Source organism: Haloferax sp. KTX1 (genome assembly GCF_902410085.1).
Classification (GTDB): domain Archaea; phylum Halobacteriota; class Halobacteria; order Halobacteriales; family Haloferacaceae; genus Haloferax; species Haloferax massiliensis.
This window is the reverse complement of record NZ_CABPRH010000001.1, coordinates 658,749-712,813: the sequence shown is the minus strand read 5'-3', so window position 1 is coordinate 712,813 and position 54,065 is coordinate 658,749. Positions and strand designations below refer to the sequence as shown.

The window sequence follows — 54,065 nt, the reverse complement described above, 5'->3', positions numbered from 1 at the left end:
CCCGGGCGAGTTCGAGACCGAATCCGATTCCGAACCGACTGCGACGCCCGACGCGGATCCGGAACCCGCCGACAGTGCCGAGTCCGAGGCCGTCGAGCCGGAGTCTGAATCCGCGCCCGTCACAGAACCTGAATCTGAACCCGTCGCGGAAACCGACCCCGAGCCGGTCGCCGCCGAGACGACGGCCACGACTGAGAGCGAGCCGTCCGCGACGGTCGACGCCGAACCCGAGTCGGAACCGGCCGCAGAACCCGACCTCACGTCCGAACCCGAACCGGCGTCCGACTCGCTCGACGCCGATTCGGAGGCCGACTTCGACGCCGGTGCCGACGACGGCACGCTCGGCGACTTCGACGACGACGCGCCCGACGCGGACACGAGCGACGCCGACACCTTCGGCGGCTCGGACGACGGAACCCTCGGCGACTTCGACGACGGCTTCGACAACCCAGAACCAGAGGCGGAGGCGACCGACTCGACCGACTCGGTCGAGCCAGACGGGATGTACGAACTCGACGAGGACGAGCGAGCCGAAATCGAGTCAGAGTTCGGCACGGAATTCACCTCCGGCGCGGACGTCGACCCCGCCGGCGAGGCGGACATCGACGTGCCCGACGCGGACGACCTCACCGAACAGCTCGAAGACGAGCCCGCCGACGCCGAACCGGAACCCGCGGCCGACGCCGTCGCGGAACCCGAACCGGCGGTCGAGTCCGAGCCTGAACCCGAACCCGAGCCGACGCCCGAGGCGGCGTCGGCCGGGGACGAAGACGAGACCGAGGCCGACGCCGACGACGCCGCCGAGGACATCGACCTCGAATCGGTCGTCGTGGAGGCCATGGACGACCTCGACGGGGGCGACGGCGCGGACCACGACGAGGTCGTCGCCGCCGTCGTCGACGAGTACGGCGCGGACCCCGGCGCGGTCGAAGACGCCATCCAAGAGGCGCTCCTCGGCGGCCGGTGCTACGAGCCGCAGGACGGCGTGCTGAAGGCCATCTGAGGCCGTGCCCGGACCGCTCGTCGAACCGATTCCCGGGCATCCCGCCGCGGTGGCGGAGACGAGCAGACGCGGGTTCCCCGAGCGCTCGCTCGTCGTCGCCGACTACCACGCCGGCATCGAGGCCGGCCTGCGGTACGAACGCGGGGTGGAACTCCCGTCGAAAGCGGCCGTTCGCCGCGAGCGCCTGCTGTCGCTTCTCGACCGGACCGACGCCGACCGACTGGTCGTCCTCGGCGACCTCGGCCACCGCATCGGCGACCCGAAGGGAGACGAAGCCGAGGAACTGCGCGACCTCGCGGCCGCCGTGGCCGACCGCGCCGAACTGACGGTCGTCCCCGGCAACCACGACGGCGGCCTCGCGGACTTCTTCGGCGACGCCGCGGAGGTGACCGACCCCGCGGGCGTCCGCCTCGGCGACGTGGGCTTCTGCCACGGCCACACGTGGCCCTCGCGTGAGGTACTCGCCGCCGACGTGGTCTGTTCGGCCCACGAACACCCGGCGGTCAGGCTGGAAGACGAGGTCGGCGGCGCGCGGAAAGAGCGCGTCTGGCTCCGCGGCGCTCTCGCTCCCGCGGTGTTCGCGGAGCACTACGAAATCGACCCCGCCGAGGTGACGCGGGCCGACGCCGAACTCGTGGTGTTTCCGGCGTTCAACGACACCTCGGGCGGGACGTGGGTCAACGTCCCCGGACAGGGCTTCCTCTCGCCGTTTCTGCCCGACGGCCTCGCTGACGGCGAGGCTTACCTGCTCGACGGCACGCGGTTGGGCGACTACCGGAACGTCTGAGATGCCCGGGTCGTCGCGGTGGTCGCGGTCGGCAGAACCCGCGGCCACGCCTACGCGAAGACGAACGTGAGAGTTCCGAGGACGAACACGGCGACGCTCGCCACGCGGGCGAGTCGCTGCCAGCCGGTCCACTCGCGGAAGAACTCCGGCACGCCCTCCTCCCGTTCTCGAACGGCGTAGCCGACGAACCAGAGGGTCGAAAGCACCAGCACTGCGGCGAAGACCAGTTGCCACGCCGCGAGGTCGCCCCGCTGATTGCCGAGGGCGATAAGGAGATTGCCGCCGGTGAAGCCGGCCTGCGACAGCCAAAAGGACCGCTCGGGAGTCACGTCACCACCGAGTACAGTTGGAGTGCGACGCCGAACGCGTAGAGCGCCGCGCCGACGATGACGAGGTAGACGAGCGGGCCCCAGTCCGACGGGACTCGGGCGCGTTCGGGGTCGCGGAGGGCGACGACCGACGCGTAGCCGACTGCGACCACGCCCGCGGCCGCCGCCGCGGTGTTGATACCCACGTCTCCCGCCGAAACGTCGAGCGCGATGTCGACGGCGGCACAGAGACCGAAGACGAGGAACGCGGACCAGTAGACTCGTTTCGGGGACACGCCCGAAATTGATTCACGGGCGACATGAATCTCCCGGTGGGGACCGCCCCGAGCGGTGCGCTTAATCGCCTCGAACCGCTAGCTGGGGCGATGCCAGACGGCGAGGCCGCCGCCGGAATGGACGCCTTCGCGACGCTCTCGTCGCCCGTTCGGAACGCGCTCTCGGAGCGCGGCTTCACGACGCCGACGGAGCCGCAGCGCCGGGCGATTCCCCCGCTGTCCGACGGAAAACACGGCCTCATCATCGCGCCCACGGGCACCGGAAAGACGGAGACGGCGATGCTCCCGGTCTTTTCGGCCATCGCCGACGCCGAGGTCCGATTCGGTATCTCGGCGCTCTACATCACCCCCCTTCGGGCGCTGAACCGCGACATGCGCGAGCGACTCGACTGGTGGGGCGAACAGCTCGATATCGACATCGACGTTCGCCACGGCGACACCACGCAGTACCAGCGCCAAAAACAGGCGAACGACCCGCCGGACGTGCTGGTGACGACGCCCGAGACGCTGCAGGCGATGCTCACGGGGAAGAAGCTCAGGACGGCGCTTTCGGACGTCCATCACGTCGTCGTCGACGAGGTCCACGAACTCGCGTCGGCCAAGCGCGGCGCGCAGTTGACAATCGGACTGGAGCGACTCCGCGAGTTGGCCGGGGCGTTCCAGCGAATCGGCCTCTCGGCGACGGTCGGGTCGCCCGAGGAGGTCGGGAAGTTCCTGACCGGCGACCGCCCGTTCGAGGTCATCGAGGTCGACGTGGACAACCGCGTCGAGTTCGAGGTGGTCCGCCCCGAGGTGACCAACGAGGACGAGGCGCTGGCGGGGAGACTCGCCACCGACCCCGAGATAGCGAGCCACGTCCGGACGATTCGGGACATCGTCCGCGACCACGAGTCGGTGCTCGTCTTCGTCAACACCAGACAGACCGCGGAGGCGCTCGGCTCGCGGTTCAAGGCGCTCGGCGACCCCATCGAGGTCCACCACGGCTCGCTGTCGAAGGACGTGCGCATCGACGTTGAAGACCGCTTCAAGGCCGGCGAGCTGGACGCCCTCATCTGCACGTCGTCGATGGAACTCGGCATCGACGTGGGCCGGGTCGACCACGTCGTCCAGTACAACAGTCCCCGCGAGGTGTCGCGGCTCCTCCAGCGGGTCGGCCGCGCGGGCCACCGCTTGGGCGTCGTCTCCCGCGGGACCGTCGTCACCGACCACCCCGACGACACGCTCGAAGCGCTCGCCATCGCCCGGCGGGCCGTCTCCGGCGAGGTCGAACCCGCCCGCGTCCACCACGGGAGCCTCGACACCGTCGCCAACCAAATCGTCGGCGTCGTCATGGACTACGGCGACGTGTCGGCCCGCCGCGCCTACGAGATTATCACGCGGGCGTACCCCTTCCGCGACCTCGCAGAGGACGACTTCCGCGCGGTCGTCCGCGAACTCTCGGGGAACCATCTCCTCTGGCTGGACGAGGACAAAGACCTCCTCGAAAAGTCCGGCGGCACGTGGCAGTACTTCTACGCCAACCTCTCGATGATTCCCGACGAGGAGACCTACGACGTCCACGACATCTCCTCGCGCCGGCAGATCGGGACGCTCGACGAGAAGTTCGTCCTCAACTTCGCCGCGCCGGGCGCGACGTTCATCCAGCGCGGCGAGATGTGGCGCGTCAACGACGTGGACGACGAGGAGGCGCGGGTGAACGTCTCGCCCATCGAGGACCCCGGCGGCGAGGTGCCGTCGTGGGTCGGCTCGGAGATTCCGGTGCCCGCGCCGGTCGCCGGCGAGGTGGGCGAACTCCGCGACGTGGCCGCGCCGCAGTTCGAATCCGGGGCCGACCGCGAGGCCGTCGCCCGCGACGTCGCCATGCGCTACCCGACAGACGAGGCCACGGTCAGGTCCGCGCTCGGTCCCATCGAGAGACAGGTCGACGCCGACGCGCCGATTCCGACCGCGAACAGGCTCGTCATCGAGGGCTCGCCCCGGAAGGTGACGCTGAACGCGCCGTACGGCCACCGGGTGAACGAGACGCTCGGCCGGCTCCTGTCGGCGCTCATCGGCCAGCGGACCGGCTCCTCGGTCGGCATGGAGGTCGACCCCTACCGCGTCGAGTTCGACGTGCCCGGGAAGGTCCGCCCGACGACGTTCGCGGAGGTGCTCCGCGAGACCGACCCCGACCACGTCGAGGCCCTGCTCGAACTCGCGCTCAAGCGGTCGGACTCGCTGAAGTTCACGCTGGCGCAGGTGGCCGCGAAGTTCGGCGCGCTCAAGCGCTATCAGGGGAAGGGCCGCTTCGGCGGCGACCGACTCCTCGCCGCGCTGGAAGACACGCCCGTCTACGACGAGGCCGTCCGCGAGGTGTTCCACACCGACCTCGCCGTCGAGGAGACGGCCGAACTGCTCCGCCGCCTCCGCGACGGCGACGTGGAACTCGCCGTCGCCCGCGAACCGACCGCCATCGGCACCGGCGGCCGCGGGTCGGGCACCGACCTGCTCGTCCCCGAGAACGCCGACGCGAGCGTCATCGAGACGGTTCGGGACCGGATTCAGAACGACCGCGTGCTGTTGGCGTGTCTCCACTGCAAGGACTGGACTCGCAAGACGAAGGTCAAGCGCGTCCGCGAGCCGGTGGAGTGTCCCGAGTGCGGCGCGACCCGCGTCGCCGCGCTCAACCCGTGGGACGACGAGACGGTGAAAGCGGTTCGCGCGCCGGAGAAAGACGACGAACAGGAGCGACTGACGAAGCGGGCGTACCGCTCGGCGAGTCTGGTGCAGGCCCACGGCACGCGGGCGGTCGTCGCGCTCGCGGCCCGCGGGGTCGGTCCGCACAACGCCGCGCGCATCATCAACAAACTCCGCGATGACGAGGACGACTTCTACCGCGACATCCTCGAACGGGAGCGCGAGTACGCCCGGACCCAGTCGTTCTGGGACTGACGGGGTCGGTTCCGGGCCCGACGCTTACTCCTCGATGGCCCACTCGTCGAGAATCTCGGTCGTCGCGGCCGCCAGCGCCTCGAAGTCCTGCATCGAGATGCCGTCGGTCGTGACGAAGACGCCGAAGTCCTCGACGGTGATGCGGACGAGATAGCCGTTTTCGAACACGCGAATCGTGTACTCGTAGTCGCCGAGTTCGGACCCGCGGTAGGCGTCCTGTGTCATCTTGAAGTCGTGCCACTCGTTGCCGATAAAGGAGTTCAGGTCGGCCTCCTGTTCGAGGTCCTCGCGGAGGTACACCTGCACGTAGTCGAAGCGACTGAAGTACGTGAGCGAGCGGAGGCTGTCGCCGACGGCCGTGCGGCAGACGGTGACGAGCTTTTCCTGTGCTTCCTCGGGGAGGAGATTGGACATCGCTTCAGCCTGTGCGAGCGAGCGCCAAATAGGCGGCGGCTTCGGCAGTCACGGGGCGAGAACTAAGACGCGGCGACCGCCCGAGACGCCGCTACTCCGACGCGTAGGCGTCCCGGTAGTCGCGCTCGCGCCGGATGAGCTCCTCGACGCCGTGTTCGAGGATGTCGGAGCCGAGCGACGTGGCGCGGTAGTACGAAAACAGCCCGTCGTCGTCGGCTTGCGACCGTTTGCGCTTCTCGACCAAGCCGGCGTCGACGAGTTTGTTGAGGTGGTAGTGGAGCGTGTTCGCCTGCACGCCGAGCGCCTCGGTCAGCGCCTTCGGACTCCGCTCGCCGAAGTGGACCAGTCGGTACAGCAGGGTGAACCGCGTCCGGTCGCCGAGTGCGGCCTGCATGTCGAGGTACTCGTCCAGCGTGAGGACGCTCGTCGGCGGCAGCAACTCGGCGGGGTCCTCGGGCAGCCCGTCCGAATCGACCGGGTCGTTCGTCGCCATCTCGGTTCGAGAGACGCGGCGCGGCGGTTTAACAGTTCTTGAGTCGAACTCCGCTGAAAAATCCCGATTTTATATACCCTCGCGCGGTACGTGTGCCCATGACGGACGCCATCTCGCGCGACGAGATACGAGCGGCGCTCGGGCGGACGACCTACGACCGGTTTCTCGTCTACGTGATGGGTCCGTACAAATCGTTCAACCTCAACTACGTCCTCTCGGAGGAGGAGCTCGCCGCCATCGACATCGAGGACCTCCCCGGTCCGATTCGGAAGCTGTTCGCCGCGCGGGACGAGGTCGACGACGCGCTCGCGCTCCTCCGGCGCGTGCAGGGAACGCTCCGCGCCGACCCGGGCGTGAACGCCTTTCTCGCCGTCGACGCGGACCTCGGCACCGACGAGGTGGACGCCGCGACGCAGTCGCTCGCGTTCGCCGAGGCGAGCAACGCGACCGTGTTCGTTCTGCCGTTTCTCGGCCACAACTTCGGCGTCGGCGAGGAGGCGGGGTCGATACTCGAACGGCTCTCGGAGACCCACGGGGACAGAATCGTCTTCGTCCACGAAGACAGCGTCACGAGCGAGATGATCCGCGCGGCGCGCGCCCGCTGGGACCTCCGCGTCGAGACCTACGACACCGAGGCGGAGCTTCACAAGCGCGTCCGACTGTTCGTCGCGGACGTGATGAACCGCGAGCTACACGGCGACTTGGACCGGCTGGACTGACGCCCGCTGTTCCTGTTAATTGCTATCGTTGAGCACATTAAATATAGTTTGCACGAGGACGTCGAACGAGCCGTCATGCCCGACGACGCCCTCGGACTGGCGATGTTGGACCGGGTTCGCGGCTGTCTGCGCGCCCCCTGTGTCTACCGCGCCGGCGACGACGCGGGAGCCGCCGCCGGCGACGCGCACGTCTACGAGAACTATCTCGTCCCGTCCGAGCGGTGGCCGGCCGCGAAGCACGAGTTCGTCGATTCGCTTCGGACCCCGGTCCTCGACGTGGGGTGCGGCGCGGGCCAGCACGCCCTCGCCGCACAGGAGCGCGGCGAGGTCGTCGCCTTCGACGTGAGCCCGAACGCGGTCGCGGTTCGCGCGGCCCGCGAGCGCGGCGTCGAGGCGGCTGTCGTCGGCGACATGTTCGACTCACCGGTCGAACCGAGCGAGTCGGAGTCGTCGGCCGGCGGCTTCGAGACGGTGCTCGCCAACGGGACGCAGGTCGGACTCGCGGGGTCGCTGGACCGACTCGCCGACCTGCTCGCGTCGTTTGCCGCCCTCGCCTCGTCGTCCGGCGAAGTCGTCGTCGACTCGTACGACCCGGCGCGCATCGACCCCGAGCGCTTTTTCGGCTACCGGTCGGACCCGCGAGAGGGCGTCGCCCGGCGGTCGTTCCGCGTCGAGTACGGCGACCTCCGCGGGCCGATGCTCGACTTCGTTCTCGTCTCGCCCGCTCGGCTCCGAGCGGTCGCCGCCGAGGCGGGCCTCGACGTGCGCGAGGTGACCGTGCCGAACCCCGAGTCGAGTTACTACCGAGCGCGACTGGCGTGAGCCGGGGCGGTCGCGGCGGCGCGTCGGAAGCGGAGCCGTCGGCGTCGCCTCCCGATTCTCACTCCCAGCGGTTGGTCGCCTCGTTGCGCCGCGGGAGGAACGGAAGCAAGAGCGCGACGGCGAAGACGATGCCCGCGATGGCGAGGTACTCGGACGTCCCGACGACGAGCGCGACGAGCGAGAACACTGAGGCCTCGCCGTCGGCGACGGCCGATATCGCGGCCGCGTCGTTGTTCAACAACACGAGGAACATGAACATCGCCTCGGCGAACGCGACCCGAAGCCCGGCTTTCGTCGCCCACCACGTCGCGGAGAGCGGACCGCCGGTGAGCGCGTCCCACTCCCGCCGGACCTTCCGCCGCCACGCCGCGTTCACGACACATTCCAGTTACGTGTGAACATGGCACATAAACGCGGCGAGAGGAGATAGCCTCGCAGGTGAGCGGCGCGTGATCGCCCCCGGGCCGCCCCCGGCGGTCGCCGCCCGTCAGACCTGCGTCGGCGAGACCGATTCCAGCGCCGCCTCGAAGTGCGCGCGAGTGATGCGCACCTCGTCGGCGTGGCTGTTCGCCTCGGTGCCCTCGTAGGCGTCGGCCACGTCCTGAATCGCCCGGAGCGCGGCCTCGCGGCAGACCGCGGCCACGTCGGCCCCCGTGTAGCCGTCCATGTGGGCGGCCACGTCGCCGAGGTCCACGTCGGTTCCGAGCGGCTTGTCGCGGACGTGCACGTCGAGGATGGCGCGGCGCGCCTCGATGTCGGGGGCGGGGACTTCGACGTGGGTCTCCAGCCGACCGGGGCGGAGGAGCGCGGGGTCGAGCGCGTCCCGGCGGTTCGTCGCCGCGAGGACGACGAGGTTCGGGTTGTCGGCGGCGTTGTCCATCTCCGTCAGGAGTTGGGAGACGACGCGCTCGGTGACGCCCGAGTCCGACCCGGCGCTGTCGCGGTCGGTGGCGATGGCGTCTATCTCGTCGAAGAAGACGATGCTCGGCGCGGCCTGTCGGGCGCGGTCGAACACCTCGCGGACGGACTTCTCGGACTCGCCGACGTAGCGGTCGAGCAGTTCGGGACCGGCGACGTGGATGAAGTTGACGCCGCTTTCGGCCGCGATGGCGCGGGCGAGCATCGTCTTGCCGGTCCCCGGCGGGCCGTGGAGGAGCACGCCGGTCGGCGGGTCGGTCGACGCCGCCTCGAACAGCGGCGCGTAGGTCAGCGGCCACGTCACCGCGCGTTCGAGCGTCCGCTTCACGTCGTCGAGGCCGCCGACGCCCTCGAACCCCTCGGTCGGTTGCTCGGCGACGTACTCGCGCATCGCCGAGGGTTCCACCGTCGTCATCGCCGACTCGAAGTCGGCGCGCGTGACGGTCATGTCCGCGACGGCGACGCTCCCGTCTCCGTCCCCGCCTCCGCCTCCGCTTTTGCTTCCGCCTCCGCCGCCCCCTCCCTCGCGTCGGACGCGCCGGAGCGCGGTCATCGCGGCCTCCTTCGCCAGCGATTCGAGGTCGGCACCGACGAAGCCGTGGGTCCGGGAGGCCAGTCGGTCGATGTCCACGTCCTCGGCGAGCGGCATCCGCCGGGTGTGCACGTCGAGAATCTCGCGGCGGCCCGCCTCGTTCGGGACGCCGATTTCGATTTCGCGGTCGAACCGGCCGCCGCGGCGGAGCGCCGGGTCGAGGCTGTCGACGCGGTTCGTCGCGCCGATGACGACCACGTCGCCGCGGGCGTCGAGTCCGTCCATGAGCGACAGCAGTTGGCCGACGACGCGGTTTTCGAGGTCGCCGCCGTCGTCGCGCTTCGACGCGATGGAGTCGATTTCGTCGAAGAAGATGATGGCCGGCGCGTTCTCGCGGGCCGACTGGAACACCTCGCGCAGTTTCTCCTCGGACTCGCCTTTGTACTTCGACAGCACCTCCGGGCCCGAAATCGTGGTGAAACTCGCGTCGACCTCGTTGGCGACGGCCTTCGCTATCAGTGTCTTCCCCGTGCCCGGCGGGCCGTGGAGGAGCACGCCCTTCGGCGGCTCGATGCCGAGGTGGGCGAACACCTCGGGTTCGGACAGCGGGAGCTCTATCATCTCGCGGACGAGGTCGAGTTCGTCGTCGAGGCCGCCGATGTCCTCGTAGGTGACGCCCGTCGCCCGGCCGCGGCTCGCGCCGTCGCCGTCGTCGCCGCCGGTCACGCTCTTGACGGCGTCGCGGACCGTCTCGCTCGCGCCCTTCGAACTGTTCGCCGTCACGGAGACGCTCGTCGCGTCGGTGACGCGGACCACGCCCTCCGGGCTGGTTTCGCTGACGACGAGGGCCGCGCCGCCGAGTCGCTCGACGCGGACGCGGTCGCCGGCGCGCAGCGGGCGGTTCCGAAGCTCCGCCTTCACGACCTCCTCGATGGTCTCGCGGTCGACGCTGGTCCGCTCGAAGGCGCTGGGGCCGGCGAGCGTCACCGACCGCGCGTCCTCGACGTCGATTTTCCTGACGCGGACGCTGTCGCCGATTTTCACGCCCGCGTTGGCTCGCGTGTCGGCGTCGACGAGCATCTCGCCCGCGTTCGCACCGGGGCGGGCGGGCCACATCTTGGCGACCGTCTCTCGGGACCCCTCGATGACGACCGTCTCGCCGCTGAGCACGCCGAGTTCTCGGCGGGCGGCCTCGGGGAGGCGGGCGATGCCGCGGCCCGCGTCGCGTTTCTCCGCGGCGCGGACGACGAGCGTCACCCCATCTTCAGACATGCCACCCAGTTCGCCCGCTCGACCCTTGAGGGTTCGCCCGGAGTAACCGTTTTCCCGGACGGCGCGGTAACAGTACGCATGGTCGCCACGACGGAGAAAGACGGCGCGACGTGGTACCGGTGCGAAGAGTGCGGGATGCTGTTCGACGTGGAGTCCGACGCCGAGGCTCACGAGGAGAACTGCGACACGGACAGCCCGTCGTACTTGCAGTAGCGGGGGAGCGAAAGCGGGAGCGTCGACGACGACTCGGCGGGGGCGGCGGCTACGCGGGGTCGTGTTCGTCCGCGAGTCGCTCGGCGTGGTCCAGCGAGGTCGCGCGCTCCCAGCGGACGCGCGCTACGTCGCCGTAGGCGAGCGCCTCCTTCAGTTCGTCGCGGAGGACGCCGACGCCGCGGCCGACGAGGTCGCCGTCGGCGTCGCCGAGTTCGTAGTAGCCGTAGGCTTCCGGGGCTTTGCCGACGGTCCGCTTTTCCAGCGGCTCCCAGCGTTTTCGGAGCATCACTCGGCGACGAACTCGTAGGAGTCTTCGCCCCAGTCGTCCTCGACGAAGACGAACACGCGGCCGCGGGCGACCTCCGGGTCGGCCTCGATTTCGAAGCGGTGGCCGGGCACCCGGCGGACGAGGACGCCGGGGAACAACTCCTCTTCTTCGTCCTCGCCGAGGATGACGCGGCCGACGCCGCTCGATTCGAGCACGTCGTCGTGGCTCGTGAGGTCGTTGACGTACATCATGACGCCCTCCGTCTCGGTGGGGTCGGTGACGAGGACGTGGACCTCCTTGCCGGGGGCGGTGGCGAGCGTGCCCGTGACCGCTTCGGGGACGCCCCGGTAGACCGTGGTTCGGTTGTCGAGGTACTCCACTTCGACGCCGTAGTCGTGGAGTTCGACGCCGAGCGTGCTCGGGGCGATGTCGTTGCGGGCGCTCATGGCTCACCGTTGCTTCGGGGACGGCAAAAACGTCGCGTCTCGGGACGGCTCGCGCCCCGCGTCGCTCCCGTCGCCGTACTCTCGCCTCGCCGCCGCCCCTCCGGGCGAAAACGGCACGGACCGCCACACATAACACGGTGTGCCGACCTCCCCGAAGTATGCACGGCCGAGCCACCGCCCTCGGGGCGGGAACCGTCTTGAACGCCCTGGCGACGGCGACCGGCTCCGCGTTCGCCATCGACGCGGAAACCACCGCGTCGGTCGAACTGGACGACTCCGGCGACGTCCGCGGGAGCATCGCGGAGGCCCCCGACGCCGACACGCGACTCATCGAGCGCTGTGTCGAACTCGCCGTCGAGGCGTTCGGCGACGGCGAGGGCGGCACCGTCGAGACCGAAAGCGACCTGCCGATGGCCGCCGGTCTCAAGAGTTCGAGCGCCGCGGCCAACGCGACGGTGCTGGCGACGCTCTCGGCGCTCGGCCGGTCGGTCGGCCCCGGCCCGGACGCCGACATCACCCGGCTCGACGCCTGTCGGATGGGCGTCCGCGCCGCCCGCGAGGTCGGCGTCACCGCCACCGGTGCGTTCGACGACGCCTCGGCCTCGATGGTCGGCGGCGTCGTCGTCACCGACAACACCGAGGACGACCTCCTCGCCCGCGACGAGGTCGACTGGGACGTGCTCGTGTGGACGCCCCCGGAGCGCGCCTACAGCGCCGACGCCGACGTGAGCCGCTGCGAGAACGTCGCCCCGATGGCCGACCTCGTCGCCGACCTCGCGCTCGAAGGCCGCTACGCCGAGGCGATGACCGTCAACGGCCTCGCCTTCTCGGCCGCCCTCGACTTCCCGACCGACCCCGCCGTCGAGGCGATGCCCATCGCCGACGGCGTCTCGCTGTCCGGGACCGGCCCGAGCGTCGTCGCCGTCGGCGACCGCGCCGACCTCGAACGCGTCGAGGAACTGTGGGACGACCGCGACGGCGAGACCCGACTGACGACCACCCGAACCGACGGAGCACGAATCCAATGACAGACGACACCCCAGACGCCGCCGAACCGTTTCAGGACATGTCCCTCGACGAACTCCGCGAGGAGATAGAGGATATCGACCGCGGCATCGTCGAGCTCATCGCCCGCCGGACCTACGTCGCCGACACGGTGGCGAAGGTCAAAGCCGAGAAAGACCTGCCGACGACCGACGAATCCCAAGAAGAACGCGTGATGGAGCGAGCCGGGAAGAACGCGGCCCACTTCGAGGTGGATTCGAACCTCGTGAAGGCCATCTTCCGACTGCTCATCGAGATGAACAAGGCTGAACAGCGGCAGAATCGGTAACTCCGCCGAAACTGGTACTGCACTGTCAAGAAATCGTTCGGTAGAGATAGCCAACTCGAAGACGAAAGACCAATCCGGCTTCCTTCGTACACTGCAACAGTTGGGCATCATCGTCGGTATCCCGGTTTGGGCCGTCCTCTGGTTCTGGCCGATGATTGGTCAAGGGTTCACTTCGTACGCTGGCATCGATTACATACTCAAATCAGAGACGTGGTGGCGAACTTCGTCTTTACGGGCCTCTTCGTCGGACTCGTTGTTGCGGTCTCACTGTACAACGTGACTCGGCGATGAGGTGAGTCTGATTCACTCCTCGTCGGTCGGTTCCAACGGGATTCTCGACACGTCAATGTCCTCGTAGTCTTTCTCTGACGAAAGTACGTCCATGCCCCGCGTCTCCGCAGTCGCCGCGTGGAACGCGTCGAATGGTGTCATTCCTTCGTCGTAGTAGTTGACTCCCTTCAGAACGATTTGTTTCTCTTCGTCGTCTCGCACGGGAACGAGTTCGAGCAAGTTCGCCACGAGCGGCACGAAGTCGAACTCGTAGCGCTCTCGGGCGAGGACGAGTTCGAGATACGAGAACGCGGACGTCTCAACGTCGTACTTGTCGAGTGCTTCTTCTGCCGACCCCTGCAACCAATCCGAATCTTTGGCGAGTGCGAGTAAAAAGTCCGTCTCGACGTACACCGTCATCTATCAGCGTCCTTCTCTCGGGCGTCGGCCTTCGCCTCTGATTCTATGTCCTCTCGAATCTCCTCGATAGACGCTTCACGGAGGCCACCTGCTGCCTCGCGGACGGCAGCGAGGGGGTCGTCTGCGACCGGGATGAGCTCGATTCTGTCTTCGTACGTCACGATGTGATACTTCTCACCGTACTTTTCCCGTACCTCCTTGGGGATGTACAGTCGTCCCTGCCGGTCGGTCTCTGCTGACATGCAATGAACTACGATGGCACGAGAGATGAATTTTACCATCAAGTGTAATTCTATGGTATGGAGGGCCGATTCACGACAGTCCATGCTGAGTTTCAGCTTCCTGAACAAGGCCGAACAGCGGCAGAATCGGTAGCCAGACGCACCCTATTCTCTGGCCGCGCCCGCACTCCGAGTCGGTGCCGCGACGCGTCACTCGCGGATGACCATCACCTTCACCCGCCGGACCGCGTCGAAGTCGCGGAGTTCGTACGTCAGTTCGCGGACGCGCTCGGCGGGGCCGCGGCAGAACAGCGATTCGAGACACCACTCGCCCTGGTGGGTGTGGCTCGTGTTGAGGATGACGTCCTGAAACTCGTGTTGCGCCCCGTGAAGCTCCCGAATCACGTCGTGGTGGCGGTAGTCGAAGCCGACGAGCGCGACGACCTCGCCGGAGACGTCTTCGAGTCGGGCGTGGGACTCGACGAACTCCCGCATGGCCTCTCGGACCGCCCGCGACCGGTTTTCGATGCCCTCGTCGCGCCACGCCCGGTCGAACTCCGCGACCAGTTCGTCGGGGATGTTGAAACTCGTCCGCATCACCACCAACTGGCGCGTACAGCTACAAGAGTCCCCGTTATGACGATACCCGCGATTCGGTATTAACAACCCCTATCTCCCTCGTTTGCCACGGGTACGGTAGCACATGACCTCGAACGAACTGCTCGGTCTCGTCGCCGGCGCGGTGGCTCTCGGAGCCGTCCACGGCGTCGAACCGGGTCACGGCTGGCCCGTCGCGGCCTCGTACGCGCTCGACCAAGCGAACAAGTGGGTGTACGGGTTCGCGGCGAGCTTCATCCTCGGGGTCGGCCACCTCGTCAGCAGTATCGCGATGGTGGGCGTGTTCTTCTACGCGAAGTCGTACTTCGACCTCACGCAGGTCAACGAGCCGATTACGATACTCGGCGGCGTCCAAATCGGCGGCCCGGTCAGTCTCGTGGCGGGCGTCTTGCTCATCGCGCTCGGCGTCCGGGAGTACACGCACGGGCACTCGCACGGCACTCACGGGCACGACGACGACCACGGGGGCCACAGTCACGGAGGTGACCGTGAAGGAGGTCATGACCGCGAGCACTCACACGATGACGGCGGCCATAGCCAGCCACACGACCACGACGGTCACACCCGCGACCGCGACGACAGCGGACTGTTCGCTCGCCTGAAGGGCTTCGTCCCCGTCGTCGGCGGACACTCCCACTCGCACGGCACCCCCGACGAAGCCGCGGAGCGCGGCCTCCTCGGCATCGCGTGGTTCGCGTTCGTCCTCGGGTTCGCCCACGAGGAGGAGTTCGAGATTATCGCGCTCTGCGCCGGGTCGAACTACTGCCTCGAACTGATGGGCGCGTACGCGTTCACCGTCATCGTCGGCATCGTGGGCCTGACGATGCTGCTGATTGCGGGCTACCACCACTACGAGGACGAAGTGGAGAAGTACACCCCGTACCTCCCGGCGTTCTCGGCGGCCGTGTTGGTGCTGATGGGTATCGGCTTCATCACGGGCCTGTTCTAGTGGGTTCCGGCCCGCCGGCACCGAGGCTGACTTCTTCGGGGGACCGTGCAGAACCGTCGATAGAGCTATCACCCGGTGAGGCATCGACTCGGTCACGAGGTGATGTCTATTAACCACCACAATCGGAATCCTCGTCCGCGGACTCGTTCTCGGCGTCTCGATAGCCGCGCCGGTCGGTCCAATCGGCGTCCTGTGCATCCAGCGAACGCTTTCTAAGGGCCGCCGTTCGGGTTTCGTCAGCGGACTCGGAGCGGCGTCTGCGGACGCGGTCTACGGGGCCATCGCGGGGTTCGGCCTCGCCGCGCTCTCGTCGGTCCTGCTCGGCCACCGCAACGCAATCGCCCTCGCCGGCGGGACGATTCTCCTGTACATCGGCGTCCAGTCGATTCGGGGCGACCCGGCGTCGGTCGAGTCGGCTCCGACGACCGAGCGGTCGGCCGTCGTGTCGCCCGACTCGAACGCCCGGTCGCTCGCGGCCGACTTCGGGTCGACGTTCCTCCTGACGCTGACGAACCCGGTGACGATACTGGCGTTCGTCGGCATCTTCGCCGGCTTGGGCGTCGGCGTCTCGGGCGACTACCTCGGGGCGGCGGTCCTCGTCGCGGGCGTCTTCGCCGGCTCGGCGCTCTGGTGGTTCGTCCTGAGCGCCGCCGTCGACCGCGTCCGAACGCGTGTCACCCCGTCGGTCCTCCGCCGGGTGAACCAACTCGCGGGCGTCGTCATCGTCGGGTTCGGCGTCGCGGCGCTCTGGAGCGGCCTGTAGCGCGTCGCCCCGGGACCTCCGCGTCCCGCCGGTCCCGGTCTCGGTCCCCTCGAACGCTCCGTTCGCCGTCACCTCCATATCGCTCGCGACCGTAGGTGTGCGTGAGATGCCCACGCACAAAGCGGAGACGACGTGGACCGGTGGCAAAGACGGCAGCGGCGAGTTCTCGACCGAAAGCGGGACCGTCGAGGGGACGTTCACGTTCCCGACGCGGTTCGAGGACGAACTCGGGTCGAACCCCGAGGAGCTCATCGGCGCGGCGCACTCCGGCTGTTTCTCGATGCAGTTGACCGCGTTCCTCGAAGGCGAGGGCTACGCGCCGGCGAGCCTGCACACCGCGGCCGACGTGCACCTCGACCCGGCCGACGGCGGCGGCTTCGAAATCTCGCGCATCGACCTGACGCTCGACGCCGACGTGCCCGACATCGACGAGGAGACGTTCGCCGAACTCGCCCAGCGCGCGAAGGAGAGCTGCCCGGTGTCGAAGGCGCTCGCCGGGCCGGAAATCACGCTGACCGCGACGCTCGCCTGACCGCGCGTCGCCCGCCGTTTTTGTGATCCGACCGAATCGGCCGTAGCACCCCGATTCAGCGGTTCGACTCGAACCAGTCTTCGGCGAAGTCGACCAGCGCGGGCTGGTCGAGGAGCGTCGCCGCCGCGGCCGCGACCGACCCCTCGGTCGCGCCGCGCTGCCTCTCGAACGCCTCGCCCACCGCCTCGAAGTCGTCGGTCCTGACCTCGATGTCCTCGTACTCGACGACGACGCGCTCGCCGTCTCGGAGAAGCGGCGCGCGCTCGGTCGTCCGCTCCTTTTCGAAGTCCGCGCGGTGTTCGGCGAGGTGGAGCGAGGTGTCGTTTCCGTGGCCGATACCGAGCAGGAGCACGTCGCCGCCGCGGTCGTACACCCGCGCCAGCGGCGACCCGTCGCCGAGGCCGTCGTCGAGTTCGTGGTCGCCGACGACCTCGTCGGCGGCCGCGCCCCACGCCGCGAAGGAGACCGTCGGGTGCTCGCTGCGGACGACGCCGGGGTAGGTGCGGAAGCACTCGGGTATCGCGCCCATCCCGCGGGTCGGCGTCACCTCGGGGCGGAACGCCGGCATCGACTCGCCGATGATATCGACCCAGTCGTCGGGGACCGGCGGGTTCTCCCACACCGACGGGTCGGTGTACTGGCCCGTGTGGGTCGGCATGACCAGCGTCCCGTCGTCGGTCAGCACCGTCTGGAGGGCGTCCACGACCGCCTGCGGACCGCCGGCGACCCAGCCGAGCGAACTGAGCGACGAGTGGACGAGGAGGGTGTCGCCGGCCGCGACGCCGAGCGCGCGGAGGTCCGCGGCGAGCGACTCGACGGTTCCGGGTTCGTCCACGCGCTCGATTGCGTCTGCTTCGGACATACGCGTTCGTCGGCCGGCCCGGGATTCAAGCTTTGGTGTCGGTCGACCGAAAGGAACAACTCCGGTCTCCGCGACGCGTTCGATATGTCACGCGTCTCCGCCCGCGACGCCCTCCGCTACGCGACCGAAGACGACGTACTCGTCCTCTTCGCCGTCATCGTCGGCGGCTGGGTGTTGTTGACCGTCGGCAGTTTCGCCCTCGCGGGCTACGGCTTCGGCATGATGTTCGTCCTCGGAATCCTCGCCTCGCTCGCCGGGGCGCTCGCGGTGTTCGCCGGCGTCGTCGGCGTCGCGTACAAACTGCTGGTGGACAGCCGGCGGGCGGCGACGGAGTGAGAAATCAGTTCACCGCCCGAGAGAAGCCGACGTAGGTCACGTAACAGAGCCCGCCCATCACGAGAAAGACGAACTGGTAGCCGGTGTTCGAGACGATGTCGACGACCGACTGCGCCGGTCGGAGCAGTTTCAGCCACACCAGCATGCCCACCCCGAGCATCGCCACGAGCCAGAGACCTCCCAAGAGCGGCCGCTCTTTCAGGTACTCGTTGAGGTCGTCGCGGTTCATGTCATCTAACAGATTGCTCGCCGGTGAAAAGACTACGATGGCTTTCGGGCTGTCGGGTGCGAGATAGCCCGCGAAGTGTCGATGGGTCGCACCGTTCGCAAGGCCCGGACTCGCGGCCTCAGAAGAACTGCTCGAACAGCCGTCCGAGGAGGAGGATGACGAGCGGGAGGCTGAACAGCACCGCGATGGTGATGAGAAAGCCGGTGACGCTTCCCGACTCGGCGGCGGCCTGTAGAAGCAGGGTCATCGGTCTCGTCGGGGTTTCAGGCCCCGCCGATATACGTTTTGTTGCCCGCTTCGCTCACTCCAGATACGTCTCGGCGAGCGCGTCCAGCGCCTCGTGGCGGTGGGTCGTGTGCGGCGCGGTCAGCGGCGAGACCGACACGCGGCCCTCGACGACGGCCCGGCGGTCGGTGCCGTCGGGGTCCGGGATGTCGCCGGTGCGCATCCGCTCCCAGACGCGGTCGTGGAGTTTCACGGTGCCGTTTTCGAACTCCGCGGTCATGTCGTACAGCTCGGAGGGGACGGTCACCTGCATGTCCGCCGGGTCGTCGCCGGGGTCGCGCATGGGCGCGTTGACGTTGAGGTAGTCGCACTGCTCGAAGACGCCGGCGGGCTCGGCGTGTTTGACGAGGTACGACGCGGCGTGGGTCGCCTCGCGGAAGTCCCGCGGGTCGGTCGCCTTCTCGTGCCACGGCAGGTCGCCGCCGGCGGGGACGTACAGCGAGAGGGCGATGGCGGGCACGTCGAAGAACGCGGCCTCGACGGCGGCGCTGACGGTCCCCGACCGGCCGAGGACGTACGCGCCGATGTTGGCCCCCTTGTTGATGCCGGAGACGACCATGTCCACGTCGGGACACAGCGCCTCCAAGCCGGCGACCGTGCAGTCGGCGGGCGTCCCCTCCAGCGCGTAGCCGAGTTCGTGCTCGGAGACGACCGCGTCGGTGGACATCTTCCGGCCGACCGCGCTCTGGTCCGTCGCGGGCGCGACCGCCGTCACGTCGGCGAACTCCGAGAGGGCGTCGTAGAGCGCGCGGAAGCCGACGCTCTCGATGCCGTCGTCGTTGGTGAGGAGGATGCTGGGTTCGCTCATGGTCCGACTCGGGACGGAGGCCGCAAAAAGCCACCCGTCGGGCGGGGCGTGACCGGACCGACGAGGCCGACGGCGGCGGCCGACGCGGCCCGGTCAGGCCACGCGGTCGACGAGCGTCTCGTCGTCGACGACGAGGTTGTACGCCTCCTCGTCGTCGTTCCACAGCGCGAGGACGTTCTCGAAGACGAGCACGTCGCCGTAGTCTGCGTCGGCCAAATCGGCGTTCAGCACGGTGTCGCGCGTGCGGACGGCGTAGTGGTCGACCGCCTCGCTCCCGTCGCCGATTTTGAACACCTGATTGTTCCCCTCCGAGAGGTCGTGGCTCAGTTTGACCGCGAGCAGGTCGATGCGGTTCGTGACGTGGCGCTCCATCTCGGCCATCTTGGCGAACCGCGCGGGGTTGCCGCGCACGTCGAGGCGGCGCTGGCCGTCGGTCCGGAGGACGCTGTAGGAGTACTGCACGTCCACGTTGACGAAGGTGCCCTCGTCCTCGTCGCTGTCGCGGCCCTCGTCGAGGCGGCGCTGGAACCCCGGCACGTCGAGGTCGGGCTTCACGTCGAACGACCAGCCGCGGTCCGAGGGCGCGTAGCCGTCCCAGAGGCGGAGCGCCGGCGAGTACACCGTCACGTCGCCGTCGGCCGGCGCGACCTCGCGTTCGACCTCGCGGAGGCCGATGCTCGTGTTCCGGTCGGCGGGCGCGATGGCGACGACTGCGCCGTCGTCGGCGAGGGCGTCGAGATATTTCTCGACGACCGCGGCGGGGTCGTCGAGTTCGCTCAGGACGCTGGCGAAGAGGACGACGTCGTACTCGCCGTCGGGGTCGAACGCTTCTGCGGTCTCGCGGTGGACGGTCGTCCGGAAGTTCCGGCGCGTCTCGCCGAGCATCCGGTCGAGCACGTCGGCGGAGGCGCTCGGTTCGACCGCGTGGTAGTCGACGACCGAATCGTCGGGGAGGTAGTCGTGGAGGCCGAGCGCGGGGCCGCCGGTTCCGGCACCCACGTCGAGCACGCGGGGGTTTCGGGGGAGCAGGCTCCGCTCGGCGAGGTCGGAGAGGACGTAGCCGACGGCCGCGTAGTAGTCGGGGAGGTGATAGATGCCGTAGCCGAGCGCGGCGTCCTCGTCGTACTCGACGGGGTTCCCCCGGTAGTAGTCCTCTTTCAGTTGGCGGACGCGCTCCCGCAGGCGGCCGCCGGAGTCGCCGACGTGCCAGTTCGCGCCGTAGCGCCCGATGAGCAGGTCTTCGAGGGCGAAGGAGTAGTCGCCGGGGAAGGCCGCGGGCGACCAGTTCTGAAACGGTGCGGGCTCGTCGTTTGCGGGCACGAACGTGCCGTCCTCGCGCTCGAACAGGCCGAGGTCGTGAGCCTCCTCGCGGAGCGTCTGTTTCACCACGGCGGGATGCGGCGCGCCCTCGATGTACTCGGCTATCTCGTCGGGGTCGATGGGGCGGACGTTTCTGAGGTACTTCGCGTTGTCGCGGACGGCGTCTCTATCTATCATCAGTGGGCTGTGGAGCGAGTCGTCGTCGCCCGCGCGGCGGGAATCGGGCCCGCAGCGGGGCGTCGGCGTCGGTGTCTCCCTTCACTCGTCACTCGACAGGGTCGTGCTTGTCGGTCTGGTCGCGGTCGTCGGCGCTCGCGGAGGTCGAGTCGCTCGACGCGTCGTCGGCGCGGGAGACGCGCCGGTAGAGGTCGGCGAACGCCTCGTCGTCGGCCGCCGCGAGGTCGCGGGCCGCGTCGGCGACGCGGTCGGTCCCCTCGCCGAACGAAGATTGGATGTCCGCGTACACGCGCGGGGTGCCGCCGGCCACCGAGGCGACGAGTTCGTCGAGCGCGGACGAAATCGGCGTGGCGAACTCCTCGCGCACGTCGGCGGCGGCGAGGCCGAACGAGAGGACGGCGGCGTGGGCGGCCGCCTGCACCGTCTCCATCGCGGCGTCGTGTTCCTCGGGCGTCGTCTCGAAGACGCGGTTGCCGGCCGCGTCGAGGTCGGCGAGCAGGGCGTCGGTGTACGCGCCCGGTTCGTCGGCGACGGCGGCGACGTTGCCGGGGGCGTTGTGCGGGGCGAAAAGCGGGTGGAGGCTGAGGCGCTCGCGGTCCGGGAGGTGGTCGCGCATCGCCGCCACCGGCGGTCCCATCGCGCCGGTCACGTCGCACATCGCGGCGTCCGCGCGGCGGGCGTTGTCGGCGACGGCGTCGGCGGCGAGGCGCATCGGAACCGCGAGACAGACCACGTCGAACCGCTCGTCGCCGTCGAGCGGGACCGCGCGGCCGCCGAGCGCGTCCGCTGCGGCGACCGCGCTCTCGGGGTCCGCGTCGGCGAACGCGAGGTCGGCGTCGATGGTGCGGCCGAACCAGCGTCCCATTGCGCCCGCGCCGACGATGAGCACGTCCATCGGTACGGGTGTGGAGGTGCGGCGGGCAAAAGGGAATCGGTGGCGGCGGGTGTGGCGAGAGTGGTCGGCCGGGTGCGTCCGAATCAGCAGTTACTTTGCTGACAGACGGGCCACTAGCGGAGGAACGACGATGCCCTCCCCCAGTTCAGACTCCGATGCCGAACGGCGGACCCGACGACGCGTCCTCGCCGGACTCGGGTCGGTGGCCGTCGGCGGTATCGCCGGCTGTAGCGGACGAGTACCCGGGTTCGGACCCGAACGAGTCGCTGCCGAGACGACGGTACGGGACGGAAGCGGTTTGAGGTCTCCCGAAATCCTCTGGCGGTACCCGCGACGCGAGGGCGACGAGGACGGCATCGGGTACGCGGCCGTGGAGGCGAGACGGATCGACCGCCTCGAAGGCCGCTTCCCGACGCTGTCGCTTCAGTTCAACTCGACCGTCGGCGGGCTCGCCGCCGACGAACCCTACGAGGGATACCGTCTCGACTGGTTCCGCTTTCGGTTCGAACCGCCGTCGTCGTACGAGCAGGCGACCAGCTACGCGACCCGCGTCGAACCGCCGGGACAGTGGGAAGGGTTTTCGGCGTACTACGACCGCGAGAGCACCGCTAAGCGGACCGTCATCGAACTCCGAGACGTACAGATGCAGGGGACGATTATCGTCCCGGCCGTGTTCGCCCCGACGACCGAGTCGCTCCCGAAGACGATGTACTGCCAGTTCACCGTGCAGGCGTCCCGGCCCGGTATCGGCGGGAAGACGGTGCGCGCCAGCGGCGAGGGTAACCTCCCGCTAGACGGCCTCCGTGGGTTCTCGGCGTCGGACTGAGCGACCTCGACGACCCCCCGACGAAACCCCGCCTGCGCCCGGCCCGCAAACCCCGTTCAACCGACCCCCGGTGTACGAACCATCAAGTGGTCGTTAGCCGATAAGAAACTATGGCATTCGATGATGTTGGTTTCGAGGGTCGGACGGCCTTCGTCACGGGAACCAGTCGCGGTATCGGGAAGGCCATCGCGCTCGACTTGGCCGACCGAGGCGCGAACGTCGTCTCGACGGGCAAGACCGTCGAGGAGCGCGAGGACCTCCCCGGGACCATCGTCGAGACGACGGAGGAGATACGCGAACGCGGCGGCGACTCCATCTGGTGTCAACTCGACGTGCGCGACGACGACTCGGTGCGGACGGCCATCGACGAGACGGTCGACGCCTTCGGCGGCATCGACTTCGTCGTCAACAACGCGGGCGCGATTCACATCGCCGGCTTCGAGGACACGCCGCCGAAGCGGTTCGACCTCCTCATGGACGTGAACGCCCGCGGGGCCTACGCGACCACGCACGCCGCGCTCCCGCACCTCCGCGAGAGCGACCGCGCCCACGTCGTCACCTTCTCGCCGCCCATGCCCGCCCGGCCCGCGCCGGGGAAGGTCGCCTACGCGCTCTCGAAGTACGGGATGACGTTCATCGCGCAGTCGCTGGCGGGCGAACTCGCCGCCGACGACATCGGCGTGAACGCGCTGTGGCCGGTCGCCGCCATCGAGTCCGAGGCGACACGACACTTCGGGATGGGCGCGCCCGAGGACTGGCGCACCCCGCGGATAATGTGCGACGCCGTCGCCGAACTGTTCTCGCGCGACCCGACCGACTGCACCGGCAACGCGTTCTACGACGAGGAACTGCTGTCCGAGGCGGGCGTCGACGACTTCTCTTCGTACGCCGTCGTCGAGGGGAGCGACCCCGGGCCGATGTCGGCCCGACTGTTCGACCCCGACTACGAGCGATGACTGGCGATTATCGGCGCTGAGACTCGGGGGCGGACGTTTATACTGAATGAACTCGATAACACGCCCGATGAGTTCACGTGTCGTCGATACTGTGGAAACAGCCTCTCCGACGCGACGTTTTACCGAATCGGCAATTAGACTTATCTACCGGTGGGGAATCGCATAGCGCATGGAGTTCCCTCGCCTCCCGACACGAGACACGAGCGGTCAGAAGGTCGTCCTTCCCGACGACTTGGAGGGCGAACAGACGCTCGTGCTCATCAGCTTCGACCGCCGCCAGCAGTCGCTGGTCGGGTCGTGGCGCGGGTTCGCGAAGGAGCTATGCGAGACGTACGGCCATTTCGGGTACTACGAACTGCTCGTCCTCGGCGGGCGAAGCGGGATGATGCCGCCGATGGCCGGCGGCGGGATGTCTCCGGAGGCGGCCCGGAGCCGACCCCACGACAACGCGCTCGTCGCGCGGGTGGACAAGACCGCGCTCCAGCGCCGCCTCGGACTGCTCGGCGAGGGCGATATCTACGCGCTTCTCGTCGAGGACGGGACGGTCGTCCGGCGGGCCGCGGGCGTGCTCACGCCCGAGACGGCCGACGCGCTGGAAGACTTACTGAAACAGTGGCGCGAGGCCAACTCCGGGTGGACCGACGCGTCGGCCGTCGGCAGTCCGACGGGCGACAACGCCCTCGACAGCTGAGTTTTCGACCGGCTACTCGACGACGAGTTCGACCGGGTACTCCGTCAGGTTCTCGTAGCCGTCTTCGGTGACGACCACGAGGTCCTCGATTCTGACGCCGCCGATGGCGGGGTCGTACAGGCCCGGTTCGATGGTGATGACGTGACCGGGTCGAAGCTCCTCGCCGCTCGGACTCAGCGACGGGAGTTCGTGCACGTCGAGACCGACGCCGTGGCCCGTACTGTGGATGAACCCGGTCTCCGCGGCGGGGTCGGCGCGGAGCGTGTTCTCGCCGGCGGCCTCGTACACGTCGCAGACGGCGTCGTGGACGTCGGCTCCGGTCGCGCCGGGTTCGACGGCGTCGAGGGCGGCCTCGAACGCCTCCTCGGTGAGGTCGAACCACTCGCGGATTTCGGGCGACGGCTCGCCTTTCACGAACGTCCGGGTCATGTCGCCGTTGTACTTCGTCTCCTTGTCGCGCGGGAAGATGTCGATGATGACGGGCTCGTCGGCGCGGAGCGGGCCGCTCCCGCGGTCGTGGGGGTCGGCGGCGTCGGCCCCGCAGGCGACGATGGTCTCGTCGAGGGCGCAGCCGTGTCGCAGGAGCGTCACCTCGATTTCCTCCCTGACGCGCTCGCTCGTCAGGGGGTCGCCCTCGCGGGTGAGCGTGCCGTCGTCGGCCACGTCGGCGTCGCGGATGAGGCCCTCGGCGGCGCGCATCGCGGCCTCGTTGGCGTCTTGGGCGGCGTGGACGTGCTCGACTTCCTCGTCGGTCTTCACCGCGCGGATGTTCGTGAGCACGTCGTCGGTCTCGGCCTCGACCGCGACGCCCTCGTCGCGCAGGCCGTCGGCGGTGCCGAGCGGGAAGTCCGCGGGGACCGCGAGCGAGTCGACGTCGTGGTCCGCGAGGAACGCCGCGACCGTCTTCGCCTTCCCGACGACCGCGCCGTGTTCGGCGTGCTTGTCGCGGTAGTCGTAGTTGGAGAGCCGCGAGACGGTGTCCGCGCGGCTCTCCTTCTTGGCGCGCCCGAACTCAAGCGTCGAGACGAGGAGGTGGATCCCCGCGGGCGTGTAGAGCGTCACGTACGGGTCCGGCGCGTCGAACCCGGAGAGGTACAGCTGGTTGGAGTCGCGCCCGTCGGCCGAGATGAGATAGCCGTCGAACTCGTCGCCGAGGAACTCGGCCAGCGGTGAGAAATCGGGTTCCATACGCCGGAGTTCGCCCGGCCGGTAGTAAAGCCCTCGCGTCGCGGTCGGCGGGTTCCGGTATCGGCACCGCGACGCTCCTCTTCGGGCGGGAGACGCGCCGCGGATGGACCGCCGGAACTCGCCGCGGGCGGTGACTGAGTGCCGCAATCCCGGCGCGACTCGTCCGCGGTTGCGGCGGTTCGCCGCCGGCCGTACGATACGCTCCCACGCGATATATGTTTGTTGGCAAACACGAAATCGAGCGACCGCGGCGCCGTCGCCGTCCGGGAGAACGTCGCCGCGTCCGGTACCCTGATACCGGACCCTGCCGACCCCTCGCGTATGGACGCCCACGTCTCCCCGTCTCGGGTCGCCGGACGCACCCGAGCGCCGCCGTCGAAGAGTTACACCCACAGAGCCGTCCTCGCCGCGGGCTACAGCGACGAGGCGGTCGTCCGCGACGCGCTCGTCAGCGCCGACACCAAGGCGACCATGCGCGCGGTCGAGGCCTTCGGCGGGTCGGTCGACCGCGACGGACAGACGGTCGAGGTCGCCGGCTTCGGCGGCCGACCGGGCACGCCCGACGACGTGGTCAACTGCGAGAACTCGGGGACGACGATGCGCCTCGTCACCGGCTGTGCCGCCCTCGGCGACGGCCTGACGGTGCTCACGGGCGACGCGTCGCTCCGGTCGCGCCCCCACGGCCCGCTTCTCGACGCCGTCTTCGACCTCGACGGCCGCGCCGAGAGCACGCGCCGAAACGGGCAGGCCCCGCTCGTCGTCGGCGACGGCATGACCGGCGGCACCGTCGAGATCCCCGGCGACGTCTCCTCGCAGTTCATCACCGCGCTCCTCATGGCCGGCGCGGTCACGGAGGAGGGCATCGACGTCGAGCTCACGACGGAACTGAAGTCCTCGCCGTACGTCGACATCACGCTCGAACTCCTCGCCGACTTCGGCGTCGAGGCGACTCGAACCGACGACGGCTTCTCGGTCCCCGGCGGCCAGTCGTACGCCCCCGAGGGCGGCGCGTACAGCGTCCCCGGCGACTTCTCGTCTATCTCGTACCTGCTCGCGGCCGGCGCGGTCGCCGGCGCGGAGGGCGAGGACATTGTCATCGAGGGCGCGCGGCCGTCCGCGCAGGGCGACAGCGCCATCGTCGATATCGTCCGCGACATGGGCGCGACGGTGGACTGGGACGAGGACGCGGGCGAACTGACCGTCTCCGCGGCCGACCTCACCGGCACGACCGTGGACGTCGGCGACACGCCCGACCTGCTGCCGACCATCGCGGTCCTCGGCGCTGTCGCCGACGGCGACACGGTCATCGAGAACTGCGAGCACGTCCGGTTCAAGGAGACCGACCGCGTGAGCGCGATGGCGGAGGAACTCGCGGAGATGGGCGCGAACGTCACCGAGCAACAGGACAGACTCACGATTCACGGCGGCGACACCGACCTCGTCGGCGCGGCGGTCGACGGCCGCGGCGACCACCGCATCGTCATGTCGCTCGCGGTCGCCGGCCTCGTCGCCGAGGGCGAGACGACGATTGCGGGCAGCGAGCACGTCGACGTGTCGTTCCCGAACTTCTTCGAGGCGATGCGCGACCTCGGTGCCGAGATGACCGAGCGCTGAGGGCGCGATCCCACAGCGACCCACCCGGACGGAACTTTTTTCGCGCGCCCGCACGCCGACCGTGCTATGTTCGACGCCGACGCGCAGGCGCTCCGCGAGCGACAGTCGGACGGCGACTACCTCCTGCCGGCGTACGACGACTGGTGTTTCTCGCGGGTACCGGGGACCGTCGCCGACCTGCTCGGCGCGGACGCCGGGCCGCGACTCCCCGCCGAAGCGACCGCGGGCTACGACGACGTGTCGCGGGTGGTCGTCTTCCTCGTCGACGGCTTCGGCCTCGCCCAGTGGGACGGCGAGCGCGACCGGATTCCGTTCCTCCGCGAGTTCGAGCGCGCCGGCCGGGTCACGCCGCTCACCACCGTTTTCCCGTCGGAGACGGCCGCCGCGATGAACACGTTTCACTCCGGGGCGCTCCCGGCCGAACACGGCGTCGTCGGCTGGAACGTCTACGACCCCGACGCCGACGAACAGTTCGAAGCGCTTCCATTCCTCCGAAAGGACGGCACCGAACCGGAGCGAATCGACCGCGCCGACGTGGCCGACTGCGAGAGCGTCTATTCCGACCTCGCCGCCGCGGGCGTCGAGACCCGCCACGTGACGCCGTTCCCCTCCGAGGAGACGGTCCCGCACACCTACGACCCCGAGGACCTCTCGACGTTCTCGGACGCCTTCGCCGAGGCCGCCGAGGAGGCCCCGGACCCGTCGTACGTCTTCGCGTACCTCCCGCAGACCGACGCCGTGGCGCACCCCGAGGGCGTCGACTCCGAGGCGTACCGCGAGACGGCCGCCGAGACGTTCGCCCGCGTCGAGGACGCGATAGCGACGCTCGCCGAAACGACCGACGAAGACGCGGGCGAGACGCTCGTCTGCGTCACCGCCGACCACGGCCTCGTCGACACCGACCCCGAGCGCAACCCCGACCTCTCGGAACCGCCGTTCGACCTCGTCTCGGACCTGCGGACGCTCACGGACGGGACGCCGATTCGGTTCTCGGGGAGTCCGCGGAACGTCCACCTCCACCTGAAGGACGACCGAATCGACCCCGTCTACGACCTGCTCACGACCGAGTTGGACGCGCGGGTGTTCCGGAAACGGGAGGTGCTGGAGCGGGAACTGCTCGGTCCCGACCCCTCGCCGACGTTCGAGCGGCGACTCGGCGACCTCGTGGTCGTCCACCGCGACCTCGGCGTCTGGTACGGCGACGAGGAGCCGGGGAACCTCGGCTTCGTCGCCATGCACGGCGGCCTCCACCCCGACGAGATGCTGATTCCGCTCGCCACGGCGACGCTGGACTCACTCCGGTAAGTCGGGGCCGGGGTCGGTGTCGGAATCGGAGTCGGGGCCGCGACCCGTCACGCCCGTCTCCCTCACGACGGCGTCGACCCACCAGAGCTTGAGGACCATCACGCCGAGCGTGCCGAGGAGCGTGCCGACCGGCCTACGCCGTATGGTCGAGGCGACGGCGTAGATCGTGACCGGGACGTTGAGCACGTTGAGCACGTTCGGGTAGTCCAACCCCATCGTCCCCCGCTCGGCGTCGAGCCACTCGCGTTCGGCGAGGACGATTCGGCTGAGGTAGTTGTCCGTGCGCGCGGGCCGCGGGAACAACACCGGGTTGACCGCGGTGAACGCGAGGGCGGCGAGGAAGAGCCGGCGGTCCCGTCGGTAGACGGCGTACATCAACACCGGGTAGACGAGGATGCGCGTGCCGGCGCTCCACGGGTTGGCGTGGCGCTCCCAGAACGCCGCTTCGAAGCGGTCGCGGAGGCCGGAAGCGGAGGTGGAGGCGGAGGCGGGGCCGCGGTCGGGGGCGGACCCGCGGTCGCGGTCAGGGCCGGTGGAGGGCGTCGATGCCATACGCCCGGTTCGTCGGCGTCGACCATGAACGTGGGGTCGCGGGACCCCCGCCCACGATTGCGGCTTTCTACAAACACTAAATGGGCGGCCACCCGAGGGGCGGGTAATGAACGGCAACGAATTCGGTCGTCTCTTTCGGATGACCACCTACGGCGAGAGCCACGGCGACGCGATGGGCGTCACGGTGTCCGGCTGCCCCGCCGGCGTGGAGCTATCGGTCGAGGACGTACAGCACGAACTGGACCGACGCAAACCGGGCCAGTCGATGATTACGACGAGCCGCGGCGAGCCGGACGCCGTCGTCGTCAACTCCGGCGTGCAGGACGGCTACACGACGGGCACGCCCATCGGGATGGTCGTCCAGAACAAGGACGCCCGCTCGGGCAAGTACGAGCCGTACGTGACCGCGCCGCGGCCCTCGCACGGGGACTTCACGTACTCGGCGAAGTTCGGCACGCGCAACTGGGGCGGCGGCGGGCGCTCCTCGGCGCGCGAGACGGTGAACTGGGTCGCCGCCGGCGCGGTGGCGAAACAGGTCATCGAGCAGAGCGACTACGACATCGAGGTGAAGGCGCACGTCAACCAAATCGGTGACGTGGAAGCGCCCGAGGTCTCCTTCGACGACCTGCGCGAGCACACGGAGGAAAACGACGTGCGGTGTGCCCACCCCGAGACGGCGGCCGAGATGCAGGAGCTCATCGAGGAGTACCAGAAGGAAGGCGACTCCATCGGCGGCTCGATCTACTTCGAGGCGCAGGGCGTCCCCCGCGGCCTCGGCGCGCCGCGGTTCGACTCCGTGTCGGCACGGCTCGGACAGGCGCTCATGTCGGTGCCGGCGGCGACGGCGTTCGAGTTCGGTCTCGGCCGCGAGGCCCGCGAGTGGACCGGCCACGACCGCAACGAGAACTGGGAATTTGACGAGAGCGAGTCGCAAAGCGACTCGGAAGACGCGAGCGGTGACGAACCGCGAGCGCACGGCGACCCCCGCCCGGTCGGCAACAAACACGGCGGCATCCAGGGCGGTATCACGACCGGCGAGCCGGTGTACGGCGAACTGACGCTCCACGCGCCCACGTCCATCCCGAAGAAACAGCGGACCGTCGACTGGGAGACCGGCGAGGAAAAGGAGATTCAGGTCGTCGGCCGACACGACCCCGTGCTCCCGCCCCGCGGCGTCCCGGTCGTCGAGGCGATGCTCTACGTGACTATCCTCGACTTCATGCTCCTCGGCGGACGCATCAACCCCGACCGCCTCGACGGACGCGCCGGCGAGTACGACACGCCGTACCACCCGTCGAGTCCGGACAACGAGTAGCGAACGCGATTCCGCGTTATCGTTCGCGCTATTCGGCGAGCGTGATAGCCCGTTCGTCCACTTTCGATGGTGGGACGGTGAGTCAGTTTAACAATATTAAGTCCTTCATTATCTTTCCTTGTTAATCCATAGCAAAGTCTTTAATCGGACCCTCCCCAACTTTTCAGGTAGCGCCCCAGCGGGGCCGTGAGCTCAACATATGACTGACCACGAACTTATCTGGCGGATCGCAGGGGGTTCCGGTGACGGTATCGCCTCGACGAGCCAGAACTTCGCCAAAGCCCTGATGCGAGCGGGGCTACACGTTTTCACGCATCGCCACTATCCATCGCGCATCCGCGGCGGCCACACGTACACCGAAGTGCGCGTGAGCGCAGACCCCGTCAAGTCCCGCGGCGACGGGTACAACTTCCTCCTCGCGCTCGGTGACTCCTTCGCCCGCAACCCGAGCGAGGGTGCCTACTACGGCAACGAGGAGATCAAGCCGCTGTCGGAGAACCTCGACGAACTCAACGAAGGCGGCGTCATCGTCTACGACTCCGGTCTGCTCGACGCCTCGGAAATCGAGGACTTCGACGAGCGCGTCGAGGAGAACGACTGGCACGTCTACGACATCGACCTGCGCACCATCGCCCGCGAACACGGTCGCGAGGTCATGCGCAACACCGCCGGTGTCGCCGTCACGTGCGCCATCGCCGACATCGAACCCGACGTCATCAAGAGCCTGATGTCGGACGCGATGCCGGACAAGATTCTCGAACCGAACCTGACCGTCTTCGACGACGCCTACGAGATGGTCCAAGAGGAGTACGACGTCGACGCTCCCGACGTGTCCGCGCCGACCGGCGAACACGACGAAGAGCAGGTGCTTCTCTCCGGCTCCGACGCCATCGCGTACGGTGCCATCGACGAGGGCTGTCGCTTCATCGCGGGTTACCCGATGACCCCGTGGACGGAAGTCTTCACCATCATGACCCAGAACCTCCCCGAGCTCGGCGGTATCTCCGAGCAGGTGGAGGACGAAATCGCCGCGGCCGCGCTGGCAATCGGTGCCTCCCACGCGGGCGTCAAGGCGATGTCCGGCTCGTCCGGTGGCGGCTTCTCGCTCATGTCCGAGCCGCTCGGGCTCGCCGAGATCACCGAGACGCCGCTCGTGCTCGTCGAGGCCATGCGCGCCGGCCCCTCGACGGGGATGCCGACGAAGCCCGAGCAGTCCGACCTCGAACACGTCCTGTACACCTCGCAGGGCGACTCCCACCGCATCGTCTTCGCGCCCGGCAACGCCGCCGAGGCGTACTACCAGACGCGCAAGGCGTTCCAGATCGCCTACGAGTACCAGATTCCGTCCATCGTCCTCTACGACCAGAAGCTCGGGGGCGAACTCTCGAACGTCCCGGCGTCGGTCTTCGACGAGGAGCCGAACGCCGACCTCGGCTCGGTCCTGACGGAAGCGGAACTCGAAGACGCGCCGCACGACGACTCCGGCAAGTACCAGCGCTTCCAGCACGACACCGAAAACGGCGTCTCGCCGCGTTCGCTGCCGGGCCAGAAGGGCGGTCGCTACCTCGCGACGGGTAACGAGCACATGCCCGCGGGTCACATCTCGGAGTCCCCCGAGAACCGCGTCGCGCAGATGAACCGCCGCATGCAGAAAGTCGACAACATCCGCGCCGAACTCGACGCCGACGGCGAGTTCAACACGGTCCACGGCGACGAGGACGCCGACCTCGGTCTCATCACCTTCGGTAGCCAGCAGGGCACCGTCGAAGAGGCCGCCGACGTCCTCAACGAGAAGGGCCACTCGGTCAAGGTCCTCGGCGTCTCCGAAATGATGCCGTTCCCGAAGCAGCAGGTCGCGGAGTTCCTCGACAGCGTCGACGAGGCGCTCGTCGTCGAGATGACCGCCTCCGCCCAGTTCCGCGGACTCATCTCCAAGGAACTCGGCGGCTACGGCGACCAGATGTCGAGTCTCCTCAAGTACAACGGCAACCCGTTCGAGCCCGCCGACATCGTCGAGGGCTTCGAGACGGCGCTCCTCGAAGGCGAGGAGCTCCCAGACAACCGCACGAAGTTCGTCCCCAAGGTGGGTGAATAAATCATGAGTGCATTCAGCGCAATCGGTGAAGAAACGGAGCAGGACCAAAACGAGTTCACCCCCGGACTCGAACCCCAGCCGACGTGGTGTCCGGGCTGCGGTGACTTCGGTGTCCTCAAGGCGCTCAAGGGCGCGGCGGCCGAACTCGGCCTCTCGCCCGACGAGATGATGGTGACGACCGGTATCGGCTGTTCCGGCAAGCTCAACAGCTACTTCAACAGCTACGGCTTCCACACCATCCACGGTCGCTCGCTACCCATCGCCCGCGCCGCGAAGCTGGCGAACCCCGGCCTGACCGTGGTCGCCGCCGGCGGCGACGGCGACGGCTACGGCATCGGTGGCAACCACTTCATGCACACCGCCCGTGAGAACCACGACATCACCTACATCGTGTTCAACAACGAGATCTTCGGCCTCACGAAGGGCCAGACCTCGCCCACGTCGCCGATGGGTCACAAGTCGAAGACCCAGCCTCACGGCTCGGCCAAGACGCCGCTGCGTCCGCTGTCGATGTCCCTGAACGCCGGGGCGTCGTACGTCGCGCGGACGGCCGCCGTCAACCCGAACCAGGCGAAGGACATCATCGTGGAAGCCATCCAGCACGACGGCTTCTCCCACGTCGACTTCCTGACGCAGTGTCCGACGTGGAACAAGGACGCCCGTCAGTACGTCCCGTACATCGATATCAACGACTCCGACGACTACGAGTTCGACAAGACGAACCGCTCGGAGGCCTCCGAGATGATGTTCGAGACGGAGAACGCCCTCCACGAGGGCACCGTCCTCACCGGCCGGTACTACGTCGACGAAGACCGCCCGTCCTACCAGCAGGAGAAACAGCGCATCGGCGAGATGCCCGAAGAGCCGCTCGCGGAGCGCTACTTCGACGACTCCTACGAGTGGGAGCGGACGTTCGACAACTTCCTCGACAAGCACAAGTAACGTCGCCGACGTCGTCGGCGGCGTTCGGTTTCCGGCCGGCGACCGCGCCGGTTCGATGTGACCGAGAACCCTTTTCGGATTCGCAAGATATTTTTTACCCGTGAGAAAACCAACGGGCATGGAAACCACGTCCACGGAGGGACGCATCCTCGCGGTCTTGGAGGAAGACGCGAAAGCGTCGTACGCCCAGATCGCGGACAGGGCGGGCGTGTCGAAGCCGACGGTCCGGAAATACATCCGCAAACTCGAAGACGACGGCGTCATCATCGGCTACTCCGCCGACGTCGACCCGAAGAAACTCGCCGGGCAGTCCATCGCCATGGTCGGCATCGACGCGACGAGCGAGCGCTACGTCGAGGTCACGCGCACCCTCAAGGAACTCGACTCGGTGGAGGCGCTGTACACGTCCTCCGGCGACCACATGCTGATGGCCGAGGTCCGCGCCGTCGACGGCGACTCCCTCGGCGACGTCATCTCCGACGAGATCCTGTCTATCGACGGCGTCACGGCCGCACACCCCTCGTTCCTGCAGGAGCGACTGAAGTAACGCGACCGACTGCGACCGCGACCGACCCGCCGCGTCCTTCCTCGTCCGTTCACTTTCGCCGCGCTATCTGAAGCTTCAGGTGCGTCGCGCCCGTCCCCTCGACTATGGCGGAGGAGACGCTGCCGGGCACGGCCGACGACGGTCCCGACAGCATCGTCCTTCACGTGGACATGGACTGCTTTTACGCCGCCTGCGAGCGCCTGCGCGAGCCCGAACTCGAAGGCGAGCCGGTCGTCGTCGGCATGGGCTACGAACCCGGCGAGGGTCACGGCGCGGTCGCGACGGCGAGCTACGAGGCCCGCGAATTCGGCGTCGAGAGCGCCCAGCCGATTTCGACCGCGCTCGAACGCCTCCCGCGAATCGACGACCTCGGCCCCGACGACGACCCCGCGGCGGCGGGCCACTACCGCACCGTCGACCTCGACTTCTACAAGAGTGTCGCCGCCGACGTGAAGGCGATTCTCCACGACTGCGCCGACGTGGTCCGCGAGGTGAGCATCGACGAGGCCTACCTCGACGTGACCGACCGGACCGCGTGGGACCTCGCGGCCTCGGGCGACCGGACGCTGGCGGAGGGCTTCGCCCGCTACGTGAAACAGCGCATCGCCCGCGAGGTCGGCGTCGCGGCCTCCATCGGCGTCGCGCCGAACATGTCGACCGCGAAGATCGCCTCCGACTTCGACAAACCCGACGGGCTGGTCGTCGTCCGCCCCGGCGAGGTGCGGTCGTTCCTCGCGCCCATCCCGGTCGAGGAGGTCCACGGTGTCGGTCCCGTGACGGCCCGGAAACTCGGCTCGCTCGGCATCGAAACGGCGGGCGACCTCGCCGAGGCCGACGCCTCGGCCCTCGAAGCCGAGTTCGGCTCCCGCGGCCGCGAACTCCACGAGCGGGCCCGCGGCTACGACGACCGGACGGTCACGCCGACGGGCCGGCCAAAGAGCCTCTCTCGGGAGTCGGCGTTCACCGAGCCGACCGACGACGTCGAGGACAAACGGGAGGTCGTCCGCGCGCTCGCGGCCGACGTGGCCGACCGCGCGCGCTCCCGCGGAGCGATGTACCGGACCATCGGTATCAAGGTGGTCGTCCCGCCGTTCGACATCAACACGCGGGCCACGTCGCTTTCCGGCCCCGTCGACGACCCCGAACTCGTCGAGTCGGTCGCGCTCGACCTGCTCGACGCCGAGTTCGCGGAGACGACCGTCAGAAAACTCGGCGTCCGCGTCTCGAAGCTCTCCTTCGCGGACGCCGACCAGTCGAGCCTCGACGGTTGGGAGTCGGCCGGGTCTGGCGGGGCAGACGGTGACGGCCGCGTCAGCGACGAGACCGAAGCGAGCGCCGCTGCCGACGGTGACGACGAGCCACCGGCCGGCCGCGAGGCTCCCTCGCGCGGCGGCCAGTCGTCGCTCGTCGAGTTCGACTGACCCCGCGGGACCGGCGGGGCGAGGGGGAGGAACTATGGCCTCCGAGGGAGTCCACCAACTCGGATGACGGATTCGGACACGGAAACCATCTCGGTCGCCGAGATCAGCGACGGACCAGGGGGAGAGGGAACCGAAGAACCGGGGACGAGAGTCGACCTGCCGGTGGTCGACATCCTCACCGGCCGGGGGTTCGTCACGGGCAAGTCCGGCTCGGGCAAGTCGAACACGGCGTCGGTCATCATCGAGAACTTGCTGTCGGCGAACTTCCCGGTGCTCATCGTCGATACCGACGGCGAGTACTACGGCCTCAAACAGGAGTTCGAACTGCTCCACGCCGGGGCCGACGACGAGTGCGACATCCAGGTGAGCCCCGAGCACGCGGAGCGACTCGCCACGCTCGCGCTCGAACAGAACGTCCCTATCATCCTCGACGTGTCCGGCTACCTCGACGACGCGGCCTCCGACGAGCTGGTGACGGAGGTCGCAAAACACCTCTTCGCGAAGGAGAAGAAGCTCAAGAAGCCGTTTTTGATGCTCATCGAGGAGTGCCACGAGTACATCCCCGAGAAGGGCGGGATGGACGAGGCGGGCAAGATGCTCATCAAAATCGGAAAGCGCGGGCGCAAACACGGCCTCGGCGTCGTCGGCATCTCCCAGCGCCCCGCCGACGTGAAAAAGGACTTCATCACCCAGTGCGACTGGCTCGTCTGGCACCGCCTCACCTGGCGCAACGACACCAAGGTCGTCGGGCGCATCCTCGGCTCGGAGTACGCCGACGCCATCGAGGACATGGGCAACGGCGAGGGCTTTCTCGTCACCGACTGGTCCGAGTCGATTCGGCGCGTGCAGTTCCACAAGAAACAGACGTTCGACGCGGGCGCGACGCCCGGGCTCGACGACTTCGAGCGCCCCGACCTGAAGTCAGTCGACGGCGACCTCGTGTCGGACCTCAAGGAGATATCCGACGAGAAGGCGAGACAGGAGAGCCGCATCGCCGACCTCAGACAGGAGCTAGACAAGAAAGAGGCGCGGATTCGACAGCTCGAACGCGAGTTAGAGGAGGCGCGGGACCTCTCGCGGATGGCCGACCAGTTCGCGCAGGCGATGTTCCAGAAGGCCGAGTCGCCCTACCGCGGCGGCGACGGTCGCAACCTCAATCGCCCCACCGAAAAGCAGGCCGCGCTCGGCGAGTACAACGAGCGTGCCGAGGGTGAGGCGGCAGACGCCGCGGCCGACGCCGACTCCGCAGGGGGCGATGCCACCCCCGGAGAAGCGGACGACGCGCCACCCCGGCGGTCGCTCGAAGCGCCCTCCGGGCCGCCGTGGCCGACCCACGGACTGCTCTCCGAGGGCGGCGAGGCGTCGGCCGACGGCGCGGCCGACGGGGGCGGCGTGACCGCGCCGACCGACGACGAGTCGTGGCTGGCTGACGCCGAGATGGGCGACTTCGAGCCGGCGGAACTCCACCCCGCGCCGGGCGCGGAGAGCCGCCGGGACGTCGTCGAACGCATGACGGCCATCGTCGACGCGCTGGGCGACGCCCACCACGGGATGCTCGCGCACTACCGCGAGCGCGGCGTCTCCGACCCGCTCGCCGCCCACGTCGCCGCCGGCGAGACCGGCGACCAGCACCTCGCCTACGGGCGAAATCGGTCGCTTCGCCGGGCGGGGTTCATCCGGCACGCCGGCCGCGGGAAGTACGAGTACGCGCTCCCCGACCTCGTGAGCGACGAGTACGCGGACCTCTTGGACGAGGACGAACTCCGGGAGACGGTCGCGGCTATCGAGGCGTCGTTCGTCGAAGAAGAGGCCGACGGGGAGTAGACGCGAGACGCGACGCGGGCCGTCGGCCGGAGTCAGAGTGTTTTTTCGACGCGCTTACAGCCCGGAGACGAGGTCTTCGAGCGCCGCGCGCGGGTCGTCGGCCTTGGCGACGCCGGAGGCCAGCAGGATGCCGGACGCGCCGAGTTCCTCGGCGGTCACTACGTCGTCGCCGGTCGAGATGCCCGCGCCGCAGTAGACGTCCACGTCGTCGTCGACGTTGGCCGCGGCGTCGACGGCGTCGGTGACGATGCCGGGGTCGGCCGTCGCGACGGAGACGTCGCCGCCGATGAGCTCCGGCGGCTCGACTGCGACCGAGTCGGGACCGAGCGCGGAGACCGCGCCGATCTGGGCGGGGTTGTTGGCGCAGACGCAGGTTTCGAGGCCCGCTCGCTCGGCGGCCTGCACGGAGCCGTCGATGTCGGCGAGCTTCAGGCGCTTTTCGGAGTGGTTGATGAGCGTGCCGACCGCGCCGGCCTCGGCGACGGCCTCGGCGAGGGTGCTGCCGGTGTGGCTGCCGTGGCCGTTCGGGTCGACGTGCTGGGCCCACGTCTCGACGCCGGTGTCGGCGACGCGGGAGACGTCGGCCGCCTGCGGGGAGACGGCGATGCGGACGCCGGATTCCTCGGCCACGTCGCGCGCGGCGGTGGCGACTTCGATGGGGTCACACGGGTACGCCTTGAGGTTGACTAGGATGAACACAAGCGAAGTCGGGCCCGGCGAGACTAATAAATTGGTTTTCGGGGCCGCGATTGCCACGAGACGGCGTCTCGCGGGCGGAAAATCGTGATAAACTCCGCGGGGACTCGGCCGTGCGGTTCCCGCGACGGGTCGGCGGAACTAGTCGCCGACTCGCGTCAGTCCTTGCGCTTGACGACGTCGCCGAGGGTGGTCGTCGTGGAGCCGCCGCCGGACCACTCGGAGTCGTCGTCGCTCTCGCCTTCGACGAGCGAAATGTCGAGCTTGCGTTCGATCTTCTTCCGGACGGAGTCCGGCGGCATGATGTCGCCGCGTTCGAGCTTGCGGATGAGGCTCGCCTTCTCGTTGAGCGACTGGGCGAGCTCTTCTTGGCTCAGCCCGCGGGACTCCCGCGCCTGCCGGATGCGGTCGTCGTAGTCGGTCGCGATTTCGTCCATGTCGTCGAACATGTCGCGGCGACGCCGCTTCGACGAGGAGGAGGAGGAAGACGACCCCGAGGAGCGAGAGGAGTCCGAGCCCGACGAGGAGGAGGTGGAGTACTTCGTGCTCGCGCTGGAAGTCGACTCGGTGCGGACCTCCGTGCCGAACTCGGCGCAGTCGTCACACAGCTGTAGTTCTGCGCCTTCGACCTTCACAGTCTTCAGAGAGGCTTGGTCGGAGCCGCACATCTCGCACTGAGGCATACACTCACGTACCCGCCCGCCGCGTATAAAAGGCACGCCACCGGCCACTCCCCCGACGCGACCGAACCAACCGAACCACGACCCGTCACTCGCGTCCGAGACGCTGCCGGACCTGCCGTCGGAGCGGTTCCGTGACGACCCGGTGGCCCCGTCGATAAACGACGAGGTACGAGACCGGCAGAAGCGCGACGAACGCGACGATGAGCCAGCGCCCCTGCGTGAACGGGTCGGGCGGGAGCGTGAACGCGCCGGCGGCGTACGACGCGACACCGGCGAGCATCACGGCGAGCGCGGCGCGCTCGGTCCTCGACGGCGGTCGGCGTCTCGGCGTCCCGCTGACGAAAAACAGCAGGTACGCGACCAGTCCGACCGGAACGAAGGCGACGAGCGCCCCGAGGAGGTTCGGGAACCCGTGGCCGCGGGCGGCGGCGTTCTGCGAGACCCAAAGCGACGTGGCGACGAGGACGACGACCGGGACGAAAAACAGCGTCGCCTCCGCGGGCGACGGAACGATGGAGGGCACGAATCCTCGTCGTTCGTGTCATCTAATAATATCTTTGGCGGGGGTTTCGGGACAGTCAGCTCCGCCCCACGTCCGCCAGCGGGAGCGTCAGTCGGACGGTGCTCCACCCGTCGCGCCGCTCGTAGTCGACCCGGCCGCCCGCGGACTCGACGACCCACTTGGCGACCCACAGCCCCAGTCCGGAGCCGTGGCTGAGTTGCGTGATATCCTCGTCGCCGAAGACGGCGGCCCACTCGATTTCGGGGATGCCGTCGCCGTCGTCGCTGACCCGGAGCGTCGCGTCGTTCTCGCGTCGCTCCGCGTCGATGCGGACCGTCACGTCCTCGGGGGTGTGTTCGAGCGCGTTCTCCACGACGTTGGCGAGCGCCTGCGCGAGTTTCGGCCCGACGGACACCGGGAGCGACGACGGGAGGTCGAGGTCGAACGTCGCCGCGGGGCATCGGGGCCGCCGCGACTCGACGACGGCGCGGACCGTTTCGGTCGCGTCGACCGCCTCGTCGGGCCGTTGGTCGTCGAGGACGGCGGCGGCGGTTCGGGCCTTCTCGCTGACCCGCAGGAGCGTCTCCGTGTGGTCGGCGATGCGCCCGGCGGCGTGGCCGACCCGCGGGTCGGCCGTCGCCTCGCGTATCTCCTCGGCCATCCCGAGGACGACGTTCATCTCGTTTCGGAGGTTGTGTCTGAGGACGCGCTGGAGCACCTGCAGGTGCTCTCTGGCCCGGCGCTGGCCGGTGATGTCCGAATAGATGGAAAAGCCGTACCGCCTCCCGTCGCCGCGGCTGTAGGGGATGCCGCGGTAGAGGAACTCCCGTCTTCCCCACGCGGTCTGCCGGGTGACGATGGCGTGGTTGGCCTTCCCGTCGGCGGTCCGCTGGTCGAAGTCGACGGCCTCGTCGTCCGCGTCCGGCGGGACGATGAAGTCGTTGAGCGACTCGCCGCGAACCTCGTCGGCGTCGTAGCCGAAGACGGACTCGAACCCCGGGTTAACCGCCCGCACGACCGGCTCGATGCCGACGATTTCGAACTCGATGACGGCGTCGTCGATGAGGTCGAACAGGTGGTCGAAGCGGTCGCGCTCGGTGTGTAGTCGCTCGGTCGTCGGTTCCGCGGTCTCGCGGCGCACCGCGCCGACCACCCGGTTCGTGCCGGATTTGGGGCGTTCGCCGTCTCCGCCGCCGTCGCCCCCGCGGGACGGGGCGAACGCGATTTCGACTTCGGCTTCGGTGGCCGGAGCCGCCGCCCCGCCGCCCCCCGAGAGCCGACAGCGACACCGCCGGCTCTCCCACCCGCTCGCCGCTCGCACGGCGTCGAGCGTCCCGCGAACCTCCGGCCAGTCTCCGTCGGCGACGAACTCGGAGAACGGCCGTCCGCGGAGCGCCGCTGCGTCCGCGCCGAGATGCGCCGCGAACTCGTCGCTCGCGCGGACCACGGTTCCCGCCGCGTCGAGGACGAACATCACCTGAGGAGAGCCGAGCGCCGCGGGCGCTCACCGTCGGTTAGAGAAAACGGGCATCGTGGGGACGCGCGGTGAGATTGCGCGAGTATATGAGAGTATACTGCGCAGTTGTGCATCATTCAATTCGTTCTCAGATGGTGATCTGAAATACATAAATCCGCGTTCCCGGGCAACATCCTCGGGCAGTCGGTCGGGTTACGTCAAGTCGCTCCACGCGCCCCAGAACCGCTGGACCGCGGTGAGGTGACCCACGACGGCGAAGAACACGAGGAGCCAGCCGACGAGCGTCAGCCCGCCGACCGAATCGGGGTAGACGGCGGCCGCGAGGCCGACGAGACCCATGAGCGCCAGTCGGTCGGCGCGGCCGACGAGGCCGCCGTAGGCGCGGCCGAGCCCGACCGCCTGAATCTGCGTGCCGAGGTAGGAGGTCATGAGGACGCCCGTGACGGCGGCGAGGCCCAGCGCGAACGAGTCGATACCGGCGGCGAGACCAACGAGGACGACGATGTCGGCGTAGCGGTCGAGCACGTGGTCGAGCAGGTCGCCGGCCTTCGAGGAGACGCCCTGCTCGCGGGCGAGCGCGCCGTCGACGAGGTCGAGCCAGCCGTTACAGAAGACGAACACCGCGCCGAGGCCGTACCAAAGCGGGTCGGCGAGGCCGAAGGCGACGCCGGCGGCGACGGCGAACCCGAAGGCGACGACGCTCACGCCGTTCGGCGAGAGACCGGCGGCGTCGGCGACGGAGACGAACGGGGCGAGCAGTTTGTCGGCGGTGTCGCGGTACTGGTCGAGCGTCATAGGTAGTCGATGAAGTCGACGGTTCCCGCCGAGGGTTCGCGCTCGCCCGCGACGACCGCCGCGATGTCGTCGGCGACGGCGTCGGGGTCGCGGTCGGTCGTGTCGATTTCGTACACCGCGTCCTCGCCGTGGAACTCGACGGCCTCACCGAGAATCACGTCCAGCGCCTCGGATTCGCGGTTCTCGCGCGCCTTCGCCTCGGACTCGCCGCGGTCGAGGAGTCGCTGTTCGAGGATATCGGGGCGACAGCGAAGCACGACCACGCGGTCGGCCTCGAAGTGGTGTGCGAGGTGGCTCTCGACGACGCCGTCCCAGTCGCCGAGGTGGTCGCGGGCGGCGTCGAGGTCGACGACGAGCGTGTCGCGGTCCTCGTCGCGCTCGGTCCACAGCCCCTCGTCCTTGACGAGCCGGTTGAGGTGGACCACGTCGAGGTCGAGGTCGTCGGCGACGCGTTCTGTCGCCGTGGTCTTGCCGGTGCCGGGCGTGCCGGTGACGACGACTCTCACGCCGGCGGCACCTCCGAGACGATGCGATTGAGCACGTCGACGGCGCGTTTGGTCTGTGCTTCCGTGCCGCAGGAGACGCGGATGCACTCCGGCAGGCCGAAGCTCCCGCAGTCGCGGACGATGACGCCCTCGCGCTGGGCGGCCTCGGTGACGGCGGTGGCGTCGCCGACCTCGACGAGGACGAAGTTGCCCTCGCTTTCCCACGTCGGCGAGTCGAGGTGCTCGCGGAGGTACTCGCGGGACCACCGGGCCGACTCGACGGATTTCTCGACGTGGTCCTCGTCGTCGAGCGCGGCGAGCGCGGCGCGGCAGGCGAGCTCGCTGGCGGCGAACGGCGTGTTCACGCGGGCGTAGGCGTCGCCCCACGCCTCGGGCACGCAGGCGTAGCCGATTCGGAGGCCGGCCAGCCCGTACGCCTTCGAGAACGTCCGCAGGACCGCGATGTTGTCGTACTCCGAGAGGAGGTCGATGGCCGACGGCTCCTCGGCGAACTCGCCGTAGGCCTCGTCGACGACGAGGAGCGTGTGGTCCTCGACGGACTCGCCGAGTTCGACGAGTTCGTCGCGGGGGAACACGGAGCCGGTGGGGTTGTGCGGCGTCGTGAGGTAGACCATGCGCTCGCCGTCGTAGGCGTCGAGGACGAGGTCGGCGGTCTGTTCGAAGTCGTCGCCCTTCGACACCTCGTACTGGACGGCGTCGCCGTGGTGGTAGCGGGCGCTCATCGAGTAGTACGAGAAGCCGGGCGACGGTTCGAGAATCCGGTCGTCCGGTTCGAGCATCGCGCGGGTCAGGTAGTCGATGGAGCCGTCGGCCCCGGGCGACACCCACACCTGTTCGGATTCGAGGCCCCACTTGTCGGCGAGGCGTTCGGTCAGGTCCGTGTGGGCGGTCTTCGGGTAGACGCTCACGGTCGGCGCGGCGTCCTCGATGGCGGCGACCGCCTTCGGGCTCGGGCCGTGGGGGTTCTCGTTCGAGGAGAGTTTCGTCAGGTCCTCGGGGTCCATCCCGAGTTCGCGGGCGACCTCCTCTGTCCCGCGGCCGGGTACGTAGGGAGCGTGCGCGGAGAGGTCCCGTGGTTGCATGGTCGGAAAATGCGGGTCGCGGTTCTTAAGCGTGCGTACTCCGGGTCGGCGCAGACGGACCGGACGCGCCGACGGCCGTCACCCGAGTTCGGCCCGGAGCGACTCGGCGAGCCGGAGGGAGAGCGCCGCGATGGTGAGCGTCGGGTTCATCGCGCCGCCGGTCGGGAAGACGCTCGACCCCGAAATCCAGAGGTTGTCGAGGTCGTGGGCGCGGCAGTCGGCGTCGACGACGCTCGATTCGGGGTCGTCGCCCATCCGCGTCGTGCCCATGTGGTGGTACGCGGGCCCGGTCTCGTCGGGGCCGACGGTCCAGCGGTCCTCGACGCCGAGTTCGTCCAGCACTCGCGTCTGAATCTCGTTGGCCCGCGAGAGGGCGGCCCTCGTCCGCTCGTCGACCGACCAGTGTATCTCGGGGACGGGGTCGCCGAGGTCGTCGGTCGTCTCCCGGTCGAGGCCGACGTAGTTGTCCTCGCGGGGGAGCTGTTCGACCAGCGCGCCCATCGAGACGTGCGTCCCGTAGCGCTCGTCCAACTGGTCGCGCAGGTCGTCGCCCCACGTGTCGGCGTGGAGGGCGTCGATGACCGGCGACGGGCCGGCGTAGTTGAGAAACTCCAGTTTGAGGCCGTTGACCGGGTCGGCGTCGTCGTAGAACTGGTGGCACTCGCTGGTGTTGAAGCCGACGTGGTTCTGTCGCGTCGGTCGGTCGAGGCGGCCGCCCGCCCCGGCGAACAGGTGGTCCATGAAGTACCGACCGACCGCCCCCGAGGAGTTGGCGAGGCCGTCGGGATAGCGGTCGGACTCCGAAAGCAGGAGCAGTCTGACGTTCTCGACGCCGCCGCAGGCGAGGACGAACTGGGTCGCCTCCTGTCTGTGGGTCTCGCCGTCGGGCGTCGTGTAGGTCGCGGCGACGACGCGCTCGCCGGCCGCGTCGTGTTCGAGTCGCCGGACCCGCGCCCGGTCGATGACCCGCGCGCCCGACGCTTCGGCCTTCTCGACGTGTGACTCGGCGGTGTACTTCGCGCCGGAGGGACAGACCGGCTTACACGTCCCGTAGCCGACGCAGGGCGACCGGTCGTCGTAGGGTTCGGAGTTGCGGGCGTTGCCCACCGAGTGCATGTCGATTTCGAGGCGCTCGCAGGCCTCGGCGAAGATGGAATCGGAGTGCGACGGCCGGAAGGCGGGAAGCGGGTGAGGTTGCTCCCGCGGCGGCGCGTAGGGGTTGTCGGCCGCGCCGGCGACGCCCAGTTCGCGCTCCGCGGCGGCGTAGTGCGGCCGGAGGTCGTCGTAGCCGACGGGCCAGTCGACCCCGACGCCGTGTCTGGATTCGAGTTCGAAGTCGCGCTCGTGGAGGCGCATCACCATCCCCTGCCAGTGGAGCGTCGACCCGCCGACGCCCTTCACGCGGGCGGCGTTCAGCGGGTAGAACGACTCGCCCGAGGAGGAAAACGCGTCCCGCGGGCCGCCCATCTCCCACGGGCCGCCGAGGCCGGGGCGGATGTGCTGTTCCAACTGCTCCCGCCTGTCGCCGTCGAACCGCGGCCCGGCTTCGAGGACGACGACCGTCGCCCCCGACTCGGCGAGGCGATGGGCCACGATACCGCCGGCGGGCCCGGCACCGACGATACACACGTCGGCGTCTGTGACGGGGGTTCTATCCATCGTCTCCCCCCGAGCCAGCCGTCCCGTCATCCTCGGCAGTCTCGTCTCCGGCCATCGTCGCCCGCCGGTAGCTCTCGGCCCCGCCGGGGTGGCCGATGGGGTTCTCGATGCCGACGAGGCGGCCGCCGGTCGGCGAGGCGTAGAAGGCGTACAGCAGTTCGTTCACGACGTGAAACCGGAGGCGCTCGGAGAGCGTTCCGTCCGGAACCGGGTCGGCGGTGTTGACGCCGAGTTCGCGGAGCAGGCGGTCGCGGTCGGCCGCCGGCAGGTCGGCGAAGGCCGCGCCCTCCCAGTCGCGGGCCACGCCGTCCAACTCGGTCGCGGCGTCGACCATCGCATCCCGGCGCACGTCGTCGCGGGCGCGGCCGATGACGTAGGTCTCGACGAACTCGGGGATTCCTTCGACGGCGCTCGGGTAGACCACCTCGCCGGCGGCGACCATCGTCTCGCGCACCGCGGTCGGCGGGGTGTCGCCGCCGTCACCGGCGTCACCGCTGTCTCCGCCGCGCCCACCTGTCGAATCGGCGGTCGGCGGGTCGAACTGCGTCAGCGAGACGGCCCCGCCGGTGACGCCGAGTCCGGCGAGCACGGCCAGCGCGTCCCGTCGCGTCAGTCGCATTCGGCGGGAATTAGGTCAGCCTAATTATAGGGTTTGTCCTCTCACCCCGCGCGGTCGAGAACGACGCCCGCGACGGCGCTGAGTGCGAGTATCGCGACGCCGACGAGTGTCATTCGAGGGACGCGCATACGGTCGGGTTGTGACTCGGCGATGAAAAAACGGGATGCCGGTCGCGCTCAGTCCTGTCGCACGTCGTGTTCGAGGACGCCGACGCCCTCGACTTCGACCTCGACGGTGTCGCCGTCTTCCAGCGGGCCGACGCCCTCGGGCGTTCCGGTCGAGATGACGTCGCCGGCTTCGAGCGTCATGTAGGTCGTGATTTCGGCGACGAGGTCGGGAATCGAGAAGATGAGGTGTTCGATGCTGGAGTCCTGTCGCGTCTCGCCGTTCACGCGGAGCGAGATGCTCGCGTCGTCGGGGAGGTGGTCGGGGTCGGCGAGGACCGGCCCGAGCGGGGCGGAGCCGTCGAACGCCTTCCCGCGGACCCAGTTCGTCTCGATGTCCTGGTCGTCGCGGTTGGACACGTCGTTCATGACCGTGTAGCCCGCGATGACGCCCTCGGCGTCCTCGGGCGCGACGTTCCGGCACTGCTCGCCGATGACGACCGCGAGTTCGGCCTCGTGTTCGACGTTCTCCTTGCCCGCGGGGAGCGCCACGGTGTCGCCGTGGCCGGCGACCGCGTTCGGCGGCTTGAGGAACAGAAGCGGCCGGTCGGGGACCTCCTCGTCGCGCTCCTCGGCGTGCTTGGCGTAGTTGCGGCCGATGCAGACGATTTTCGACGGCTCGCACGGCGGAAGCACCTCGACCTCGTCGAGGTCGTAGCGCTCGCCGCCGAAGGAGACGGAATCGCCGTGCCACTCGCCGGTTCGCACTGCGCCCGCGGGGTCGCGGAATCGAACGTGATGCATGCCCCACGCGTCGGCGGGGGGCGTGATAGGTTTTTACATCGCGCGAGACGGCCGGTGACGTGAGACATTCTTGCACGATTCTCATCGCTTTTGTAGTCGTGGGATGACGGACGTGTATCGGCCGCCCCGGACAGTTCGTTCGAGTGGACTCCGGCGGCCGATTTTACTGTCGAAATCGACGCGAGAGCGGCGGGCCCGTTTCACCGGCCGTCGCCGCGAAAAACCCGACGAGCCTCGCCGCGACTCGCCGACGAGCGCGCCCGCCGAAAAGCGGTCACACCGCCCCCTGCGAATAACTTTTTGTGTATTTCGCATGTAACAACCGAGTGCTATGGAACTCACCTGGCACGGTCACTCGACGTGGTACGTCACGGTCGGAGACACCTCGCTTCTCATCGACCCCTTCTTCGACAACCCCGCCACGTCACTCGACCCGAGCGACGTGGAGACGCCGGACTACGTGCTTCTCACCCACGGGCACGCGGACCACATCGCCCACGCAGGCGAGTTCGACGGCGCGACGGTCGTCGGCACGCCCGAGGTCACCGGCTACGTCGAAGCCGAAATGGGCGTCGACGACACCATCGGGATGAACATCGGCGGGACGGTCGAACTCGGCGACGCGTTCGTCACGATGGTCCGCGCCGACCACACCAACGGCATCAACACCGGCTACGAGCACGAGGCCGGGATGCCCGGCGGCTACATGATCAGCGACACGGTGCCGACACAGGAGTCCGACGACGAGTCGACGACGTTCTACCACGCCGGCGACACGGGACTCATGACCGACATGCGCGAGATTTTCGGTGCCTACTTCGAACCCGACGCGGCCGCGCTCCCGGTCGGCGACCACTACACCATGGGGCCGTGGCAGGGCGCAGTCGCCGCCGACTGGCTCGGCGTCGACCACGTGTTCCCGATGCACTACGACACGTTCCCGGCCATCGAAATCGACGTGCGCGACTTCGAGCGCGAGGTGAAAGCCGCCGGCAGTCAGGCCGAGGTCCACGCCCTCGACGGCGACGCATCGTTCACGCTCGAATAACCCCGGCCCCCGGTCGGCGGCGACCCGTTTTGGGGTCGGCGCTTGTGCACACCGTTGTCCTATTGAGGAACTTTTAGGGTCGGTCGCTCCTTTCCTCGGAATGAATGTCCGACATCCAGACCTCTACTGTCAGCGAGGACGGTTTCGCATGCACGAGCCAGGTCGGCGACTTCGACCTCCAGATCGACGCCACCGACGAGACGGGACCGAACCCGAACGCCGCGCTCGTCGCGACGTACGCCTCCTGTTTCCTCCCCGCGTTCCGCGTCGGCGGTCAGAAGACGGGCTTCGACGACCTCGGTAAGGTCCAGATCGACGCCGACGCCGACCTCGACGACGGCGACGACCTCACGCGCATCAGCTTCGACGTCTACGTGGAGTCCGACCTCTCGGACGACGAGTTCGCCGAGATCACGGACCTCGCCGAGGACATTTGCCACGTCCACGACGCGCTCCGCGACGAGCTGCAGGCCGACGTGACCGTCGTCGGCGACGCGTTCTAAGCGTCGCTCGCGGCTCGCGCCGACACGTATCCATTCTTTTCGCAGAAATCGACGCCGCCAGCGACGGGTGTCGCGGCGGACGCTGAACCGCGCCCGCCGGATCAGTAGCGGCGCTTCTTATAGCTTCGAAGACTCATAGCCTCGCCTTCCACGATGATAACCTCGCGGTCTTGGGGGTCCGATTCGACGACGTCGTCGACCTGTTCGCGGAAGTACGGGCTGTTCGGCTCTTCCATACCACTCCCTTCGTCGCCCCTAATAAAAATCTTTGTCAGACATTCTCACACGCGATATCGTGTGAGCCGTTCGGCGAATCAGTCGTCGGCGGCCGCGGCGGCCGGTTCGTGGCTGATGTCGGTGCCGAGCACGTCGAGGAACGCCGCCAGCCACTCGGGGTGGTCGGGCCACGCCTGTCCGGTGACGAGGTTGCCGTCTACGGTCACCTCGTCGACCCACGAACAGCCCGCGCGTTCGACCTCCGCGCGGACGGCGGGGTAGGCGGTCATCTCGTAGCCGTCGAGGACGCCCGCGGCGGCGAGAATCTGCGGGCCGTGGCAGATTGCGGCGACCGGCTTCCCCTCGTCGAAGAAGTGCCGGACGGCGTCCAGCACCTCGTCGTAGCCGCGGAGGTACTCCGGCGCGCGACCGCCGGGGACGACGAGCGCGTCGTAGTCGGCGGGGTCCACGTCGGCGAACGTCGCGTTCAGCGCGAAGTCGTGACCGCGGGTCTCCAGATACGTCTGGTCGCCGCGGAAGTCGTGGACGGCGGTCTTACACCGGTCGCCGTCCTCCTTTTCGGGACACACCGCGTGGACCTCGTGGCCGACCATCTGGAGCGCCTGAAACGGTACCATAATCTCGTAGTCCTCGACGAAGTCGCCGGCGAGGAGCAGAATTTTCTTTCCGGACATGGGCTTCACCCGACCAGTAGTTGTCGCGTCAGAACGATAATGATTGTGCAGGAGGAGAGAGCGACGGCACCGGCGTCAAGGTCTGGCCGCGAGAGCGGCTGACGCCGCCTATTTCGAGACGATGCGCCCGATGTCGCCGAGGCCGTCGAGGACGAAGTCGGGTTCGTAGTCGCTCGCCGCGAGGGCCGCGTCGTCGGTCACGCCGGTTCGGACCAGCGCGGTCCCCATACCCGCGTCGAGGCCGAACGCGATGTCGGTGTCGAGGCGGTCGCCGACGATGAGCACCTCCTCGGGCGGCAGGCCGAGTCTGTCGAGGACGTACTCCTGGGCGACCCGCGAGGGCTTGCCGAGAATCGCGTCGGGGTCGCGCTCGGCGACGCCCGCGACGGCGTTGATAATCGCGCCCGACCCGGGGATGTCGCCGTCGGCTGTGGGGATGATGACGTCGGGGTCGGTGCCGTAGAAGGCGGCCCCGGACCGGAGCGCGCGGTTGGCGTCGCGGAGGTCGTCGTAGTCGAACTCGCGGTCGATGGCGACGACGACGACTTCGGGCCCGTCGCCCGGCCCGACGAGTTCGAGGCCGGCGTCTCGAAGCTGGTCGCGGAAGCCCGACTCGCCGATGCAGAAGGTCCGCGCGCCGGGATGTCTGTCGGCGAGGTACGCCGTGGTGGTCGTGCCGGAGGTGACGACTTCGTCGGCGGTCGCGTCGATGCCGGCCCGACGGAGCCGCGCCTCGTAGGCGACGGGCGCTTTCGTCGGGTTGTTCGAGACGAACAGCCGGTCGAGCCCGACGGCGTCGACGGCGGCGAGGCCGTCGAGCGCGCCCGGGATCGCTTCGTCACCGCGGACGACGGTTCCGTCGACGTCGAGAACCACTCCTCTGTAGTCCATCGTCCTCGGTAGGGAACCGGGGCTGTTGAACGTTCGCCCGAGAGAATCGTTATGTTCCACGGTGGCATATGTCACTGTATGGATGTCTCTTCGAAGCGGCTGGTCGGGTGGCTCCGCGGCCCGGCGACCGGCAACAGCCCCATCGGCGTCTACGGGCTCGTGACCGCGATGGTCGCGGTGTTTCTGACCTACTCCATCGTGGCCACGGTCTCCGTCGTCGGCCCGTTGCTGTCGACGACGGCCCTCCTCCTCCTGTCGGTCGGCGTGTGGCTCGCGACGTGGGCGGCCCTCGACGTCGTCGCCAGCCGGACGCTCCGGGAGTCGGAGGGCTGAACCGTCTCCGGGGTTGCGGCGGGACCGTCACAGAACCAAAGACCAATATGCGCGTCGCCCCACTCGTCTACCGTGACGAACACGCAGCTGACACTCGTCCAAATCGACAACTACGGGCCGTGGACGGTCACTCCGGACCCGCGGCGGGAGATGGACCTCCAGACGCTCCAGTCGCGGCTCTTCGCCGACTTGGCCCAGTTCGTCGGCGCTCGCGACGGGTACGCGTTTTTCACCCGGTTCGACAACATGGTCGCGGTCACGAACGGGCTCGACCGCGACGACCACGAACTGCTGCAGGAGTCTATCGCGAACCGCTATCCCGTGACGCTCAGTCTCGGCATCGGCGTCGACCGGTCGCCCGCGGTCGCGCTCGAACGCGCCACCGACCGCATCCAGCGCGTCGGGAGCGCACAGGACGGCGACCGCCGCGAAGTGCTCTCCGGAGAGACGCTCGCGGACGCCGACCGCACGGGAACCGACCTCCAAATCGCGCACTTCGACGTGAACGACGCGACGGGCAAGTACACCGACCGCCTCAACGAGTTCGACACGTTCATCCACATCGAACAGGGCTACGCGTCGCTCATGCGCCACCTCCGCGAGGAACACGGCGCGCTGTCGTTTTTCGTCGGCGGCGACAACATCATCTCGGTCACGCCCGACCTCACAGAAGACCAGTACCGCGACGCTATCGCCCACGTCGAGGCCGAAGCGGACGTGGAGCTCAAAGTCGGCGTCGGCACGGCGTCGAACGCCCACGAGGCCGGCTTCGCGGCGAAGCACGCGCTCGAAGACTGCCGCCACCGCGGCACGACCGTCGAGTTCGCCGACGCCGCCGTCGAGACCGCAGACGACTGAGCGATGGAGGGTCGCGCGGTCTACTTCGTGGCCCCCGAACGCGTCGAGGTCCGCGAGCGCGACGTCCCCGCACCCGGGCCCGGCGAGGTCCGGGTCCGCACCCTGACCTCCGCCGTGAGTTCCGGGACCGAACGGCTCGTTTACCGCGGCGAGGCCCCGACCGACCTCGAAGCCGACGCGTCAATCGCGGCGCTCGACGGCGACCTCTCGTTTCCGCTCCGCTACGGCTACGCCGCCGTCGGCGAAATCGAGGCCGTCGGCGACGACGTCCCCGACTCGCGGATAGGGAGCCGCGTCTTCGCGTTCAACCCCCACGAGAGCCGGTTTCTCGCCGCTCCCTCGGAACTCATCACCGTCCCCGACGACGTGCCCGACGAGCGCGCCGCCCTCCTGCCGACGATGGAGACCGCGCTCAACTTCGTGATGGACGGCCGGCCGCTCATCGGCGAGCACGTCGTCGTCTTCGGACAGGGCGTCGTCGGCCTCGTGACTACCGCGCTCCTCGCGGCGTTCCCGCTCGGCAGCCTGACCGCGGTCGACTGCGTGGCCGAGCGCCGGGCCATCGCCGAGGGCCTCGGTGCCGACGAGGCCGTCCACCCCGAGTCGCTGGACGCGCCCGCAGACGGGGCCGACCTGACGCTCGAACTCTCGGGCGACCCCGACGCGCTCGACGACGCCCTGTCGGTGACGCGGTACGACGGTCGGGTCGTCGTCGGGTCGTGGTACGGCACGAAACCCGCCACGCTCGACCTCGGCGGGCGATTTCACCGCTCGCGCATCAGCGTCGAGAGCAGTCAGGTCAGCACCATCGACCCCGACCTCCGCGGGCGCTGGGACGCCGACCGCCGCTTTTCGTTGGCGTGGGACCACCTCGAAGACCTCCCGCTCGACCCGCTCGTGACCCATCGAATCGACGTCGACGAAGCCGCGCGGGCCTACCGACTCCTCGAAGACGCCCCCGACGAGGCCGTCCAAATCCTCTTTACCTACCGGAACTGTTGACAGTTCATGTACCGCGTCTCGGTCCGCAGGGACCTCATCGCCCAGCACTACCTGACGGTTCCGAACCCCGGCCCGGAGGGTGAGCTGCACTCCCACGCGTTCACCGTCGAGGTCGAACTCTCGGGGCCGGAGCTCGACGAGTACGGCTACCTCGTCGACATCGACGACGTGAAGGCCGCGCTGGACGCGACGCTGTCCCGCTACCGCGACGAGACGATGAACGAGCTCGTGGAGTTCGCGGGGGAGAACCCGAGCGTCGAGCGGTTCGCCCGCGAGGTGTGCGAGCGGTTCGTCGAGGCGGCGTCCCTCGACGCCCCCCAACACGTCTCCGTCCGCGTCTGGGAGGACGACGTGGCGAGCGCGACCTACGAGACCCCGCTCTGACGTGCGCGTCGGACTCGTCGTCTACGGCCCGCTCGACGGTCGCTCCGGCGGCTATCGCTACGACTCCGAACTCGTCCGCGGACTCCGCGCCGCCGGCGACGACGTGACCGTCGTCTCGCTCCCCGAGCGGCCGTACCGAACGAGACTCCGAGACAACCTCACCGCCGTCCGCCGCCTCCGCGGTCTCGACGCCGACGTGCTCCTACAGGACGAACTGTGTCACCCCTCGCTCGTCGGCGCGAACGCCCTGCTCGACGACGACGTCCCGGTCGTCTCGGTCGTCCACCACCTCCACTCGCGGGAGCCGCTGCGGCCGTGGCGACGACACGCCCGCCGCGCGGTCGAGCGTCGCTACCTGCGCTCTGTGGACGCGTTCGTGTTCAACAGCGAGACGACGAAACGGACGGTTGCGGCCGTCACCGACCCCGAACCGAGCGTCGTGGCGCACCCGGCCGGCGACCGCTTTTCGTCGTTCGGCGCGCCCCTCGGCGACGACGAGATACGGGCGCGCGCCGCCGACGGCCCGCTCCGAATCGTCACGGTCTGCAACCTCGAACCGCGGAAGAACGTCGACGGCCTGCTCCGCGGCCTCGCCCGCGTCCGCGGCGACTGGGAGCTAACCGTCGTCGGCGCGCCGGTCGACGGCGATTACGCTGACTCCCTCTCGACGCTCGCCGTCGACCGCGGCATCGACGACCGCGTGACCTTCGCGGGCCGGCTCTCGGACGCCGACCTCGCGGCGACGCTCCGGGAGTCCCACCTGTTCGCGCTCCCCTCGCACTACGAGGGGTTCGGCATCGCCGCGGTCGAGGCGATGGGGTTCGGCCTCCCGGCGCTCGTCTCGTCGGCCGGCGGCGCGGGCGAACTCGTCGCGCACCGCGAGAACGGCTTCCTCGTCGACCCGACCGACTCGGCCGAGATCACCGACGCGGTGGCCCCGCTGTGTCGGAATCGGCGGCGACTGCAGTCGCTTTCGCTTTCGGCCCGCGACCGATTCCTCGCGCACCCGACGTGGGACGAGACGGCGGCGACGATTCGCTCGTTCCTGCTCGATATCGTTGGGGATGCGGACGCGGCGTCGCACCCGAACCGCGATTAGCCGCCGGCGGGCGCGGGACTGCCACCGCCGCCACCGCCGTCGACATCGACGGTTTCTCCGACCTGCGTGTAAACGAGGAGGAGCCCGACCGCGCCGAGCGCCGTCGCGGCCACGAAGGGGACCGCGAAGCCGAAGCCGACGAGGACGCCCGAGAACAGCGCGCCGATGGCGACGCCGAGGCCGAACCCCATCGTGAGAATCGAGAGCGTCGACCCCGACTGGCCCGCCTTGGCGAGGTCGCCCGCGAGGGCGAGCGAGGGGGCGAAGACGGCCGCGACCGCGACGCCCTGCAGGAACCGCGCGAGAATCATCAGCCCCGGCGTCTGGACGAACCCCTGTGCGAGCGTCGTCGGCAACAGGAGGACGAAGCCGCCGACGAGGAACGGCCGCCGCCCGTAGCGGTCGCTCAGCCGGCCGATGGGGTACTGGAAGACCACGTTGGCGAGGACCGTCGCGCCGAACTGCACCGAAAACAGGAACGTCCCCTGGTCGAGGCGCTCGTTGATGACGTTGGCCAGCGGGGCGTACATGGCGATGCTCAGCGCCATCACGACGGTGGCGACGCCGAGGGCGAACACCGGGTCGAGGCCTGACCCGTCTGGGTTCCGCACCGAAAGCGAGATGTCGTCGGTCGCCTCGCTGTCGGTCCGCTCGGGGTCCTCGATGAGCAGTACGATGAGGACGAAGCTGACCGCCGCGCCGACGACGGCGACGAGGAACGCGGCGTCGAAGCCGGAGAGCGCAACGCCGGCGACCGAGTAGGGACCGGCGGTGACGACCCCGCCGGCGACGAGCGGGCCGGTCCCGAAGCCGAGCAGTCGGAAGGTGTTGAACAGGCCGAAGTTGCCGCCGCGTTCGTCTTCCCCGGAGAGTTCGTTCACGAGCGCCACCGTGACCGGGATGGTAAACGCCGCGCCGATGCCCTGCAACGCGCGCATGACGAGTATCGAGCCGTAGTCCGTGAACACGAGGTAGCCGGCGCTCCCGACGGCGACGAGCGCAAGGCCGGTCAGAAGAAAGACCCGCCGCCGACCCGTGCGGTCCGACAGCGACCCCGTGAACGGCTGGCTCAAACTGTTGAGAAAGCCGAAAAGCGAGAGCACGACGCCGATGAGGAGCTCGGTCGAGAGGGGCAACTCGACGGGGCCGAGCGGGAGCGTCGTCCCGACGAACGACGGCATCGACACCAGTTGGCTCCCGATGTACAACGGGAGGACGACGACCAGAAACGAGTTCGCGAGGGCGTCGACCATCCGGGCCAGCGCGAGCGCGAGAATCCGCGTGTCGACGTTCGGGCGCATCGTCGCCCGCTACGGCCCTCCGACGTATCAAGCTACGCGCCCCAGCGACCCTCGCCGCGAGGTACGCGGACGCCGGCCGTGCGGGCGTTGCC

Annotated in this window: 63 protein-coding genes (1 of these 63 only partly in view); 30 read left to right on the top strand and 33 right to left on the bottom strand. The window is 68.8% G+C overall.

The features are described 5' to 3' along the window. Both FY251_RS03700 and FY251_RS03695 read left to right on the top strand, forming a co-directional pair. Positions 1–1,003, top strand: the 3' portion of a protein-coding gene (locus tag FY251_RS03700) for a rpa-associated protein (protein ID WP_148413500.1). Its footprint begins 830 nt before the window's first position; the window shows 1,003 of its 1,833 coding nt (coding positions 831–1,833); the start codon falls outside the window, past its left edge; the stop codon is at positions 1,001–1,003. A 4-nt stretch (positions 1,004–1,007) separates the two neighbouring features. Further along, positions 1,008–1,790, top strand: coding sequence for a metallophosphoesterase (locus tag FY251_RS03695; protein WP_148413499.1), 783 nt, complete (start codon positions 1,008–1,010; stop codon positions 1,788–1,790). Positions 1,791–1,840: 50 nt separating this feature from the next. On the opposite strand, the gene FY251_RS03690 is transcribed toward FY251_RS03695, so the two are convergent. Both FY251_RS03690 and FY251_RS03685 read right to left on the bottom strand, forming a co-directional pair. Beyond that, entirely contained in the window at positions 1,841–2,119 is a 279-nt protein-coding gene (locus FY251_RS03690; RefSeq protein ID WP_148413498.1) for a hypothetical protein, read from the bottom strand. Continuing rightward, on the bottom strand, positions 2,116–2,394 hold the full coding sequence (locus FY251_RS03685) for a hypothetical protein (RefSeq protein ID WP_148413497.1): 279 nt from the start codon (positions 2,392–2,394) through the stop codon (positions 2,116–2,118). The genes FY251_RS03690 and FY251_RS03685 overlap by 4 nt, the downstream gene beginning before the upstream one ends. A 90-nt stretch (positions 2,395–2,484) precedes the next feature. Between FY251_RS03685 and FY251_RS03680 the strand changes: the two genes are divergently transcribed. Then, on the top strand, positions 2,485–5,325 hold the full coding sequence (locus FY251_RS03680) for a DEAD/DEAH box helicase (RefSeq protein WP_148413496.1): 2,841 nt from the start codon (positions 2,485–2,487) through the stop codon (positions 5,323–5,325). Positions 5,326–5,349: 24 nt separating this feature from the next. Here FY251_RS03680 and FY251_RS03675 read toward each other — a convergent pair whose 3' ends face one another. Further along, positions 5,350–5,739 carry a hypothetical protein gene (locus tag FY251_RS03675; RefSeq protein ID WP_007273857.1) on the bottom strand — a complete coding sequence of 130 codons (390 nt, stop codon included), beginning with the start codon at positions 5,737–5,739 and terminating at the stop codon, positions 5,350–5,352. A 91-nt stretch (positions 5,740–5,830) separates the two neighbouring features. Further along, entirely contained in the window at positions 5,831–6,232 is a 402-nt protein-coding gene (locus FY251_RS03670; RefSeq protein ID WP_148413495.1) for a helix-turn-helix transcriptional regulator, read from the bottom strand. Between the two features lie 98 nt (positions 6,233–6,330). Here FY251_RS03670 and FY251_RS03665 point away from each other — a divergent pair, with 98 nt between their 5' ends. Further along, positions 6,331–6,951, top strand: a complete 621-nt coding sequence (locus FY251_RS03665) for a hypothetical protein (RefSeq protein ID WP_148413494.1) — start codon at positions 6,331–6,333, stop codon at positions 6,949–6,951. Positions 6,952–7,026: 75 nt separating this feature from the next. Further along, positions 7,027–7,773 (top strand): bifunctional 2-polyprenyl-6-hydroxyphenol methylase/3-demethylubiquinol 3-O-methyltransferase UbiG, encoded by a 747-nt coding sequence (locus tag FY251_RS03660; protein ID WP_148413493.1) that lies wholly within the window; start codon positions 7,027–7,029, stop codon positions 7,771–7,773. A 58-nt stretch (positions 7,774–7,831) separates the two neighbouring features. Here FY251_RS03660 and FY251_RS03655 read toward each other — a convergent pair whose 3' ends face one another. Further along, positions 7,832–8,149 (bottom strand): hypothetical protein, encoded by a 318-nt coding sequence (locus FY251_RS03655; RefSeq protein ID WP_148413492.1) that lies wholly within the window; start codon positions 8,147–8,149, stop codon positions 7,832–7,834. 111 nt (positions 8,150–8,260) lie between these two features. Then, on the bottom strand, positions 8,261–10,495 hold the full coding sequence (locus tag FY251_RS03650; RefSeq protein ID WP_148413491.1) for a CDC48 family AAA ATPase: 2,235 nt from the start codon (positions 10,493–10,495) through the stop codon (positions 8,261–8,263). Between the two features lie 78 nt (positions 10,496–10,573). Here FY251_RS03650 and FY251_RS23030 point away from each other — a divergent pair, with 78 nt between their 5' ends. Further along, positions 10,574–10,708, top strand: coding sequence for a hypothetical protein (locus FY251_RS23030; protein ID WP_255516588.1), 135 nt, complete (start codon positions 10,574–10,576; stop codon positions 10,706–10,708). A gap of 49 nt (positions 10,709–10,757) precedes the next feature. Here FY251_RS23030 and FY251_RS03645 read toward each other — a convergent pair whose 3' ends face one another. Together FY251_RS03645 and FY251_RS03640 are read right to left on the bottom strand one after the other, a co-directional pair. After that, positions 10,758–10,994, bottom strand: coding sequence for a hypothetical protein (locus tag FY251_RS03645; RefSeq protein WP_148413490.1), 237 nt, complete (start codon positions 10,992–10,994; stop codon positions 10,758–10,760). After that, positions 10,994–11,422: a DUF5796 family protein gene (locus FY251_RS03640; protein ID WP_089778139.1), complete on the bottom strand. Its 429-nt coding sequence runs from the start codon at positions 11,420–11,422 to the stop codon at positions 10,994–10,996. The genes FY251_RS03645 and FY251_RS03640 overlap by 1 nt, the downstream gene beginning before the upstream one ends. Positions 11,423–11,580: 158 nt before the next feature. On the opposite strand from FY251_RS03640, the gene FY251_RS03635 reads away from it, so the two are divergent. Both FY251_RS03635 and FY251_RS03630 read left to right on the top strand, forming a co-directional pair. Continuing rightward, entirely contained in the window at positions 11,581–12,450 is an 870-nt protein-coding gene (locus FY251_RS03635) for a shikimate kinase (protein WP_148413489.1), read from the top strand. Further along, on the top strand, positions 12,447–12,755 hold the full coding sequence (locus FY251_RS03630) for a chorismate mutase (RefSeq protein ID WP_007273613.1): 309 nt from the start codon (positions 12,447–12,449) through the stop codon (positions 12,753–12,755). The genes FY251_RS03635 and FY251_RS03630 overlap by 4 nt, the downstream gene beginning before the upstream one ends. A gap of 303 nt (positions 12,756–13,058) precedes the next feature. Here the strand turns inward: FY251_RS03630 and FY251_RS03625 are convergent, their stop codons facing one another. From FY251_RS03625 to FY251_RS03615, 3 genes are all read right to left on the bottom strand, one after another. Continuing rightward, positions 13,059–13,445: a PIN domain-containing protein gene (locus FY251_RS03625; RefSeq protein WP_148413488.1), complete on the bottom strand. Its 387-nt coding sequence runs from the start codon at positions 13,443–13,445 to the stop codon at positions 13,059–13,061. Next, positions 13,442–13,687, bottom strand: a complete 246-nt coding sequence (locus FY251_RS03620) for an AbrB/MazE/SpoVT family DNA-binding domain-containing protein (RefSeq protein ID WP_148413487.1) — start codon at positions 13,685–13,687, stop codon at positions 13,442–13,444. The genes FY251_RS03625 and FY251_RS03620 overlap by 4 nt, the downstream gene beginning before the upstream one ends. A 189-nt stretch (positions 13,688–13,876) precedes the next feature. Continuing rightward, on the bottom strand, positions 13,877–14,263 hold the full coding sequence (locus tag FY251_RS03615) for a CopG family ribbon-helix-helix protein (RefSeq protein WP_148413486.1): 387 nt from the start codon (positions 14,261–14,263) through the stop codon (positions 13,877–13,879). A gap of 106 nt (positions 14,264–14,369) precedes the next feature. Between FY251_RS03615 and FY251_RS03610 the strand changes: the two genes are divergently transcribed. The 3 genes from FY251_RS03610 to FY251_RS03600 all read left to right on the top strand — a co-directional run bounded on the left by FY251_RS03610 (position 14,370) and on the right by FY251_RS03600 (position 16,528). Continuing rightward, positions 14,370–15,233, top strand: coding sequence for a hypothetical protein (locus tag FY251_RS03610; RefSeq protein ID WP_148413485.1), 864 nt, complete (start codon positions 14,370–14,372; stop codon positions 15,231–15,233). 121 nt (positions 15,234–15,354) lie between these two features. Next, entirely contained in the window at positions 15,355–15,996 is a 642-nt protein-coding gene (locus tag FY251_RS03605; protein ID WP_187367341.1) for a LysE family translocator, read from the top strand. Positions 15,997–16,102: 106 nt separating this feature from the next. After that, positions 16,103–16,528 carry an OsmC family protein gene (locus FY251_RS03600; RefSeq protein WP_148413483.1) on the top strand — a complete coding sequence of 142 codons (426 nt, stop codon included), beginning with the start codon at positions 16,103–16,105 and terminating at the stop codon, positions 16,526–16,528. A 55-nt stretch (positions 16,529–16,583) separates the two neighbouring features. Here FY251_RS03600 and FY251_RS03595 read toward each other — a convergent pair whose 3' ends face one another. Beyond that, a complete protein-coding gene (locus FY251_RS03595; RefSeq protein ID WP_148413482.1) occupies positions 16,584–17,390 on the bottom strand; it encodes an aminoglycoside N(3)-acetyltransferase in 807 nt (268 codons plus the stop codon). 84 nt (positions 17,391–17,474) lie between these two features. Between FY251_RS03595 and FY251_RS22430 the strand changes: the two genes are divergently transcribed. Then, a complete protein-coding gene (locus FY251_RS22430; RefSeq protein WP_187367328.1) occupies positions 17,475–17,726 on the top strand; it encodes a hypothetical protein in 252 nt (83 codons plus the stop codon). Between the two features lie 4 nt (positions 17,727–17,730). Here FY251_RS22430 and FY251_RS03585 read toward each other — a convergent pair whose 3' ends face one another. The 5 genes from FY251_RS03585 to FY251_RS03570 all read right to left on the bottom strand — a co-directional run bounded on the left by FY251_RS03585 (position 17,731) and on the right by FY251_RS03570 (position 21,440). Then, positions 17,731–17,955, bottom strand: coding sequence for a hypothetical protein (locus tag FY251_RS03585; RefSeq protein WP_148413480.1), 225 nt, complete (start codon positions 17,953–17,955; stop codon positions 17,731–17,733). Between the two features lie 118 nt (positions 17,956–18,073). After that, complete coding sequence (locus tag FY251_RS23025; RefSeq protein ID WP_255516587.1) at positions 18,074–18,202, bottom strand: hypothetical protein; 129 nt, start codon at positions 18,200–18,202, stop codon at positions 18,074–18,076. A 54-nt stretch (positions 18,203–18,256) separates the two neighbouring features. Continuing rightward, positions 18,257–19,048 (bottom strand): 5'/3'-nucleotidase SurE, encoded by a 792-nt coding sequence (gene surE / locus FY251_RS03580; protein WP_148413479.1) that lies wholly within the window; start codon positions 19,046–19,048, stop codon positions 18,257–18,259. 93 nt (positions 19,049–19,141) lie between these two features. Further along, entirely contained in the window at positions 19,142–20,545 is a 1,404-nt protein-coding gene (locus FY251_RS03575) for a small ribosomal subunit Rsm22 family protein (RefSeq protein ID WP_148413478.1), read from the bottom strand. An 88-nt stretch (positions 20,546–20,633) separates the two neighbouring features. Then, the gene (locus tag FY251_RS03570) at positions 20,634–21,440 is read right to left on the bottom strand and encodes a prephenate dehydrogenase/arogenate dehydrogenase family protein (protein ID WP_148413477.1); all 807 of its coding nucleotides are present in this window, start codon (positions 21,438–21,440) and stop codon (positions 20,634–20,636) included. A 298-nt stretch (positions 21,441–21,738) separates the two neighbouring features. On the opposite strand from FY251_RS03570, the gene FY251_RS03565 reads away from it, so the two are divergent. From FY251_RS03565 to FY251_RS03555, 3 genes are all read left to right on the top strand, one after another. Continuing rightward, a complete protein-coding gene (locus FY251_RS03565; protein WP_187367327.1) occupies positions 21,739–22,266 on the top strand; it encodes a hypothetical protein in 528 nt (175 codons plus the stop codon). 110 nt (positions 22,267–22,376) lie between these two features. Then, positions 22,377–23,222, top strand: a complete 846-nt coding sequence (locus tag FY251_RS03560) for an NAD(P)-dependent oxidoreductase (protein WP_148413475.1) — start codon at positions 22,377–22,379, stop codon at positions 23,220–23,222. Positions 23,223–23,391: 169 nt separating this feature from the next. After that, on the top strand, positions 23,392–23,913 hold the full coding sequence (locus FY251_RS03555) for a hypothetical protein (protein ID WP_148413474.1): 522 nt from the start codon (positions 23,392–23,394) through the stop codon (positions 23,911–23,913). Positions 23,914–23,925: 12 nt separating this feature from the next. On the opposite strand, the gene FY251_RS03550 is transcribed toward FY251_RS03555, so the two are convergent. Continuing rightward, the gene (locus FY251_RS03550) at positions 23,926–25,101 is read right to left on the bottom strand and encodes a Xaa-Pro peptidase family protein (RefSeq protein ID WP_148413473.1); all 1,176 of its coding nucleotides are present in this window, start codon (positions 25,099–25,101) and stop codon (positions 23,926–23,928) included. Between the two features lie 321 nt (positions 25,102–25,422). Here FY251_RS03550 and aroA point away from each other — a divergent pair, with 321 nt between their 5' ends. Next, complete coding sequence (gene aroA / locus FY251_RS03545; protein ID WP_148413472.1) at positions 25,423–26,715, top strand: 3-phosphoshikimate 1-carboxyvinyltransferase; 1,293 nt, start codon at positions 25,423–25,425, stop codon at positions 26,713–26,715. 66 nt (positions 26,716–26,781) lie between these two features. Further along, complete coding sequence (locus FY251_RS03540; RefSeq protein ID WP_148413471.1) at positions 26,782–28,020, top strand: alkaline phosphatase family protein; 1,239 nt, start codon at positions 26,782–26,784, stop codon at positions 28,018–28,020. On the opposite strand, the gene FY251_RS03535 is transcribed toward FY251_RS03540, so the two are convergent. Next, complete coding sequence (locus tag FY251_RS03535) at positions 28,009–28,572, bottom strand: DUF6653 family protein (RefSeq protein WP_148413470.1); 564 nt, start codon at positions 28,570–28,572, stop codon at positions 28,009–28,011. The two genes, FY251_RS03540 and FY251_RS03535, sit on opposite strands and share 12 nt — an antisense overlap. Before the next feature lie 106 nt (positions 28,573–28,678). Between FY251_RS03535 and aroC the strand changes: the two genes are divergently transcribed. The 6 genes from aroC to FY251_RS03505 all read left to right on the top strand — a co-directional run bounded on the left by aroC (position 28,679) and on the right by FY251_RS03505 (position 36,716). Continuing rightward, a complete protein-coding gene (gene aroC / locus FY251_RS03530; protein WP_148413469.1) occupies positions 28,679–29,887 on the top strand; it encodes a chorismate synthase in 1,209 nt (402 codons plus the stop codon). A 199-nt stretch (positions 29,888–30,086) separates the two neighbouring features. Then, complete coding sequence (locus tag FY251_RS03525) at positions 30,087–31,982, top strand: 2-oxoacid:acceptor oxidoreductase subunit alpha (protein ID WP_148413468.1); 1,896 nt, start codon at positions 30,087–30,089, stop codon at positions 31,980–31,982. Positions 31,983–31,985: 3 nt separating this feature from the next. After that, positions 31,986–32,924 carry a thiamine pyrophosphate-dependent enzyme gene (locus FY251_RS03520; protein ID WP_089778175.1) on the top strand — a complete coding sequence of 313 codons (939 nt, stop codon included), beginning with the start codon at positions 31,986–31,988 and terminating at the stop codon, positions 32,922–32,924. A gap of 118 nt (positions 32,925–33,042) precedes the next feature. After that, entirely contained in the window at positions 33,043–33,471 is a 429-nt protein-coding gene (lrpA1, locus tag FY251_RS03515; RefSeq protein ID WP_148413467.1) for an HTH-type transcriptional regulator LrpA1, read from the top strand. Between the two features lie 104 nt (positions 33,472–33,575). Further along, positions 33,576–34,892 (top strand): DNA polymerase IV, encoded by a 1,317-nt coding sequence (gene dinB / locus FY251_RS03510; RefSeq protein WP_148413466.1) that lies wholly within the window; start codon positions 33,576–33,578, stop codon positions 34,890–34,892. Positions 34,893–34,955: 63 nt separating this feature from the next. After that, positions 34,956–36,716, top strand: coding sequence for an ATP-binding protein (locus tag FY251_RS03505; RefSeq protein ID WP_148413465.1), 1,761 nt, complete (start codon positions 34,956–34,958; stop codon positions 36,714–36,716). 54 nt (positions 36,717–36,770) lie between these two features. Here the strand turns inward: FY251_RS03505 and tpiA are convergent, their stop codons facing one another. The 10 genes from tpiA to FY251_RS03455 all read right to left on the bottom strand — a co-directional run bounded on the left by tpiA (position 36,771) and on the right by FY251_RS03455 (position 45,643). After that, a complete protein-coding gene (gene tpiA, locus FY251_RS03500; protein ID WP_148413464.1) occupies positions 36,771–37,415 on the bottom strand; it encodes a triose-phosphate isomerase in 645 nt (214 codons plus the stop codon). A 155-nt stretch (positions 37,416–37,570) separates the two neighbouring features. After that, positions 37,571–38,095 carry a multiprotein bridging factor aMBF1 gene (locus FY251_RS03495; RefSeq protein WP_148413463.1) on the bottom strand — a complete coding sequence of 175 codons (525 nt, stop codon included), beginning with the start codon at positions 38,093–38,095 and terminating at the stop codon, positions 37,571–37,573. 85 nt (positions 38,096–38,180) lie between these two features. Continuing rightward, positions 38,181–38,618 (bottom strand): hypothetical protein, encoded by a 438-nt coding sequence (locus FY251_RS03490; RefSeq protein WP_148413462.1) that lies wholly within the window; start codon positions 38,616–38,618, stop codon positions 38,181–38,183. A 55-nt stretch (positions 38,619–38,673) separates the two neighbouring features. Continuing rightward, positions 38,674–40,071: a PAS domain-containing sensor histidine kinase gene (locus tag FY251_RS03485; RefSeq protein ID WP_148413461.1), complete on the bottom strand. Its 1,398-nt coding sequence runs from the start codon at positions 40,069–40,071 to the stop codon at positions 38,674–38,676. 195 nt (positions 40,072–40,266) lie between these two features. Next, positions 40,267–40,869, bottom strand: coding sequence for a CDP-alcohol phosphatidyltransferase family protein (locus FY251_RS03480; protein ID WP_148413460.1), 603 nt, complete (start codon positions 40,867–40,869; stop codon positions 40,267–40,269). Beyond that, the gene (locus FY251_RS03475) at positions 40,866–41,375 is read right to left on the bottom strand and encodes an adenylate kinase family protein (RefSeq protein WP_148413459.1); all 510 of its coding nucleotides are present in this window, start codon (positions 41,373–41,375) and stop codon (positions 40,866–40,868) included. Before FY251_RS03475 ends, FY251_RS03480 begins: the two co-directional genes overlap by 4 nt. Then, entirely contained in the window at positions 41,372–42,457 is a 1,086-nt protein-coding gene (gene hisC / locus FY251_RS03470; RefSeq protein ID WP_148413458.1) for a histidinol-phosphate transaminase, read from the bottom strand. Before hisC ends, FY251_RS03475 begins: the two co-directional genes overlap by 4 nt. Positions 42,458–42,535: 78 nt before the next feature. After that, a complete protein-coding gene (locus FY251_RS03465; protein ID WP_148413457.1) occupies positions 42,536–44,116 on the bottom strand; it encodes a GMC family oxidoreductase in 1,581 nt (526 codons plus the stop codon). Next, positions 44,109–44,735 carry a gluconate 2-dehydrogenase subunit 3 family protein gene (locus tag FY251_RS03460; protein WP_148413456.1) on the bottom strand — a complete coding sequence of 209 codons (627 nt, stop codon included), beginning with the start codon at positions 44,733–44,735 and terminating at the stop codon, positions 44,109–44,111. Before FY251_RS03460 ends, FY251_RS03465 begins: the two co-directional genes overlap by 8 nt. 176 nt (positions 44,736–44,911) lie before the next feature. Beyond that, on the bottom strand, positions 44,912–45,643 hold the full coding sequence (locus tag FY251_RS03455) for a fumarylacetoacetate hydrolase family protein (RefSeq protein WP_148413455.1): 732 nt from the start codon (positions 45,641–45,643) through the stop codon (positions 44,912–44,914). A gap of 331 nt (positions 45,644–45,974) precedes the next feature. Here FY251_RS03455 and FY251_RS03450 point away from each other — a divergent pair, with 331 nt between their 5' ends. Next, positions 45,975–46,691 (top strand): metal-dependent hydrolase, encoded by a 717-nt coding sequence (locus tag FY251_RS03450; RefSeq protein ID WP_148413454.1) that lies wholly within the window; start codon positions 45,975–45,977, stop codon positions 46,689–46,691. Positions 46,692–46,795: 104 nt separating this feature from the next. Beyond that, positions 46,796–47,194 (top strand): OsmC family protein, encoded by a 399-nt coding sequence (locus FY251_RS03445; RefSeq protein ID WP_148413453.1) that lies wholly within the window; start codon positions 46,796–46,798, stop codon positions 47,192–47,194. A gap of 101 nt (positions 47,195–47,295) precedes the next feature. On the opposite strand, the gene FY251_RS23020 is transcribed toward FY251_RS03445, so the two are convergent. The 3 genes from FY251_RS23020 to FY251_RS03435 all read right to left on the bottom strand — a co-directional run bounded on the left by FY251_RS23020 (position 47,296) and on the right by FY251_RS03435 (position 48,996). Next, complete coding sequence (locus tag FY251_RS23020) at positions 47,296–47,430, bottom strand: hypothetical protein (protein WP_004968055.1); 135 nt, start codon at positions 47,428–47,430, stop codon at positions 47,296–47,298. A gap of 78 nt (positions 47,431–47,508) precedes the next feature. Then, positions 47,509–48,105, bottom strand: a complete 597-nt coding sequence (locus FY251_RS03440) for a DJ-1/PfpI family protein (protein WP_148413452.1) — start codon at positions 48,103–48,105, stop codon at positions 47,509–47,511. A 108-nt stretch (positions 48,106–48,213) separates the two neighbouring features. Then, entirely contained in the window at positions 48,214–48,996 is a 783-nt protein-coding gene (locus FY251_RS03435; RefSeq protein WP_148413451.1) for an HAD-IIA family hydrolase, read from the bottom strand. Positions 48,997–49,074: 78 nt separating this feature from the next. Between FY251_RS03435 and FY251_RS03430 the strand changes: the two genes are divergently transcribed. The 5 genes from FY251_RS03430 (at position 49,075) to FY251_RS03410 (ending at position 52,672) form a co-directional block, all read left to right on the top strand. After that, positions 49,075–49,329, top strand: coding sequence for a hypothetical protein (locus tag FY251_RS03430; RefSeq protein WP_148413450.1), 255 nt, complete (start codon positions 49,075–49,077; stop codon positions 49,327–49,329). 72 nt (positions 49,330–49,401) lie between these two features. Beyond that, positions 49,402–50,187 carry a GTP cyclohydrolase III gene (locus tag FY251_RS03425; RefSeq protein WP_148413449.1) on the top strand — a complete coding sequence of 262 codons (786 nt, stop codon included), beginning with the start codon at positions 49,402–49,404 and terminating at the stop codon, positions 50,185–50,187. A 3-nt stretch (positions 50,188–50,190) separates the two neighbouring features. Continuing rightward, positions 50,191–51,189, top strand: coding sequence for a zinc-binding dehydrogenase (locus FY251_RS03420; RefSeq protein ID WP_148413448.1), 999 nt, complete (start codon positions 50,191–50,193; stop codon positions 51,187–51,189). A gap of 6 nt (positions 51,190–51,195) precedes the next feature. After that, a complete protein-coding gene (locus FY251_RS03415; protein ID WP_042663854.1) occupies positions 51,196–51,573 on the top strand; it encodes a 6-carboxytetrahydropterin synthase in 378 nt (125 codons plus the stop codon). Position 51,574: 1 nt separating this feature from the next. Beyond that, complete coding sequence (locus FY251_RS03410; RefSeq protein WP_148413447.1) at positions 51,575–52,672, top strand: glycosyltransferase family 4 protein; 1,098 nt, start codon at positions 51,575–51,577, stop codon at positions 52,670–52,672. Here the strand turns inward: FY251_RS03410 and FY251_RS03405 are convergent. Next, the gene (locus FY251_RS03405; RefSeq protein ID WP_148413446.1) at positions 52,669–53,973 is read right to left on the bottom strand and encodes an MFS transporter; all 1,305 of its coding nucleotides are present in this window, start codon (positions 53,971–53,973) and stop codon (positions 52,669–52,671) included. The genes FY251_RS03410 and FY251_RS03405 overlap by 4 nt on opposite strands. Between the last annotated feature and the right edge of the window lie 92 nt (positions 53,974–54,065).

Coding starts and splice junctions, on each gene's coding strand:
- FY251_RS03680 (WP_148413496.1), top strand. CDS start 2,485: ATGCCAGACGGCGAGGCCGCCGCCGGAATGGACGCCTTCGCGACGCTC.
- FY251_RS03675 (WP_007273857.1), bottom strand. CDS start 5,739: ATGTCCAATCTCCTCCCCGAGGAAGCACAGGAAAAGCTCGTCACCGTC.
- FY251_RS03670 (WP_148413495.1), bottom strand. CDS start 6,232: ATGGCGACGAACGACCCGGTCGATTCGGACGGGCTGCCCGAGGACCCC.
- FY251_RS03665 (WP_148413494.1), top strand. CDS start 6,331: ATGACGGACGCCATCTCGCGCGACGAGATACGAGCGGCGCTCGGGCGG.
- FY251_RS03660 (WP_148413493.1), top strand. CDS start 7,027: ATGCCCGACGACGCCCTCGGACTGGCGATGTTGGACCGGGTTCGCGGC.
- FY251_RS03650 (WP_148413491.1), bottom strand. CDS start 10,495: ATGTCTGAAGATGGGGTGACGCTCGTCGTCCGCGCCGCGGAGAAACGC.
- FY251_RS23030 (WP_255516588.1), top strand. CDS start 10,574: ATGGTCGCCACGACGGAGAAAGACGGCGCGACGTGGTACCGGTGCGAA.
- FY251_RS03645 (WP_148413490.1), bottom strand. CDS start 10,994: ATGCTCCGAAAACGCTGGGAGCCGCTGGAAAAGCGGACCGTCGGCAAA.
- FY251_RS03640 (WP_089778139.1), bottom strand. CDS start 11,422: ATGAGCGCCCGCAACGACATCGCCCCGAGCACGCTCGGCGTCGAACTC.
- FY251_RS03635 (WP_148413489.1), top strand. CDS start 11,581: ATGCACGGCCGAGCCACCGCCCTCGGGGCGGGAACCGTCTTGAACGCC.
- FY251_RS03630 (WP_007273613.1), top strand. CDS start 12,447: ATGACAGACGACACCCCAGACGCCGCCGAACCGTTTCAGGACATGTCC.
- FY251_RS03625 (WP_148413488.1), bottom strand. CDS start 13,445: ATGACGGTGTACGTCGAGACGGACTTTTTACTCGCACTCGCCAAAGAT.
- FY251_RS03620 (WP_148413487.1), bottom strand. CDS start 13,687: ATGTCAGCAGAGACCGACCGGCAGGGACGACTGTACATCCCCAAGGAG.
- FY251_RS03615 (WP_148413486.1), bottom strand. CDS start 14,263: ATGCGGACGAGTTTCAACATCCCCGACGAACTGGTCGCGGAGTTCGAC.
- FY251_RS03610 (WP_148413485.1), top strand. CDS start 14,370: ATGACCTCGAACGAACTGCTCGGTCTCGTCGCCGGCGCGGTGGCTCTC.
- FY251_RS03600 (WP_148413483.1), top strand. CDS start 16,103: ATGCCCACGCACAAAGCGGAGACGACGTGGACCGGTGGCAAAGACGGC.
- FY251_RS03595 (WP_148413482.1), bottom strand. CDS start 17,390: ATGTCCGAAGCAGACGCAATCGAGCGCGTGGACGAACCCGGAACCGTC.
- FY251_RS22430 (WP_187367328.1), top strand. CDS start 17,475: ATGTCACGCGTCTCCGCCCGCGACGCCCTCCGCTACGCGACCGAAGAC.
- FY251_RS03585 (WP_148413480.1), bottom strand. CDS start 17,955: ATGAACCGCGACGACCTCAACGAGTACCTGAAAGAGCGGCCGCTCTTG.
- FY251_RS23025 (WP_255516587.1), bottom strand. CDS start 18,202: ATGACCCTGCTTCTACAGGCCGCCGCCGAGTCGGGAAGCGTCACCGGC.
- surE (WP_148413479.1), bottom strand. CDS start 19,048: ATGAGCGAACCCAGCATCCTCCTCACCAACGACGACGGCATCGAGAGC.
- FY251_RS03575 (WP_148413478.1), bottom strand. CDS start 20,545: ATGATAGATAGAGACGCCGTCCGCGACAACGCGAAGTACCTCAGAAAC.
- FY251_RS03570 (WP_148413477.1), bottom strand. CDS start 21,440: ATGGACGTGCTCATCGTCGGCGCGGGCGCAATGGGACGCTGGTTCGGC.
- FY251_RS03560 (WP_148413475.1), top strand. CDS start 22,377: ATGGCATTCGATGATGTTGGTTTCGAGGGTCGGACGGCCTTCGTCACG.
- FY251_RS03555 (WP_148413474.1), top strand. CDS start 23,392: ATGGAGTTCCCTCGCCTCCCGACACGAGACACGAGCGGTCAGAAGGTC.
- FY251_RS03550 (WP_148413473.1), bottom strand. CDS start 25,101: ATGGAACCCGATTTCTCACCGCTGGCCGAGTTCCTCGGCGACGAGTTC.
- aroA (WP_148413472.1), top strand. CDS start 25,423: ATGGACGCCCACGTCTCCCCGTCTCGGGTCGCCGGACGCACCCGAGCG.
- FY251_RS03540 (WP_148413471.1), top strand. CDS start 26,782: ATGTTCGACGCCGACGCGCAGGCGCTCCGCGAGCGACAGTCGGACGGC.
- FY251_RS03535 (WP_148413470.1), bottom strand. CDS start 28,572: ATGGCATCGACGCCCTCCACCGGCCCTGACCGCGACCGCGGGTCCGCC.
- aroC (WP_148413469.1), top strand. CDS start 28,679: ATGAACGGCAACGAATTCGGTCGTCTCTTTCGGATGACCACCTACGGC.
- FY251_RS03525 (WP_148413468.1), top strand. CDS start 30,087: ATGACTGACCACGAACTTATCTGGCGGATCGCAGGGGGTTCCGGTGAC.
- FY251_RS03520 (WP_089778175.1), top strand. CDS start 31,986: ATGAGTGCATTCAGCGCAATCGGTGAAGAAACGGAGCAGGACCAAAAC.
- lrpA1 (WP_148413467.1), top strand. CDS start 33,043: ATGGAAACCACGTCCACGGAGGGACGCATCCTCGCGGTCTTGGAGGAA.
- dinB (WP_148413466.1), top strand. CDS start 33,576: ATGGCGGAGGAGACGCTGCCGGGCACGGCCGACGACGGTCCCGACAGC.
- FY251_RS03505 (WP_148413465.1), top strand. CDS start 34,956: ATGACGGATTCGGACACGGAAACCATCTCGGTCGCCGAGATCAGCGAC.
- FY251_RS03495 (WP_148413463.1), bottom strand. CDS start 38,095: ATGCCTCAGTGCGAGATGTGCGGCTCCGACCAAGCCTCTCTGAAGACT.
- FY251_RS03485 (WP_148413461.1), bottom strand. CDS start 40,071: ATGTTCGTCCTCGACGCGGCGGGAACCGTGGTCCGCGCGAGCGACGAG.
- FY251_RS03480 (WP_148413460.1), bottom strand. CDS start 40,869: ATGACGCTCGACCAGTACCGCGACACCGCCGACAAACTGCTCGCCCCG.
- hisC (WP_148413458.1), bottom strand. CDS start 42,457: ATGCAACCACGGGACCTCTCCGCGCACGCTCCCTACGTACCCGGCCGC.
- FY251_RS03465 (WP_148413457.1), bottom strand. CDS start 44,116: ATGGATAGAACCCCCGTCACAGACGCCGACGTGTGTATCGTCGGTGCC.
- FY251_RS03460 (WP_148413456.1), bottom strand. CDS start 44,735: ATGCGACTGACGCGACGGGACGCGCTGGCCGTGCTCGCCGGACTCGGC.
- FY251_RS03455 (WP_148413455.1), bottom strand. CDS start 45,643: ATGCATCACGTTCGATTCCGCGACCCCGCGGGCGCAGTGCGAACCGGC.
- FY251_RS03450 (WP_148413454.1), top strand. CDS start 45,975: ATGGAACTCACCTGGCACGGTCACTCGACGTGGTACGTCACGGTCGGA.
- FY251_RS03445 (WP_148413453.1), top strand. CDS start 46,796: ATGTCCGACATCCAGACCTCTACTGTCAGCGAGGACGGTTTCGCATGC.
- FY251_RS23020 (WP_004968055.1), bottom strand. CDS start 47,430: ATGGAAGAGCCGAACAGCCCGTACTTCCGCGAACAGGTCGACGACGTC.
- FY251_RS03440 (WP_148413452.1), bottom strand. CDS start 48,105: ATGTCCGGAAAGAAAATTCTGCTCCTCGCCGGCGACTTCGTCGAGGAC.
- FY251_RS03435 (WP_148413451.1), bottom strand. CDS start 48,996: ATGGACTACAGAGGAGTGGTTCTCGACGTCGACGGAACCGTCGTCCGC.
- FY251_RS03430 (WP_148413450.1), top strand. CDS start 49,075: ATGGATGTCTCTTCGAAGCGGCTGGTCGGGTGGCTCCGCGGCCCGGCG.
- FY251_RS03420 (WP_148413448.1), top strand. CDS start 50,191: ATGGAGGGTCGCGCGGTCTACTTCGTGGCCCCCGAACGCGTCGAGGTC.
- FY251_RS03415 (WP_042663854.1), top strand. CDS start 51,196: ATGTACCGCGTCTCGGTCCGCAGGGACCTCATCGCCCAGCACTACCTG.
- FY251_RS03405 (WP_148413446.1), bottom strand. CDS start 53,973: ATGCGCCCGAACGTCGACACGCGGATTCTCGCGCTCGCGCTGGCCCGG.